Source organism: Microbacterium sp. NPDC055599 (assembly GCF_053618975.1).
The window spans coordinates 1-41,025 of the sequence record NZ_JBSHIM010000003.1; the positions used below are offsets into that span (position 1 = coordinate 1).

43 protein-coding genes are annotated in these 41,025 nt (G+C 73.3%); 29 read left to right on the forward strand and 14 right to left on the reverse strand.

All coding sequences use genetic code 11. The annotated features are described in order from the left end of the window. From ACWGQ1_RS03040 to ACWGQ1_RS03075, 8 genes are all read left to right on the forward strand, one after another. A partial coding sequence (locus ACWGQ1_RS03040; protein WP_452312306.1) for a flagellar M-ring protein FliF C-terminal domain-containing protein occupies positions 1-809 on the forward strand: 809 nt, incomplete at its 5' end. Beyond that, positions 806-1,810, forward strand: coding sequence for a flagellar motor switch protein FliG (gene fliG, locus ACWGQ1_RS03045; RefSeq protein ID WP_136031068.1), 1,005 nt, complete (start codon positions 806-808; stop codon positions 1,808-1,810). The genes ACWGQ1_RS03040 and fliG, both read left to right, overlap by 4 nt. Then, on the forward strand, positions 1,800-2,408 hold the full coding sequence (locus ACWGQ1_RS03050) for a FliH/SctL family protein (protein ID WP_452312307.1): 609 nt from the start codon (positions 1,800-1,802) through the stop codon (positions 2,406-2,408). Before fliG ends, ACWGQ1_RS03050 begins: the two co-directional genes overlap by 11 nt. After that, positions 2,405-3,697: a FliI/YscN family ATPase gene (locus ACWGQ1_RS03055; RefSeq protein WP_452312308.1), complete on the forward strand. Its 1,293-nt coding sequence runs from the start codon at positions 2,405-2,407 to the stop codon at positions 3,695-3,697. Before ACWGQ1_RS03050 ends, ACWGQ1_RS03055 begins: the two co-directional genes overlap by 4 nt. After that, a complete protein-coding gene (locus tag ACWGQ1_RS03060) occupies positions 3,694-4,116 on the forward strand; it encodes a flagellar export protein FliJ (protein ID WP_206251671.1) in 423 nt (140 codons plus the stop codon). The genes ACWGQ1_RS03055 and ACWGQ1_RS03060 overlap by 4 nt, the downstream gene beginning before the upstream one ends. After that, complete coding sequence (locus ACWGQ1_RS03065; RefSeq protein ID WP_452312309.1) at positions 4,113-5,606, forward strand: flagellar hook-length control protein FliK; 1,494 nt, start codon at positions 4,113-4,115, stop codon at positions 5,604-5,606. The genes ACWGQ1_RS03060 and ACWGQ1_RS03065 overlap by 4 nt, the downstream gene beginning before the upstream one ends. A gap of 14 nt (positions 5,607-5,620) precedes the next feature. Further along, positions 5,621-6,079: a flagellar hook capping FlgD N-terminal domain-containing protein gene (locus ACWGQ1_RS03070; protein ID WP_136037090.1), complete on the forward strand. Its 459-nt coding sequence runs from the start codon at positions 5,621-5,623 to the stop codon at positions 6,077-6,079. A gap of 25 nt (positions 6,080-6,104) precedes the next feature. Beyond that, positions 6,105-7,265: a flagellar hook protein FlgE gene (locus tag ACWGQ1_RS03075; RefSeq protein ID WP_136034174.1), complete on the forward strand. Its 1,161-nt coding sequence runs from the start codon at positions 6,105-6,107 to the stop codon at positions 7,263-7,265. Positions 7,266-7,345: 80 nt separating this feature from the next. On the opposite strand, the gene ACWGQ1_RS03080 is transcribed toward ACWGQ1_RS03075, so the two are convergent. Continuing rightward, complete coding sequence (locus ACWGQ1_RS03080) at positions 7,346-7,687, reverse strand: ArsR/SmtB family transcription factor (RefSeq protein WP_136037091.1); 342 nt, start codon at positions 7,685-7,687, stop codon at positions 7,346-7,348. A gap of 84 nt (positions 7,688-7,771) precedes the next feature. Here ACWGQ1_RS03080 and ACWGQ1_RS03085 point away from each other — a divergent pair, with 84 nt between their 5' ends. Further along, positions 7,772-9,076 (forward strand): FAD-dependent oxidoreductase, encoded by a 1,305-nt coding sequence (locus ACWGQ1_RS03085; RefSeq protein WP_452312310.1) that lies wholly within the window; start codon positions 7,772-7,774, stop codon positions 9,074-9,076. A gap of 145 nt (positions 9,077-9,221) precedes the next feature. Here the strand turns inward: ACWGQ1_RS03085 and ACWGQ1_RS03090 are convergent, their stop codons facing one another. Further along, the gene (locus tag ACWGQ1_RS03090; RefSeq protein ID WP_452312311.1) at positions 9,222-10,580 is read right to left on the reverse strand and encodes a peptidoglycan DD-metalloendopeptidase family protein; all 1,359 of its coding nucleotides are present in this window, start codon (positions 10,578-10,580) and stop codon (positions 9,222-9,224) included. A 271-nt stretch (positions 10,581-10,851) separates the two neighbouring features. On the opposite strand from ACWGQ1_RS03090, the gene ACWGQ1_RS03095 reads away from it, so the two are divergent. Genes ACWGQ1_RS03095 through csrA form a run of 12 tightly spaced genes read left to right on the forward strand, consistent with a single transcriptional unit; the run spans position 10,852 to position 20,167 of the window. After that, positions 10,852-11,109, forward strand: coding sequence for a flagellar FlbD family protein (locus tag ACWGQ1_RS03095; RefSeq protein WP_452312312.1), 258 nt, complete (start codon positions 10,852-10,854; stop codon positions 11,107-11,109). Then, positions 11,109-11,921, forward strand: coding sequence for a motility protein A (locus tag ACWGQ1_RS03100; protein WP_136031174.1), 813 nt, complete (start codon positions 11,109-11,111; stop codon positions 11,919-11,921). The genes ACWGQ1_RS03095 and ACWGQ1_RS03100 overlap by 1 nt, the downstream gene beginning before the upstream one ends. Further along, the gene (locus ACWGQ1_RS03105; RefSeq protein WP_136031172.1) at positions 11,918-12,727 is read left to right on the forward strand and encodes an OmpA/MotB family protein; all 810 of its coding nucleotides are present in this window, start codon (positions 11,918-11,920) and stop codon (positions 12,725-12,727) included. Before ACWGQ1_RS03100 ends, ACWGQ1_RS03105 begins: the two co-directional genes overlap by 4 nt. Positions 12,728-12,770: 43 nt before the next feature. Continuing rightward, positions 12,771-13,706: a flagellar motor switch protein FliM gene (locus ACWGQ1_RS03110; protein ID WP_205814364.1), complete on the forward strand. Its 936-nt coding sequence runs from the start codon at positions 12,771-12,773 to the stop codon at positions 13,704-13,706. Beyond that, positions 13,703-14,362 carry a flagellar motor switch protein FliN gene (gene fliN, locus ACWGQ1_RS03115; protein ID WP_136031168.1) on the forward strand — a complete coding sequence of 220 codons (660 nt, stop codon included), beginning with the start codon at positions 13,703-13,705 and terminating at the stop codon, positions 14,360-14,362. The genes ACWGQ1_RS03110 and fliN overlap by 4 nt, the downstream gene beginning before the upstream one ends. A gap of 50 nt (positions 14,363-14,412) precedes the next feature. Next, on the forward strand, positions 14,413-14,916 hold the full coding sequence (locus ACWGQ1_RS03120) for a flagellar biosynthetic protein FliO (RefSeq protein WP_452312313.1): 504 nt from the start codon (positions 14,413-14,415) through the stop codon (positions 14,914-14,916). Then, positions 14,913-15,728, forward strand: coding sequence for a flagellar type III secretion system pore protein FliP (gene fliP / locus ACWGQ1_RS03125; protein ID WP_136029647.1), 816 nt, complete (start codon positions 14,913-14,915; stop codon positions 15,726-15,728). Before ACWGQ1_RS03120 ends, fliP begins: the two co-directional genes overlap by 4 nt. Next, entirely contained in the window at positions 15,725-15,997 is a 273-nt protein-coding gene (gene fliQ / locus ACWGQ1_RS03130; protein WP_136029649.1) for a flagellar biosynthesis protein FliQ, read from the forward strand. Before fliP ends, fliQ begins: the two co-directional genes overlap by 4 nt. A 4-nt stretch (positions 15,998-16,001) precedes the next feature. After that, entirely contained in the window at positions 16,002-16,763 is a 762-nt protein-coding gene (locus ACWGQ1_RS03135) for a flagellar biosynthetic protein FliR (protein WP_136046146.1), read from the forward strand. Then, positions 16,760-17,851 carry an EscU/YscU/HrcU family type III secretion system export apparatus switch protein gene (locus tag ACWGQ1_RS03140; protein WP_452312314.1) on the forward strand — a complete coding sequence of 364 codons (1,092 nt, stop codon included), beginning with the start codon at positions 16,760-16,762 and terminating at the stop codon, positions 17,849-17,851. Before ACWGQ1_RS03135 ends, ACWGQ1_RS03140 begins: the two co-directional genes overlap by 4 nt. Next, a complete protein-coding gene (locus ACWGQ1_RS03145) occupies positions 17,848-19,911 on the forward strand; it encodes a flagellar biosynthesis protein FlhA (RefSeq protein WP_136029655.1) in 2,064 nt (687 codons plus the stop codon). Before ACWGQ1_RS03140 ends, ACWGQ1_RS03145 begins: the two co-directional genes overlap by 4 nt. A gap of 4 nt (positions 19,912-19,915) precedes the next feature. Next, a complete protein-coding gene (gene csrA, locus ACWGQ1_RS03150; protein ID WP_136029658.1) occupies positions 19,916-20,167 on the forward strand; it encodes a carbon storage regulator CsrA in 252 nt (83 codons plus the stop codon). A gap of 4 nt (positions 20,168-20,171) precedes the next feature. On the opposite strand, the gene ACWGQ1_RS03155 is transcribed toward csrA, so the two are convergent. From ACWGQ1_RS03155 to coaA, 8 genes are all read right to left on the reverse strand, one after another. Then, positions 20,172-21,308 carry a hypothetical protein gene (locus ACWGQ1_RS03155; RefSeq protein WP_452312315.1) on the reverse strand — a complete coding sequence of 379 codons (1,137 nt, stop codon included), beginning with the start codon at positions 21,306-21,308 and terminating at the stop codon, positions 20,172-20,174. After that, a complete protein-coding gene (locus ACWGQ1_RS03160) occupies positions 21,305-22,897 on the reverse strand; it encodes a sensor histidine kinase (RefSeq protein WP_247638436.1) in 1,593 nt (530 codons plus the stop codon). Before ACWGQ1_RS03160 ends, ACWGQ1_RS03155 begins: the two co-directional genes overlap by 4 nt. Before the next feature lie 208 nt (positions 22,898-23,105). After that, positions 23,106-23,906 carry a response regulator transcription factor gene (locus ACWGQ1_RS03165; RefSeq protein ID WP_136029675.1) on the reverse strand — a complete coding sequence of 267 codons (801 nt, stop codon included), beginning with the start codon at positions 23,904-23,906 and terminating at the stop codon, positions 23,106-23,108. Further along, a complete protein-coding gene (gene tsaE, locus ACWGQ1_RS03170) occupies positions 23,903-24,397 on the reverse strand; it encodes a tRNA (adenosine(37)-N6)-threonylcarbamoyltransferase complex ATPase subunit type 1 TsaE (RefSeq protein WP_372490575.1) in 495 nt (164 codons plus the stop codon). Before tsaE ends, ACWGQ1_RS03165 begins: the two co-directional genes overlap by 4 nt. Further along, a complete protein-coding gene (alr, locus tag ACWGQ1_RS03175; protein ID WP_452312316.1) occupies positions 24,394-25,500 on the reverse strand; it encodes an alanine racemase in 1,107 nt (368 codons plus the stop codon). Before alr ends, tsaE begins: the two co-directional genes overlap by 4 nt. Further along, positions 25,497-25,856 carry a holo-ACP synthase gene (locus ACWGQ1_RS03180; RefSeq protein ID WP_136029679.1) on the reverse strand — a complete coding sequence of 120 codons (360 nt, stop codon included), beginning with the start codon at positions 25,854-25,856 and terminating at the stop codon, positions 25,497-25,499. Before ACWGQ1_RS03180 ends, alr begins: the two co-directional genes overlap by 4 nt. A gap of 72 nt (positions 25,857-25,928) precedes the next feature. After that, positions 25,929-27,776: a glutamine--fructose-6-phosphate transaminase (isomerizing) gene (gene glmS, locus ACWGQ1_RS03185; protein ID WP_136029681.1), complete on the reverse strand. Its 1,848-nt coding sequence runs from the start codon at positions 27,774-27,776 to the stop codon at positions 25,929-25,931. Positions 27,777-27,840: 64 nt separating this feature from the next. Then, a complete protein-coding gene (gene coaA / locus ACWGQ1_RS03190; RefSeq protein ID WP_240744509.1) occupies positions 27,841-28,782 on the reverse strand; it encodes a type I pantothenate kinase in 942 nt (313 codons plus the stop codon). 37 nt (positions 28,783-28,819) lie between these two features. Here coaA and ACWGQ1_RS03195 point away from each other — a divergent pair, with 37 nt between their 5' ends. From ACWGQ1_RS03195 to ACWGQ1_RS03210, 4 genes are all read left to right on the forward strand, one after another. Next, entirely contained in the window at positions 28,820-29,758 is a 939-nt protein-coding gene (locus ACWGQ1_RS03195) for a Ppx/GppA phosphatase family protein (protein WP_136029684.1), read from the forward strand. Between the two features lie 35 nt (positions 29,759-29,793). Beyond that, on the forward strand, positions 29,794-30,270 hold the full coding sequence (locus ACWGQ1_RS03200; protein WP_136036910.1) for a VanZ family protein: 477 nt from the start codon (positions 29,794-29,796) through the stop codon (positions 30,268-30,270). After that, positions 30,267-31,052 (forward strand): arsenate reductase/protein-tyrosine-phosphatase family protein, encoded by a 786-nt coding sequence (locus ACWGQ1_RS03205; RefSeq protein ID WP_452312317.1) that lies wholly within the window; start codon positions 30,267-30,269, stop codon positions 31,050-31,052. Before ACWGQ1_RS03200 ends, ACWGQ1_RS03205 begins: the two co-directional genes overlap by 4 nt. Positions 31,053-31,141: 89 nt before the next feature. Then, positions 31,142-32,611, forward strand: coding sequence for a polysaccharide biosynthesis tyrosine autokinase (locus tag ACWGQ1_RS03210; RefSeq protein ID WP_452312318.1), 1,470 nt, complete (start codon positions 31,142-31,144; stop codon positions 32,609-32,611). Here the strand turns inward: ACWGQ1_RS03210 and ACWGQ1_RS03215 are convergent. Next, positions 32,602-33,702, reverse strand: a complete 1,101-nt coding sequence (locus ACWGQ1_RS03215; protein WP_452312319.1) for a hypothetical protein — start codon at positions 33,700-33,702, stop codon at positions 32,602-32,604. The genes ACWGQ1_RS03210 and ACWGQ1_RS03215 overlap by 10 nt on opposite strands. Positions 33,703-33,957: 255 nt before the next feature. Between ACWGQ1_RS03215 and ACWGQ1_RS03220 the strand changes: the two genes are divergently transcribed. From ACWGQ1_RS03220 to ACWGQ1_RS03230, 3 genes are all read left to right on the forward strand, one after another. Continuing rightward, positions 33,958-34,602, forward strand: coding sequence for a hypothetical protein (locus tag ACWGQ1_RS03220; RefSeq protein WP_136028736.1), 645 nt, complete (start codon positions 33,958-33,960; stop codon positions 34,600-34,602). A gap of 151 nt (positions 34,603-34,753) precedes the next feature. Next, positions 34,754-35,650, forward strand: coding sequence for a helix-turn-helix domain-containing protein (locus ACWGQ1_RS03225; RefSeq protein WP_136028737.1), 897 nt, complete (start codon positions 34,754-34,756; stop codon positions 35,648-35,650). A gap of 197 nt (positions 35,651-35,847) precedes the next feature. Continuing rightward, positions 35,848-36,396 (forward strand): hypothetical protein, encoded by a 549-nt coding sequence (locus ACWGQ1_RS03230; RefSeq protein WP_378803442.1) that lies wholly within the window; start codon positions 35,848-35,850, stop codon positions 36,394-36,396. Between the two features lie 56 nt (positions 36,397-36,452). Here ACWGQ1_RS03230 and ACWGQ1_RS03235 read toward each other — a convergent pair whose 3' ends face one another. Next, positions 36,453-37,517, reverse strand: a complete 1,065-nt coding sequence (locus tag ACWGQ1_RS03235) for an acyltransferase family protein (RefSeq protein ID WP_452312320.1) — start codon at positions 37,515-37,517, stop codon at positions 36,453-36,455. Positions 37,518-37,564: 47 nt separating this feature from the next. Between ACWGQ1_RS03235 and lepB the strand changes: the two genes are divergently transcribed. Then, positions 37,565-38,242: a signal peptidase I gene (gene lepB, locus ACWGQ1_RS03240; protein WP_136028740.1), complete on the forward strand. Its 678-nt coding sequence runs from the start codon at positions 37,565-37,567 to the stop codon at positions 38,240-38,242. 15 nt (positions 38,243-38,257) lie between these two features. Here lepB and ACWGQ1_RS03245 read toward each other — a convergent pair whose 3' ends face one another. Then, the gene (locus ACWGQ1_RS03245) at positions 38,258-40,114 is read right to left on the reverse strand and encodes a DUF4012 domain-containing protein (protein ID WP_136028741.1); all 1,857 of its coding nucleotides are present in this window, start codon (positions 40,112-40,114) and stop codon (positions 38,258-38,260) included. 61 nt (positions 40,115-40,175) lie between these two features. Next, positions 40,176-41,025 (reverse strand): nucleotidyltransferase family protein (locus tag ACWGQ1_RS03250; RefSeq protein ID WP_452312321.1); only part of this gene is annotated, 850 nt, incomplete at its 5' end.

A 41,025-nucleotide genomic window follows, 5' to 3' on the forward strand; every position in this document is an offset into this window, starting at 1 on the left:
GCATCGAGGAGACCTACACCCCGGCCGAGGGCGCCCCGCCGCTGACCGAGGAGACCCGCAGCCAGACGCAGAACGGCGCGAGCTCGGAGGCCGGCGTGCTCGGCCCCGACAACATCGCCGTGCCCAGCGAGAACGGCGGCACGTCGTCGGCGACCGAGCAGAGCCGCACCAACGCGGTCAACAAGGCCACCGAGAGCACCTCGACCCCGGCCGGCACGCTGCTGCGGCAGTCGGTGTCGGTCGCCGTCGACGCCGGGGCGGGCGGCGACCTCAGCTCCGCACAGCTCAGCGACCTGGTGTCCACGGCCGCCGGCATCGACCGCGCCCGCGGTGACGACCTCACCGTCGAGCTGGTCGCGTTCAGCAAGACCGACGCCGAGTCCGCGCAGGCGGCGCTGCAGGCCGCGAAGGACGCCGAGAACGCGGAACGACAGGCCGCCCTGCTCAACACCGTCATCATCGCCGCGGCCATCGCGATCCCCCTGATCGCCGCGATCGCCGCGTTCATCATCCGCGCCCGCCGTCGGGCCGGACGCGTGGAGGAGTTCGATCAGCTGTTCGGCGACCGGCCGCCCGCCCTGTCGGCGCTGTCCGCCGACGCACCCACCGCCGTGCTGGAGGCCCCGACCACCCCGCTGGCGTTCCTGGAGCCGGCGCCCGACCTCGACCCGGAGCCCGAGCCCGACCCGGAGCCCGCCCAGGTCAGCCTCGAGCGCCGCCGCGCCGAGATCGGCGCCCTCACCCGGCAGGATCCGCAGCGCACGGCCGAGCTGCTGCGCACCCTCATCGACGATCGGTCGCACGCGTGACCGGGCTGACCGACCGGCAGACCGCCGCGGTCGTGCTCATGAACCTCGACCGCGCCCAGGCGGTGGAGGTGATGAAGCACCTGTCCGAGGCCGAGGCGGAGGCGGTGGCCGCGGAGATCATCGGGCTGCAGGACCTCGACGCCGCCACGACGGCGCAGGCACTCGGACAGTTCCACCGCATCGCCGCCGGGCACCTGCCGCCCGCACGCGGCGGACGCGACATCGCGGCCGGACTGCTGGAGGCGTCGTTCGGCGCCGAACGGGCGGCGGCCGTGCTGGGCCGCGTCGGCTCGACCTCGATGAGCGCCTCGTTCGAGTTCCTCACCTCGGCCGACCCCGCGCAACTGGCCACCCTGCTGGACGGCGAGCTGCCGCAGACCGTCGCGCTCGTGCTCGCCCACCTCTCCGCGGATCAGGCCGCCGCGGTGCTCGCCGCGTTCCCCGACCCCGCTCGCACCGACGTCGCCCAGGCCATCGCGACCATGGGCACCGCGTCGCAGGAGGCCATCGCGATCGTCGCCGACGCCCTCAAGTCGCGCACCGGCAGCTTCGCGTCGCGCGACGCCCCGGAGGTGCTGGGCGGTGTCGAGCCGCTCGTGGAGATCATCGGCCGCTCCGGGGCGACGATCGAGAAGGCGCTGCTGGCGAGCATCGAAGACCGCGACAGCGCCCTCGCGGAGGACATCCGCTCGCGCATGTTCACGTTCGTCGACATCGTCAAGCTCGACGACCGGGACACGCAGCGCGTGCTGCGCGGCATGGACATCCGCTCGCTCGCGCTGGCCCTCAAGGGAGCCCCGCAGCCCATCGTCGACCTCATCCGCCGCAACGTCTCCGAGCGCAACAGGGAGAACCTCGACGAGGAGGCCCGCACGCTCGGGCCCGTCCGCATGTCGCAGGTCGAGGAGGCACGCGCCGAGATCGTCCGCACGATCCGAGCCCTGGAGGCGGCGGGCGACATCACGGTGCAGCGCGCCGACGAGGACGAATATGTCTACTGACGCCTTCGCCCCCGCGGCCTTCCCGCGGCTCGGCGGCCCCGACCACCGCGCCGAGCAGGAGCGTGCACGCCGTCGCGGCTACGCGGAGGGCCACGCCGAGGGGTACCGCGCGGGTGCCGCCCAGGCGGAGACCGAGGCCAGGGCGGCCGAGGAGCAGCGGGCGCAGCGTGAGGCCGCCAGGGAGCACGAGACCGCCGCCGCGGTGGCCGCCCTCCACGCGGCCACCGCATCGATCGCAGCGCGCGAGCAGGAGCTCGCCGCGGTCGCCCACGAGCAGGTGCTGCGTCATGCGATCGAGCTGGCCGAGCTGATCCTCGCCGCCGAGCTGAGCGAACCGGGGGCCTCCGCCGCCGCCGCACTGCGCCGCGTGCTCGCCGCCCCGGAGGCCGCGGCCGCCCGCACCGTCCGGGTGCACCCCGACGACCTGCGCGTGCTGGAGCGCGACCCCGAGACGGCCGGCCACGGCTTCACCCTCGTGGCCGACGCCACGCTCGACCGCGGAGACGCCGTCGCGGTGCCGGAGCACGGGGTGGTCGACGCCCGGGTCTCCGCCGCGCTCGACCGTGCCCGCCGCGCGCTCGACGGGAGCGCGACATGACGGCCTGGGGCGCGGTGCGCGACGCCGTACGACCCGAGCGCATCGGCGAGGTCACCCGGGTACGCGGGCTCAGCGTGCACGTGCGCGGACTCGACGGCGCGGTGGGTGACGTCGTGACGCTCGACGGCATCGACGCGGAGGTCGTGGCCACGGGTGAGGACGGGCTGCGGTGCATGCCGCTCGCCCCGGTCGCCGGGCTCACCGTCGGCGCGCCCGTCCGCGGCAGCGGCGGTCCGGTGCGGGTGCCCACCGGACGAGCGCTCCTCGGGCGGATCCTCGACGGGCTCGGCCGCCCGATCGACGGCAAGGGCCCGCTCGGCGCCCCCACCGTGAGCCTCGACCACGCCACGCCCTCCCTCCTGGAGCGCGACCGCATCACCGCCCCGCTCCCCCTGGGCGTGCGCGCCCTGGACACGCTCGTGAGCGTCGGCCGCGGTCAGCGCGTCGGCCTGTTCGCGGGCTCCGGGGTGGGCAAGTCGTCGCTGCTGTCGATGATCGCGCGCGGCACGGAGGCCGAGGTCACCGTGATCGCGCTGGTCGGCGAACGCGGACGCGAGGTGCGCGAGTTCATCGAGGACGACCTCGGACCTGCCGGCCTCGCCCGCTCGGTCGTGGTGGTGTCGACCTCGGACCAGCCCGCCATGGCCCGCATCCGGGCGGCGTTCACGGCCACGCGCATCGCCGAGGCGTTCCGCGACGACGGCGCCCACGCGATCCTCATGATGGACTCGCTCACGCGCGTGGCGATGGCCCAGCGCGAGATCGGGCTGTCGGCGGGCGAGCCCCCGGCCACGCGCGGCTACCCGCCGTCGACGTTCTCGATCCTCGCCGGGCTGCTGGAGCGCGCCGGCACCGACCGCACCGGGTCGATCACCGGCATCTACACCGTGCTCGTCGACGGCGACGACCACAACGAGCCGATCGCCGATGCCGTGCGCTCGATCCTCGACGGCCACGTGGTGCTCGACCGTGCCCTGGCGCTGTCCGGCCACCACCCCGCGATCGACGTGCTCGGCTCGGTGTCGCGCGTCGCGGGCAAGATCACCGGGCCCGAGCGCCGGGCGCACGCCGCGACGCTGCGGGCCGTGCTCGCCGCGCGCCGTCGCGCCACCGACCTGATCGACATCGGCGCGTATCACGCGGGAGCGGATCCGCGGATCGACGCCGCCATCGCGCACGAGCGGGAGATCTCCGCCTTCCTCACGCAGTCGCTCGACGAGACCTGCGACATCGAGGAGTCGTGGCGCCGGCTGGACGCCCTGGTCGGCGCCTTCGAGGGGGTCGCATGAGTCGTTCGTTCTCGCTGGCCGGTCTCCTGCGCGTGCGGGAGATCCAGGAGCGTGCCGCGGCGCAGCGGCTGTCACGGGCCGTGATCGACGCGCAGCACACCGAGGCGCGCGACCGGGCCCTGCGCGCGCACCTGTCCGGCGCCGACACCGAGGCCGTCGACGTGCGCTCGCTCGCCGCGCTCGCCGCCGCCCGGGTGGCCGGCCGCGCGCTGCTCGCCGACCTGCGCACGCTGTCGGAACTGCAGCACGAGACCGTCGCCGAGGCGCGCGCGGAGCACGCGGACGCCCGCCGCACGCTGCGCGGCCTGGAGCGCCTGGCCGACGCCCACGCGGCCGAGCTCCGTGCCACCGACCTGCACGCGGAGCAGGCGGAGCTCGACGAGATCGGCACGCGCACGCGGACGGAGGACCCCCGGTGACCCCGATCGACCTCCTCGGCGCGCTCGGCGTGCGCGCACCCCGCCCCTCCGGCGGCCCGGCGGCCGCGCCGTCGGCGGGGGCCGCGGCGTTCGCCGACGCGGTGCGCGATGCCGAGCGCTCGGCCCAGCGCCGCAACGCCGCCGAGGATCGCGGCCGCAGCGCGACGGCATCCGCGGATGCCGCCGAGACCCCGGTTCCGTCCGCGGAGTCCGCCCCCGGGACGGCCGCCCCGACCGAGCCGCGCCCCGCGCCGGCCGACCCCACCGACGCCGGCGCCGGAGACCTCGACCCCGCCCCCACCACGGCGCCGCCCGCACCCCCCGCTGCGGCGACCCCCGCTGCCCCGGCCGACGGCACGCTCGCGGGTGGCACCGGGCCCGCGGCACCCGGCATGCCCGAGGTCGCGACGCCCGCGGGTGACGCCGTCTCCGGTGGCATGGCCCCGGGCGGCGACACGCCACGCGCACTCCGCGCCGACGCCGACGCCCTCCCCGTCCGCGCGGCGCCCGCACCCTCCGCGACCGCGGCGGCGGCCCTCGCTCCGGCGACTGCTCCCGCGCCGCTCCCGGGTGCCGTCGGTTCCGCGCTCGGGGCAACCGCGGCGGACGGGGCGGACTCCCCGGCGGGGGCCACGACCGCCTCCCCCGCAGCCGCTTCCCCCGCAGCTGCCTCCCCCGCGCACGCGCCCGCCGCCGCGCCCTCCCCCGCGGCCGCAGCAGCCGCCCCCGCGCCCGCCGCAGCTGCGACTCCCGTGCCCTCCACCACGTCGTCCGCCCCCGCGCCCGTCGCCGCGGCGACCGACACCGCACCGCCCCTGCGCCTCGTGCCGGGCGACACCGGCTCCGCCCCCGACGCCGCCACCGACGCCGCGACGACCCCCGCATCCGCACCCGCCACCGCCGCGACCGCGAGCCCCGCCGCCGGTCCGTCCCCCGTGTCGGAGGGCGCAGCCCCCGTGGCCGCGGTCGCCCCGAGCAGCCCGGCCTCCGCCGCCGCTCCACCCGCCGCCGCGCCCGCCGCCGCGGCACGGACCCCGCTCCTGCCGCAGCTGTCGGCGCCCGTGGTCTCGCTCGCCCGCGCGTCCGACGGCGACCACCGGATCACGCTCACGGTGTCGCCCGAGAACCTGGGACCGGTGACCGTGCGCGCCCACATCTCCGGCGCCGCGATCCGCATCGAGCTGCAGGCGCCCGGTGAGCTCGGCCGCGAGGCGCTGCGGGCGATCCTCGCCGACCTCCGCCGCGACCTCGCCGTCGCCGCGCCCCAGGCCACCCTGAGTCTCGCCTCGTCGTCGGACGGCCCCGGCTCGTCCACCCCGCAGGGCCCCTCCGCCGGAGGCCAGGGCACCACCGGAGGCCAGGGCGCCGCCGGGGGCCAGGGCACCGACCGGCAGCCCGCGGCCGCGCGGCCCCTGCCGTCGACCTCGCCCGCACCACCGCCGCCCGTCCCGACCGCCCCGCCGCACGGCGGCATCGACGTCTACGCCTGATCAGAGAGGACCCCATGACCACGGTCGACTCCATCCCCGGCACGATCCCCCCGGGCAGCACGCCCGCGTCCGGCGTGCAGACGGGCAGCACCACCCCCGCGTCCGAGCGCAAGAAGACCCTCGACTCCGAGGTGTTCCTGAAGCTGCTCGTGACACAGCTGACCAATCAGGACCCCAGCTCGCCCATGAACACCAACGAGATGATCTCGCAGACCACGCAGCTGGCCTCGATGGAGCAGCTCACCGCGCTGTCGACGACCACCACCGAGAACTTCGCGCTCAGCATGCGCCAGACCGCCGCCGCGCTGATCGGGCGCGAGGCGCAGTACGTCGACGCCGACGGCACCACCAAGAAGGGCATCGTCACCGCGGTGTCCTACAAGGGGGCGGTGCCGCTCGTCATGATCGGCGACGTCTCCATCCCCCTCGACGCCGTCTCCGGCGTCTCCCTCGCTCCCGGCTCCGCTGCCTGACCCCTCTCCCCAGAAAGGCATCACCATGCTCCGCTCGCTCTTCTCCGGAATCTCCGGCCTCCGCTCGCACCAGACCATGCTCGACGTGACGGGCAACAACATCGCCAACGTCAACACGACCGGCTTCAAGGCGTCGTCCGTGCAGTTCCAGGACTCGCTGTCGCAGCTGCTGCGCAACTCGATGCTGCCGCAGCAGGCCCAGGGCGGTCAGAACCCCGCCCAGGTGGGCCTCGGCGTGCAGGTCGCCGGCATCAGCACCAACTTCGCCGGCGGTGCCCCGCAGCCGACCGGTGTGCCCACCGACCTGATGATCTCGGGCGACGGCTTCTTCGTGGTGCGGTCGGGCGGCGAGACCCTGTACACCCGCAACGGCGGCTTCACGTTCGACGCGACCGGTCGCCTGGTCGGCGCGGGCGGCGCGCTCGTGCAGGGCTGGACGGCGCAGAACGGCGCGATCGTTCCCGGCCAGGGCATCGGCGACATCACCCTCCCGGTCGGAGCGCTGAGCCCCGCCGCGGCCACCACGACCGCCCGCGCCACCGGGAACCTGCCCTCGGGTGCCGCCGTGGGTGAGACCCTCGTCCGCGACATCAAGACCTACGACGCCGACGGCGCCGCCACCACGCTGCGCCTCACGTTCACCCGCACCGCGACCGGGTGGGACGTGGCCGACGGTGCCGGTGCCACGACCTCGCTCACCTTCACCGACGGGAAGCAGAACGGCGCGGGCAGCATCGTGTCGGGCGGCATCACGGTCGACCTGTCCGCCGTGACCGGCTTCGCCGACGTGAGCGATCTCGCCCTCAAGGAGCAGAACGGCAAGCCGGCCGGCACGCTCGCCTCCTACGCGCTGACCAACGACGGCAGCCTGGTCGGCACGTTCAGCAACGGCGACACCCAGGTGCTCGCCCGCATCGCGCTCGCCGGCTTCGTCAACCCCGGCGGACTCGAGAAGGTCGGCTCCTCGCAGTTCCGTCCGAGCGGCAACTCGGGTCAGCCCGAGCTCGGTCAGGCCGGGACCGCGGGCCTGGGCGGCATCATCAGCGGCGCGCTGGAGATGTCGAACGTCGACCTGTCGCAGGAGTTCACGAACCTCATCGTGGCCCAGCGCGGCTTCCAGGCGAACGCACGCATCATCACCACGAGCGACGAGGTGCTGCAGGAGCTGACCAACCTCAAGCGCTGATCCCGCGGGGTCGCACGGGAGGGTCCACCGCGCGTCGGGGACCCTCCCGTCTCGTACGGCTTGGTGGAGCGGGCGGAGCGTCAGGCCGGGCGCAGCGCGTCGGCGGCGGCGCGGAGCACCTCGTCGTTCACCGCGAAGTACGCCCACCGCCCGCGCTGCTCACGCGTGACCAGTCCCGCCTCGGCGAGCAGCTTCATGTGGTGCGACACGGTCGCCTGCGACAGCCCGACGGGCTGGGTGAGGTCGCAGATGCACGCCTCCCCCTCCGGGCTGCCCGAGATGAGCGACAGCAGCAGGACCCGGGTCGGATCGCCCATCGCCTTGAACACGCGCGCCGCCCGCTCGGCGTCGTGCGGCGTGAGGGCGGAGGTCACCCGCGGCACGCAGCACGCGGTCTGGTCGATCACGGTGGGGAGACTCACCAGTCCAGTCTCTCACGTATTGACATTCTTCGATAGATCCGTGATGCTCCTCGTATTGATATTCATCGATACGAGGAGCATCGGATGTCCGCACTACCCGTCGTCGTCATCGGAGCCGGCCCGCAGGGCCTCGCCGCCGCCGCCCACCTGACCGAGCGCGGTCTCGACGCGATCGTCGTGGAACGCGGCGACGCCGCCGGGGCCGCCGTGGCGGAATGGGGGCACGTGCGCCTGTTCTCCGCGTGGCCCGAGCTGACCGACGCGGCGGCGCGCCGCCTGCTCGAACCCACCGGCTGGGTCGCGCCGAGCCGCGGGTACCCCACCGGCGCCGAATGGGTCGAGGGCTACCTCGCGCCCCTCGCCGCGAGCCTGGGCGAGCGGGTGCGCTACGCGACCACCGTCACCGGGATCGCCCGACAGGGACGAGACCGGGTCGTGGACAGCGGCCGGGCGGCGCAGCCGTTCGTCGTCCACACGCGCGACCGCCAGGGCGTGGAGGGCCGCATCGTCGCCCGAGCGGTCATCGACGCGAGCGGCACCTGGTGCCTTCCCAACCCCGCGGGCGCCGACGGCTTCCCCGCCCTGGGCGAGACCGCAGCCGCCGACCGGGTCTCGTACCGGATCCCCGACGACGTGTCCGCGTTCGCCGGGCGGCACGTCGTGGTCGTGGGGGCCGGGCACTCCGCGACGCACACCGCGCTCCGCCTCGCCGACCTGGCCCGCCGCGAGCCGGGCACCCGCGTCACCTGGCTCCTGCGGCGCGGTAGCACAGGGCACACCTTCGGCGGAGGTGACGCCGACGACCTCGCCGAGCGCGCCGCCCTCGGCCGCCGCGCGCGCGAGGTGGTCGACGCCGGGACGGTCGAGCTCGTCACCGGGTTCCGCGTCGCCGAGCTCGCCTCCCGCGGCGACACGCTCTCGGTGCACGCGGAGGACGGCCGCGAGATCGCCGGGGTCGCCCAGGTGTTCGCGCTCACCGGGTTCCGGCCCGACACGAGCTTCCTGCGCGAGGTGCGCATCGCCCTCGACCCCACCCTCGACGCCGTCGTCGGCATCGCCGCCGACATCGACCCCAACATCCACTCGTGCGGCTCCGTGCCCGCCACCGGTGCGCGACAGCTCGCCCAGCCCGAACAGGACCTGTTCGTCGTCGGTGCCAAGTCGTACGGCCGGGCGCCGACGTTCCTCGCACTGACCGGCTTCGAACAGGTCCGGAGCGTGGTCGCGCACCTCGCGGGCGACCACGAGGCCGCCGCGCGCGATGAGCTCGTGCTCCCCGCCACCGGGGTGTGCGGCGGTGCGGGCGGGTTCGACGCCAAAGCCGGAGGCGGCTGCTGCGGCGCGCCGACCGTGCTCCAGCTCGGCTCGCGCCCGGTCAGCGTGGGCTGACGCGGGGGCGTTACTGAGGTTTAGCATCCGTAAAGCTCAGTAACGCGGCCGCTGCTCCGCCGTCGTATCCGTCGAGCTGAGCCGAGTGGCAGGCGGGCTGCGCACACGGCTCACCCACCGGGTCGACCGCCGCGCCTCCGCGGGGTCAGACGTAGACGCCGCGGTCCTCCATGAAGCGGACGGGGTTCGTGTACCCGCCGTTGATGTACACCTCGAAGTGCAAGTGGCAGCCGAACGAACGGCCGGTGTCCCCGGCGTAGGCGATGACCTGGCCCGCGTTGACCCACTGGCCGCGGCGCACGATGATGCCGCCGTTCTTGATGTGCGCGTAGCCCGTGCTCACGCCGCCGCCGTGCTGGATGCGCACGTAGTTGCCGTAGTTGCCGTTCGATCCGGCGTAGTCCACGGTGCCGGAGTTCGCGGCGTAGATCGCGGCACCGCAGCCGTTCGCCAGGTCGGCGCCGTAGTGGAAGCTCGACGAGCAGCCCCGAGGGCCGCAGATCGACGTGCGGGGTCCGTAGCTGGAGCTGCGGGCCCCGCCGTGCGGCCGCACCCAGCCCCCGGAGCCCGCCGTGCCTCCGCCGCCGCCGTTGCCGCCGCCCGCCGCGGCCGCCGCCGCGGCCTCACGCTCGCGTCGGGCTTTCTCCTCGGCCTCGCGCGCCGCGACACCCGCCTGGTACTGCGCGACCGTGGTGGCCGTGGTGTCCTTGAGGGCCGCGAGCTGCGCCTGCATGGTCTCCAGGTTCGCCGACTGCTCGTCGAGCGCGGCCTGCGCGGCCTCCGCGGCCTGCTGTGCCGCCTCCATCTTCTGCTCGGCGACCTGCTGCAGCCGGTCGCGCTCATCACGGGCGACCGCGGCCTGGTCGCTCAGCGACTGGGCGGCGTTGCGCGCCGCGACGGCGTTGTCGTACACCGACTGGTTGTACTGCAGGAACTTGTCCATCGTGCCGAGCCGTGACAGCAGCTGGTCGGCGCTCGCACCGGAGCCGGCGAAGAACAGCTGCAGCGACGTGTCGTCTCCGCCGCTGCGGTACAGCTGCGCCGCGATCTGTCCGGCCTTCTTCGCGGACGACTCGGCGAGCGCGGACTGCTCATCCGCCTCCGCCTGGAGGTTGTCCGCCTCGGTGATCGCCGCGAAGTAGGCCTGCTGGGCGGCGTAGAACTCGTCCGACGCGACCTGCGCCGCCGCCTGCGTCTCCGCGACCTTGCGGGTGAGCGACTGGATCAGCCCCTCGATGCGGGAGACCTCGGCCGCTTTGGCCGCCTCGTTGTTCTTGGCCCGCTGCACGTCGTCCCAGCTCGGATAGGTCGCGGCGTACGCGGCCGACACCCCGGTGCCCACGCCGAACGCGGCGAGCGCGACCACGCCGAGCGCCCCGAGCCCGAAGGCGCCGCGGCGGCTGACGTTCACCCGCCACAGCGACTCGCGCTCGGCGGGGGTCGGGGCGCACCCGCAGTCCTCCGCCGCCGTCTCGGCCGCCGTCTGCGGGGTTCGCTGCTTCACGGGGTGCGTCTCCTTCTCTTCCGGTCCGCCTCCGGCGCCGCGCGCACGTCGATGCGCTCTCGGTCGGGTCCGGTCCCGTCCATGCTGACCCCGGTCGACGCGCCCGGCCGCCTGCGACACGGCGCACGCGCCAGGTCGGGGCATCGTCGGCGCGTCGCGCACCCCGCGCCCTAACGCGTCGCGCCGCACGGCCGACAGTCCCTCCCGACAGCCCAGGACGGGCCGTCTGTTCTCCGTCTCCGGACGGAGCGAGCCTTCCAGGATGGAGCCCATGATCGTCCTCACGCGCCTGAACCGCACCCGGTTCGCGGTGAACCCCGACCTGATCGAACGTGTGCAGGCCACGCCCGACACGACGCTGATCATGGTCGACGGCGCGACCTTCGTCGTCACGGAGACGATGGACGACGTGATCGCCCGCATCACCCGCTTCCGCGCGGGAGTGCTCGCCACCGCCGCCGCCCTCGTCGCCACGGACACCGTCGACACGGACACCGCCGACACGGCCGCCGCCGGGACGGAGGCCTGATGGATCCGTCGCTCATCCTCGGTCTGGTCCTCGCGTTCGGGGCCCTGATCGCCATGATCAACCTCGAGGGCGCGACCATCGGCTCGCTGCTCCTGCCCGCCCCGATGGTGCTCGTGTTCGGCGCGACCATCGCCGTGGGCCTCGCCAGCGGCACGCTGCGCGACGCCCTGCACGCCGTGAAGTCGCTCCCCCGAGCGTTCCGCGGCGAGCGCCGCACCGCGCAGAGCATGATCGACACGGTCGTCGGCTACGCCGAGAAGGCCAGGTCGGAGGGGCTGCTCGCCCTCGAGCAGGGCCTCGACGAGGAGAAGGACCCGTTCCTCCGGCAGGCACTGCAGAGCATCGCCGACGGCACGGACGCGGAAGACCTGCGGGTGCTGCTGGAGGACGAGCTGACCTCGACCGCCGCCCGCAACCGCACGGCCTCGCGCTTCTACATGACGCTGGGCGGCTTCGCCCCCACGGTCGGCATCATCGGCACGGTCGTGTCGCTGACGCACGTGCTGGAGAAGCTCGACAAGCCCGACACGCTCGGCCCGATGATCGCGGCCGCGTTCGTCGCGACGCTGTGGGGCCTGCTGTCGGCCAACTTCATCTGGCTCCCGATCGGCGGACGCCTGCAGCGCCTGGGCGAGCTGGAGCTGGAGCGCATGACCGTGCTGATGGAGGGCATGCTCGCGATCCAGGCGGGCGCCGCACCGCAGCTGGTGCGGGAGCGCCTGGGTGCGCTGGTGTCCGACCGGTCCGGCGGACGCTCGCGCCGCACCGAGCAGCCCGCACCCGCGGAGGACGCCGAGGACCTGTTCTCATGAGCGTGCGCGCACGCCGCCGCGTGACCGAGTCCGAGCACAGCGGACCGGACGAGCGCTGGATGGCGTCGTACCTCGACATGGTCACGGTGCTGATGTGCATGTTCATCGTGCTGTTCGCGATGTCGACCGTCGACCAGGAGAAGTTCGAGGCGCTGAGCGCGTCGCTCGCCACCGGCTTCGGGCAGGAGCCCTCCGAGGACATCGACGCGGTCACCGGTGTCGTGGTGCCGCCCGAGCTGGTGGACGAGAAGGGCCAGGACTTCGCCGACACCGAGGCCGCGGCGGCGCAGCAGGAGTTCGACGAGCTGTCGGCGCTGCGCGACCGGCTGCGGCAGGTGCTCGCCGAGCGCGGCCTCGAAGCCGACGTGACCTTCACGATCGACGAGCGCGGCCTCACGATCGGCCTGGTGAGCGCCGAGACGTTCTTCACCACCAACAGCACCGCGCTGAGCCCCGCCGCCACGCAGGTGCTCGACGCGCTGGGATCGGTGCTGGTCACGACGCCCAACGAGATCTCGGTCGAGGGCCACGCGGACGCCCGGGGCTCCGTCGCGCCGTTCCCGACGAACTGGGAGCTGTCGGCCGGGCGCTCGACCCAGGTGCTGCGCTACCTGGTGGAGTCGGCCGGCCTGCCGCCCGCGCACCTGAAGTCGGTGGGCTTCGGCGACACCCGTCCCGTGGTCGCCGGCAGCACCCCGGAGCAGCTGGCCGAGAACCGCCGCGTCGACATCGTGGTCCTCTCCGATGCGAGCGAGGAGGTGCGAGCGCTGCTCCCCGCCGCGGGCGCGGCGCAGACCTCCCCCTGACCCCTCCCTAACGCACGCCCTCCGCCGCCCGATAGTCGGGTACGTGGTGAGGGATGACGGTGCGCGCTCCGCGGTGCGCGCACGCACGGCGACAGCGACCGCCGAGGTCGAGGTGTACGACTTCGGCCGTGCGGCGACGCTGTCGCGCGAGCACGCGCGCACGCTCGAGCTCGCGTTCGAGACGTTCGCCAGGCAGTGGTCGGCGCAGCTGTCCGGCCGGATCCACGTGCGCGCGACCATCGCGGTCGAGCACGTCGGGATGCTCACCTACGGCGAGTACGCGCAGTCGCTGCCGACCACCACGACCATGATCGTGTGCGCCCTGCCCGACTCCGACGAGCGGATGATCCTGCAGGTGCCGACCTCCACCGCCACCTCATGGATCGTGCAGATGGTGGGAGGGCGCTCGACGGCGACGGTCGACGACCGCACCTTCACGCCGATCGAGCAGGCGCTGCTGCGCTCCCTCGTGACGGAGGCCACGGAGCACCTCGCGGCCGCGCTCGACGGCCTGCTGCCCACCGGGGTCACCGTCGCCGGGATCCAGTACAGCTCGCAGTTCGCGCAGGTCGCGGCCGCCGGGGAGCCGGTGATCGTGGCGCGACTGTCGATGCGGCATGGCGGGCGCACGGTGCCGGCGAGCATCATGCTGCCCGCGTCCGTGCTGTCCGGGTTCGCCGTGCGCGAGGCCCTCACCGACCGTGCGGAGACCCCGGGCCTCGTGCGCCGCCAGGTCGAGGCCGCGCCCGTCGAGGTCGCGCTGCGCCTCGCCCCCCGCTCGGTCCTGCCGCGCGAGGTGCTCGACCTCGCGGTCGGCGACCTCCTCGCCCTCCCCCACTCCGCCGACCGGCCGCTGCTGCTCACCGTCGGCGATCAGACCGTCGCGACGGCCGCGGTCGGCAGCTCCGGCGCGCGCCTCGCGTGCGTCGTCACCACCACCGTCCCCGCATCCGCCCCCGCCGCCCAGGAGTCCGCGTGACCAGCACCACCGCTTACGAATCCGCCGTCGCCGCCGCTTTCGCCGCCCGGCTCCCCACGGCAGCGCCCGTCACCGCACGGGCGTCGCAGGCCTCCGGCGACACCGGCGACGCGGTCGTCGTGCAGTTCGTCGGCGAAGCCGGAGCGCAGCTCGCCGTGCAGCTGCTCGACCCCGACGCGTTGATCGACGGCCTGGCGGGACGGCCCGTCGCCGACCGGCTGCTCGACGCGCTGGAGGCGGCCGTGACCGCCCTGGGCCCCGGCGTGCTGGGCGAGGCCGCCACGGGCGATGCGTCGGCGCTGTTCGCCGACCCGCACGCGCAGCTGTTCGACCTGGTCGACGAGGGTGAGCGCACGATCGGCCGGCTTGCCGTGCGCATCACCCACCGCCCGGCACGACCCGCCGGCGGCGACGGCCGCCTGCACCGCATCGCCGGTGTGGAGATGGAGCTGACGGTCGAGATCGGCCGCACCCGCATGGCCGTGCGCGACGTGCTCGACCTGGAGCCCGGCCGCATCGTGGAGCTGGACCGTTCGGCCGGCGCCCCCGCGGACGTGAAGCTGAACGGCCGCACGATCGCCCACGGCGAGGTCGTGGTGGTCGACCAGGACTACGCGGTGCGGATCACGCGCATCCTCGAGAACGTCGAGGCCTGACCCTGGACGACCTGCTGCTCGCCCTGCGGGTCGGGCTCTCCCTGGCGGCGGTGCTCGGCCTGCTGTGGTTCCTGCAGCGCCGGGTCGCGAAGAGCCAGTCGCGCAAGCGCGACGCCGAGCCGATCACGGTGCTGGGGCGTCAGGGCCTCGGGGCGAAGGCGCAGCTCGTGGTGGTGCAGACCGAGGACGCCCGCTACGTGCTGGGTGTCACGGAGCACGGCGTGAGCGTGGTCGACCGCCTTCCGCTGCGCCCGGAGCCCGCGGCCCCGCCCACCGGGCCGGCACCGCGCGACGCCGCCGCCGACGCCGCGGAGTTCGAGCGCATCCTCGCCGCAGCCGCGCTCACCGGCACCCCCGCGACCTCCGGCACCCCCGCGACCTCCGGCACGCCCGCGACCCCCGCACTCACCGGCACCCCCGCACGCCCCGCGACCCCGGGCGACGGCACCGAGCTGCGCCGTCGCGTGCGGCACCGCAACGACCCCCTGCGCGGCTCCATCCTCTCACCCGACACCTGGCGGCAGACCGCCGAGGCCCTCCGGCGCGCACGATGACCGCAGCCCGGGCCGTCGAGCCTCGTCGCGCGCCGTGGCGGCTGCTCGCCGTCGCGTCCGCGGTGCTGCTCGTGGTCGCGGTGCTCGTGCTGTGCAGCGGCGGTCCCGCGCACGCCGAGGTGCTGCCCGACGACCAGGGCGAGGGCGTCTCGATCGACATCAACGGCGTCGACGGCAGCCCGTCCGGCTCCATCCTCACGCTGCTCGGCATCACGCTGCTGTCGGTCGCTCCGGCGCTGCTGCTGATGATGTCGTCGTTCACGAAGATCTTCGTGGTGCTGGCGATGACCCGCAACGCGCTGTCCCTGCCGACGATCCCGCCGAACCAGGTGCTGGCGGGCCTGTCGCTGTTCCTGTCGCTGTTCATCATGTGGCCCGTGCTCACCGAGATCAACACGCTCGCGGTGCAGCCCTACATCGACGGCGCCCTCACGTTCACGCAGGCGGTCGACATCGGCCAGGGCCCGCTGCGCGAGTGGATGCTGCACTACACGCGCGAGGAGGACCTCGCGCTCATGACCCGCATGGCCGGTCAGGACAACCCCGACGACGCGGCGAGCGTGCCGATGTACACCCTGATCCCCGCGTTCATGATCTCCGAGCTGCGGGCCGCGTTCATCATCGGCTTCGTGATCTTCGTGCCGTTCCTGGTGATCGACCTGGTCGTGGCGGCCGCGCTGATGTCGATGGGCATGATGATGCTCCCGCCGGTCATGATCTCGCTGCCGTTCAAGATCCTGCTGTTCATCCTCGTGGACGGCTGGGGGCTCATCATCAAGGCCCTCCTGGAGAGCTACGGAGGTGTGGGATGAGCCCGGAGGCCGTGCTCGACATCGGCGCGCAGGGGCTGCTCATCGCGGCCAAGCTCGCCGCGCCCATGCTGGTGACCGCGCTCGTGGTGGGCTTCGCGATCTCGCTGCTGCAGTCCATCACCCAGGTGCAGGAGGTGACGCTGTCGTTCGTGCCGAAGATCGTCGCGGTCGGCATCGCCCTGCTGATCGCGGGCAACTGGATGATCGCGGAGATCATCGCCTTCACGAACGAGATGTTCGCCCGGATCCCGGCGCTGCTGAGCGGGTGAGCGCGTGTACATCCCGATCGACTTCGCGTGGCTGGAGGCCACGATGCTCGCGGCCGTGCGCATCACGGCGTTCATCATGATCGCCCCGCCGTTCTCCTACGGCGCGATCCCGGTGCGCGTGAAGGCCATGCTGTCGATCGGGCTGTCCCTCGCGGTGGGCGCGGCCGTCGCCCCCGGCTACGAGCCGCTGGACACCGGCGCGTTCCTCGGCGCACTCGTGCTCCAGGTGCTCACCGGGGCGCTGCTGGGTTTCCTGGTGATGATGTGCTTCGCGGCGCTGCAGGCCGCCGGCAGCCTGATCGACGTGTTCGGCGGGTTCCAGCTCGCCCAGGCGTTCGACCCGGCGGCGATGGTCAACGGCGCCCAGTTCACCCGCCTGTTCCACCTGACGGCGCTGACGCTGCTGTTCGCCTCCGGCGGCTACCAGCTGATCCTCGCAGGGCTCGCGCGCAGCTTCGACGCGGTGCCCGTCGACGGCGTCTTCGCGGTCGCCGGGCCCGTCGAGCTGCTCGTGGACGGGGTGTCGCAGATGGTGCTCGCGGCCGTGCAGATCGCGGGCCCGCTCGTGCTCGTGCTGTTCCTGGCCGACGTGGGCCTCGGCCTGATCACCCGGGTCGCCCCCGCGCTCAACGCGTTCGCGATGGGCTTCCCGGTGAAGATCCTGCTGACGCTGCTGCTCGCCGGCGCCGTGTACGTGGCGTTCCCCGGCATCATCGACGCGCTCGCCTCCCAGGCCTTCCGGCTGATGCAGGGGGTGACGCCGTGAGCGACGCCGACAGCGGGGAGCGCAGCGAGAAGGCGACCGACAAGCACCTGCGCGAAGCCCGGCAGAAGGGTCGCCTCGCCCGCAGCCAGGACCTCACGGCGTGGCTCGGCATCGGCGCCGCGGCCGTCATGATGCCCGCCGCGATCGCTGCGGGCACCGCCGCGGGCACCGAGCAGCTCATCTCGCTCACCTCGCTCATGCGGACGCCGTCGCCCGAGGCCGCGCTCGGCGCGCTGGGCCGCGGGCTCGCGTCGGTCCTGCCCACGCTCGGCGCGCTGCTGGCCGCCGTCGCGGTCGTCACCCTGCTCGGCGCGGTGGTGCAGGGCGGCGTGCACCTGCGCACGCTCACCGGACGCTACGAGCAGTTCAACCTCGTCTCGGGCATGCGGCGGGTGTTCGGCCTGCAGGCGCTCTGGGAGGGCGCGAAGGCGCTGCTCAAGACGGCAGCGATCGCGCTCGCGCTGTGGTTCGTGATCGCCGGGCTCATGCCGGTGCTGACCGCGAGCGGCGCGCACTCGATCTCCCGTCTGCTGGGCACCGCGGCCGAGGGCACCGCCGCCCTCCTGCAGACCGCGATCGGCGTGGGCCTGGTCCTCGCCGCGATCGACCTGTTCGTGGTGATGCGCCGCAACCGCAAGCACACGCGCATGACCAAGAAGGAAGTGCGCGACGAGAACAAGAACTCCGAGGGCGACCCGCTGATCCGCCAGCAGCGCCGGTCGCGCCAGCTCGCCGTGAGCCGCAACCGGATGATCGCGGCGGTCGCGAACTCCGACGTCGTGGTGGTCAACCCCACCCACATCGCGATCGCGCTGAGCTACGAGGCCGGCACCTCCGCGCCCCGCGTGGTCGCGAAGGGCAGCGGCGTGATCGCCGAGCGCATCCGCGAGAAGGCGCTCGAGGCCGGGGTGCCCCTCGTGCGCGACATCACCCTCGCGCGATCCCTGCACGCCGCGTGCGAGCTGGGCCACGAGATCCCCGAAGACCTGTACAACGCCGTGGCGCGCGTGCTCGTGTTCGTCGACGCCCTGCGGCGTCGCGGCGCCGCCCGCGGCATCCACTCGCTCCCCTACCGGAGGACCGCATGAAGAAGATGCTCACCACGCTGATGGTGCCGATCGGGGTGGTCGGCATCATCATGCTGCTCGTCGTCCCGGTGCCGCCGTTCCTGCTCGACGTGCTCATCATCCTCAACATCATGTTCGCGCTGGTGATCCTGCTGACGTCGATGTTCGTGAAGAAGCCGCTCGACTTCTCGGTGTTCCCCTCGCTGCTGCTGGTGGCGACGCTGTTCCGTCTCGGCCTGAACGTCGCGTCCACCCGGCTCGTGCTGGGCGAGGCGTACGCGGGGCAGGTCATCGAGGCGTTCGGGGCCATCGCGGTCGGCGGCTCGCTCATCATCGGCGCGGTCGTGTTCCTCATCCTCGTGGTCATCCAGTTCGTCGTCGTCACGAAGGGTGCCGAGCGCGTGGCCGAGGTCGGCGCCCGGTTCACGCTCGACGCGATGCCCGGCAAGCAGATGGCCATCGACGCCGATCTCAACGCGGGACTCATCACCGACACGGAGGCCAGGCAGCGCCGCGCCGAGGTGGCCGCGGAGGCCGACTTCTACGGCGCCATGGACGGTGCCTCGAAGTTCGTGAAGGGCGACGCGATCGCCGGGCTCGTCATCATCATCATCAACATCGTCGGCGGCATCGCGATCGGGCTCGTGCAGCACGGCATGTCGATCGACCAGGCCGTGAGCACGTACAGCCTCCTGACGATCGGCGACGGCCTGGTCACGCAGATCCCGGCCCTGCTCATGGCCGTGTCGACCGGCATGATCGTGACCCGTTCGACCGCCGAGACCGAGATGGGCACGGCCGCATCGGCCCAGCTCGGGCAGTCCCGCAACGCGCTGCTGATCGCCGGGTGCGCGGCCATCATCATGTCGCTCATCCCGCACATGCCGATGCTGCCGTTCGTCGCGATCGGGGCGCTGCTGCTCCTGGTCGCCCAGCGCATCACGGCCACCAGGAAGCGGGAGGCGGCCGAAGCCGCGAAGGCACCGGTGACGCCGCCGGCGGAGCAGCCGGAGGAGCTGATCGAACGCATGCGCGTGCACCCGCTCGAGATCCTCCTCTCGCCCGACATCGTCGACCTGGTCACCGGCGGCCCCGACGACCTGCTCGCGCGCGTGAAGGCGCTGCGGCGGCGCATCGCGCTCGACCTCGGCCTGGTCACCCCGCCCGTCCGCACGCGCGACAGCATCGAGCTGCCGCAGGCCACGTACGTGATCCGCATCGCCGGGGTGGAGACCGGACGCGGCACCGCGCCGGGCGGATCGGTGCTCGCGCTCGGCTCGGGGCTCGAGTCGCTGCCCGGCGCCGCAGCCCTCGACCCCGTGTTCGGGCTGGAGGGCAAGTGGATCCCGATGGAGATGCGGCACAGCGCCGAGTTCGCCGGGGCGACCGTGATCGACCGGGCCAGCGTGATCGTCACGCACCTGTCGAGCGTGATCCAGACGCACGCCGCGCGGCTGCTGTCGCGGGAGGACGTGCGCCAGCTCACCGACGCGCTCAAGCAGGTGTCGCCGTCGGCGGTGGAGGAGCTCACGCCCGCGCAGCTCTCGCTCGCCGAGGTCCAGCGCGTGCTGCAGGGGCTGCTCGCGGAGCGCGTGCCGATCAACGACCTCGGCCGCATATACGAGGCGCTGGCCCTGCGCGCCAAGACCTCGACCGACCCGGAGGGGCTGATCGAGGCCGCCAGGGCCGCGCTCGGCCCGGCGATCGCCGCGCGCTTCGCGGAGAACGGCGTGCTGCGGGTGGTCATGATCAACCCGCTGCTGGAGCAGGCGATGCTGGAGAGCCTGCGGCCGGGCGACGACGGCACCCAGATCGTGTTCGAACCGCAGCGCATGGAGGCCGTGATCGCCTCGGTCAAGCAGGCGGTCGCCGCGCAGGCGGACGGGCCGGAACCGGTGCTGGTGTGCGCGCCGTCGCTGCGGCCGGCCGTGCGACGGCTCGTGTCGGCGCAGACCGACGGCCTGCCGGTGCTGTCGTACAGCGAGGCCACCGCGGCGCCGCTGACGATCGAGACCATCGGCGTGGTGCGCGACGCCTCGACCGCGTCGCTGGGGCCCGCCCCCGTCGCACCAGTAGGCTGATCGAATGCTGGTGTTGACGAGGCGGATCGGTGAGAGCGTGCGCATCGACGGCGAGATCGAGGTCACGCTGCTCGACATCAAGGGCGACAGCGTGCGGATCGGCGTGAAGGCCCCGCGGGAGACGCGCATCCAGCGCACCGAGATCATCGAGGCCGTCGGCGCCGAGAACGTCTCCGCCGCCGCCGACACCGACGCCACCGCCGAGGGGGCCATCGCCGCCGCACTCGCCCGCGGCCGCGAGCACCGCCGGTCCTAGCCGTTCACACCGGCGAGAGGTCGGCGGACACGGCGCGCTTCCACTGGTCGCCGCCGGCCGCACGTGCCCGGTCCGCGGCGGCGGCCGCCGCCGCCAGCAGCGCGTCGTAGTCGTAGCCGGCGACGCTCGAGGTGGCCCAGCCGATGCTGGCCGAGGAGCGGATGCCGCTCACCGGCGCATCCGTGTCGATGACCGAGATCCGGGACAGGATCGCGCGCAGGTGGAAGCGCACGGCCTCGTCGCTGCCGCGGATCAGCACGACGACCCGGTCGTCACTCAGCCGTTCCGCGTCGGCGGTGGTGGGCAGCGCCTCCTGGACGTCGGCGTGGAAGCGGTCGACGATCCGGCGGAAGGCCCCGCTGCTCGACGCCTCGCGCAGGTCGGCGGGGTCGTCCAGCCGCACGTCCAGCACCGACCACGCCCCGTCGTTCTGCGCCTCGGCCTTGCGCAGGCGGGCCCTGGCACGGTCGGCCGCCCCGACGTCACCGCGCGCCGCGCTCTCCACCCGCACCAGCAGCACGAGGGTGAAGGCGGCGCAGGTGCTCACCACGATCGCGCCGACGGCGTTCATGCCCCGCAGGGCGCTCAACTGCGCCTCCGTGCTCACGCTCCCCGACACCAGTGCCGACGCCCCGCTGACCACGGAGACGACCGCGAAGCCGCACGCGGCGAGCGCGAGGGGCATCACGACGTCGCGCGCGGGAGGCTGCCCGCGCAGCAGCTCCCACGCGAGGAGCCCGGCGAACACGCCCATCGACAGGAAGACGAGGTGGAAGACCAGCAGGTACCAGGCCGTGCCCGCCGTGGACACCAGGGCGACCGGCACGCCGATCAGCGCCACGATCACCGGCAGCCAGGGGGCCGAGCGCCCGAAGTGGATCCGCACGCCGATCCAGACGAGGGGGATGAACACGACCGTCAGCGCCGACGAGGCGGCCCGCAGGACCGGGAGGCCGGTGTGATGCCCGGCCAGCCACAGGTACGCGCCCAGCATGCCGATCCCGAAGGCCACGCCCCACACGATCGTCGCCCTGCTCGGGCGCGCCAGGGTGGCGAGACCGATCACGATCGCGGTCAGCACGGTCACGACGGCGACCATGCTGGTGGTCACGTCGACGTTGACGGGCACGAGCGGTGTCATGCCGGATCCTTCCTCGGGGAACGGCGCGGGAAGCGCACGGTGACGGTGGTGCCGGCGCCCACCTCGCTGTCGACGAGGATCTCCCCGTCGTGCGCGACGACGATGTCCCGCGCGATGCCCATGCCGAGCCCGGTGCCGGAGATCCCGCCCCGCACGGCGCTGTCGGTGCGGAAGTACGGCTCGAAGAGACGGGGCAGCTCGTCGGGGGCGATGCCCATGCCGGTGTCGACCACGCTCACCTCGGCCCTGGCATCGTCCGCGCCGACCCGCACCTGGATGCGGCCACCGGACGGGGTGTACTTCACGGCGTTGCCGATCAGGTTGTCGAGCACCTGGCGCAGCCGGAACGCGTCGCCGGTGATGACCAGGCGGTCCGCGCCGTCGAGGCTCAGCTCCTGCCGGGCAGCGGTGATCAGCGGCGCGAAGGAGGCCGCGGACGCCTCCACCACCTCGCGCAGGTCCACCGGCTCGAACGGCTCCGGCGAGCTGCGGGTCTGCGCCTGCATGCTCGAGAGCAGGTCCTGCATCCGCTCCCCGGCGTTCGCGATCACCTCGACCTGCGCTGGCACGCGGCCCGGCAGGTCGTCGCGTTCGCGCAGCAGCTCCACGTGCCCGATGATCGCGGTGAGCGGGTTGCGCAGCTCGTGCGAGACGATCGCGGTGAGGGCCCTGCGCTCCTCCGCGGCCTCCAGGAGCGCGGTGACGTCGTCGATCACGACCAGAGCGATGTGCTCGCCCTCGCCGGCCCCGGCCATCGCCTGCGTGGTCACCTCTAGCGCCCGCCACTGTCCTGCGCCGTCGAACAGCCACACCCGTTCGGCGCGCAGCTCCTCCCCCGCGGCCGCCCGCGCCAGGGTCGTGCGCGCGGGGCTCAGGGCGGTGCCGCGCCGCGCGTCGTACTCGACCGAGGCGGAGGGCAGGGCGGCCCCGTAGCGGTCGCGGCCGTACAGCGCGCGGTAGGCGTCGTTCATCTGCAGGATCCGCCCCTGGGCGGTGACCACGACCAGGGCGACACCGAGCGCGTCGATGATCTGCGTCACCCGCTGCTGGTTGGTCTCGGCCCGCTCCGCCGCCCTGTTCACCTGCTCGGAGCGCCGCTGCAGCAGCCGTCGCGCGGCACCCGACCGCTGCGAGCCAATCCGCACCGTGACCCCGAGGAAGCTGAGGGTCACCACGACCGTCAGCACCCGCAGCAGCACGTCGGCCGGCTCCCCCGACCGGTCGGCGAAGAACACCAGACAGCCACTGCTGAAGGCGACACCGGTGAACACCCACGGCATCGAGAAGTAGGTCGCCAGCCACACCACGGGGAACACCCACAGGAACCCGAGCCGCAGGTCGGGGGCGTTGGTGGTGAAGCCGACGGCCAGGATGTCCAGCAGCGGGAGCGCGGTCACGGCGGTGCGCGGAAGCCGGCGCCACGGCACGAGCAGGGCGACGAGCGTGGTGACCACCACGAGGACGATCCCGACCACGAACAGCGGGATCGTGAGCGTGTGCGGCTTGAAGCCCGCGACCATCACCACGATGGCGACGATGCTGCCCGCGAACACGAGTTGCCAACGCCAGATCGACACAGTGCGGATCATGAAGCCCCCGCCTCCTGGTCGATCCTCAGCTTTGTCGCAAGATTACTCAAAGATCGGGCCTACGCGCTCTTCAGGCGACATCGGCGTCCTACGATTCTGAGTGGGGGCCGACACTGCGACTGGGGATTTCGCAGACGCTGGGGCCGCGCGAGTGGGGATTCGCAGGCATCCGGGGCCGCGGTGGGGGAGCCGCGGCCTCGAACCCCTGTCAGCCGGGTTGATCGCCGGCTGGGGTGAGCCGATAGCCGACGCCGCGCACGGTCTCGATGTAGCGCGGCTCGGTGGGGCTGTCGCCGAGCTTGCGGCGCAGGTTGGCCATGTGGGTCTCGATCGCGCGCTTGTCCGGTTCGCTGACGGGGTCGGCGGAGCCGGACGGCGCGCCGCGCAGACCCCGTGCGAGCTCCGCCTTGCTGCACACGCGGCGCCGCGACTCCAGCAGCGCGGCGAGCAGGTCGAACTCCGTGGGGGTGAGCTCGACCGGACGCTGCGCCACGAGCACGAGTCGCGTGTCGAGGTCGAGACTGAGGTCGCGATGCACCCGACCACGCCACGTGGACACCGTCGTGTCGGTCGCGGCGGCCGGCGGCGCGGGCGCGACCGGCCGCTGCGTCGCCGTGGCGACCGGGAGCCGCGGTCGCCGCAGGAGCGCCTCGATCCGCGCGCGCAGCTCGCGCGGACGGAACGGCTTGACCAGGTACTCGTCGGCGCCCGAGGTGAGACCGAGCACCACGTCGGACTCCTCCGCGAGCGCGGACAGCATGATGATGAACGTGTCGCTGACCCGGCGGATGCGCCGGGCCACCTCGAACCCGTCGATGCCGGGCAGGTTGATGTCGAGCGTGGTGATCACGGGCTGGTGCCGTTCGACCGCCGCGAGGCCCTCCGGCCCCGATCCGGTGACGGCGACCTCGAAGCCCGCGGCGAGGAACACCTCCTCCAGCAGCGACTGCACGCCGGGGTCGTCCTCGATGATGACCGCGACCAGGTCGCCGACGCTGCGGGCGGTCATGCCCGCTGCTCCCGGACGATGGTGACCACGCGCGGGGCGTCCGCGTCGAGCTCGGACGGGTCGAGGTCGTCGTCGGCTCCGGCCGCGCCGACCGGGCGTTCCAGCTCGATGTCCCACCACGCGTCGGCGAGCTCCTCCGCCATGCCGCGCCCCCATTCGATCACGACCACCGAGCGCTGCAGGTCGAGATCGAGGTCGTCGAGCTCGGCGGCCGAGCCGAGCCGGTAGGCGTCCACGTGCACGAGCGGCGCCCCGCCCACGAGCGACGGGTGGGTGCGCGCGATCACGAACGTGGGGCTCTGCACGGGTCCGCGCACGCCGAGCCCCTCCGCGAGCCCCCGCGTGAAGGTGGTCTTGCCCGCCCCGAGCGGCCCCGTGAGGATGAGCAGGTCGCCCGCCTCCAGCTGTTCGCCGATCCGCAGGCCGAGCTGTTCCATCTCGTCCGCGGTGGCGATCTCCCGGCGGCCGAGGAACGCCGGGTCGACGCTCACGACGCCCTCCGCGGCACCCGGTGTCCGATGCGGGTCACGATCTCGTAGTCGATCGTGCCCGCGGCGTCCGCCCACTCCCGCGCCGACGGCACGCCGAGGGTCGGATCGCCGAACAGCACCACTTCGTCGCCGATCGAGACGGGGGTGTCCCCCACGTCCACCACGAACTGGTCCATCGCGATGCGGCCGACGTTCACGAAGCGGCGCCCGCCGATCGACACGGGAAGGCGCCCGGAGGCGCTGCGGGGCACGCCGTCGGCGTAGCCCAGCGGCACCAGGACGAGCGTGGTGTCGCGGTCGGTGCGATGGTCGTAACCGTACGAGACACCGGTGCCGGCCGGCACCCGGCGCACGGCCGCGACCGCGCCGCGCAGCGTCATGGCCGGACGCAGGCCCAGTTCGGCCGAGGAGCGGTCGTCGAACGGCGACTGCCCGTACAGGCCGATGCCGATCCGCACCGCATCCAGCCGCGTCTCCGGCAGGTCGATCGCCGCGGCGGTCGCGGCGATGTGGCGGATCTCCGGGCGGATGCCGAACGACGCCGCCGCGGCCACCCCCTCCTCGAACTTCGCCAGCGCCGCCCTGTCGTCGGCGGGTGAGGTGTTCGACAGGTGACTGAACAGGCCCACCACCCGCAGCCGCCCGATGCGTTCGAGCCGCGCGGCCTCGGCCAGCACCCGCCCCCAGTCGCCCGGGGCGATGCCGTTGCGCGACAGCCCCGTCTCGAACTTCAGGTGCACCGCGACCGGGCTGTCGACCGCCGCCGCGGCCGCCGCCGCCTCCAGCTGGTCGAACGAGGAGATCCCGAGCTCGATGTTCTCGGCCGCCGCCTGGGTGAAGCGCTCCCGCGGGGCGTGCAGCCAGGCGAGGATCGGCGCGTGCACGCCCTGCCGACGCAGCTCCAGCGCCTCCGGGATCTCGGCGACCCCGAGCCGGGTGGCACCGGCCGAGAGCGCGGCCACCGCGGTCGCCGCGGCACCGTGTCCGTACGCGTTGGCCTTCACCACCGCGAGCACCTCGACCCCGGTGAGCCGACGGAAGTGCCGCACGTTGTCGGCGATCGCGTCGAGGTCGATCGCGGCCTCACGGAAGGGGACGATCACAGCGGTGCTCCTTCGGCGACGACGAACGCGGCGGCCAGGCCCGCGTCGTGGGTGAGGGTGAGGTGGAGGGTCACGATGCCGCGCTCCTCGACGACCGCCGCCGTCGATCCGGACAGCACGAAGTACGGCCGCCCCGAGGGCTCGGAGGCGATCTCGATCTCGGTCCAGTGCACGCCGTCCGACCCGCCCAGCGTCTTGATCAGCGCCTCCTTGGCGGCGTAGCGCGCGGCCAACGACGGCAGTCGGAGCGCCTGCTCCGAGGGGGCGAACAGCCGCTCGCGGAGCTTGGGCGTGCGGGTCATCGTGCGCTCGAACCGGGGGATGTCCACGAGGTCGATGCCGGTGCCGATGATCACCCGTTCAGCCTACTCGCGCGGAACGGCCCCGCCCCGGAGCGGGACGGGGCCGTTCGCGGACGACGGGCGGGGTCACTCCACCGTGACGGACTTGGCCAGGTTGCGCGGCTGGTCCACATCGAGCCCCTTGGCGGTGGCCAGCGCCATCGCGAAGATCTGCAGCGGCACCACGGCCAGCAGCGGCTCGAACATGGGGCCGGCGAGCGGGATGTGGATGACCTCGTCGGCGAAGGGCAGCACCGCGGCGTCGCCCTCCTCCGCCACCACGATGACCCGGGCGCCGCGCGCGCGGATCTCCTGGATGTTGGAGACGACCTTCGAGTGCACGAGCGCGGAGTGGCGCGGCGACGGCACCAGCACGAACACCGGCTGCCCCGGCTCGATCAGCGCGATCGGGCCGTGCTTGAGCTCGCCGGCGGCGAAACCCTCGGCGTGGATGTAGGAGATCTCCTTGAGCTTGAGCGCGCCCTCCAGCGCGATCGGGTAGCCCACGTGGCGACCGAGGAACAGCACGGAGCGGGTGTCGGCCATCCAGCCGGCGAGCTGCGTGACGTGCTCCTGCTCGCTCTCCAGCACCGCGGCGACCTTCTCGGGCAGGGCCAGCAGCTCGGCGACGTCGGTGGACGCGTCGGCGACCGTGCCGCGCACGCGACCCATGTGCAGGCCGAGCAGCAGCAGCGCCGTGATCTGTGCCGAGAACGCCTTGGTCGACGCGACCGCGACCTCCGGTCCGGCGTGCGTGTAGACGACCGCGTCGGACTCGCGCGGGATGGTGGCGCCCTGCGTGTTGCACACCGAGAGGGTGCGCGCGCCGCGCTCGCGGGCGTACTTGACGGCCATGAGCGTGTCCATGGTCTCGCCCGACTGGCTGATCGACACGACCAGGGTGTCGGCGCCGATCACGGGGTCGCGGTAGCGGAACTCGTGCGCGAGCTCGACGTCGACCGCGACGCGCGCCCACTGCTCGATGGCGTACTTGCCGACGAGGGCGGCGTACGACGCGGTGCCGCACGCGGTGATGATGACGCGGTTGATGCCGGTGAACAGCTCGTCGAGCCCGTCGAGCTCGGGGATCACGACCTGCCCGTCCTGGATGCGACCGCGAATCGTGTTGGCCACGGCCTCGGGCTGCTCGGCGACCTCCTTGGCCATGAAGCTCGACCAGCCGCCCTTCTCGGCGGCGGCGGCATCCCACGACACGTCGAAGGGCTCCGGGGTGACCGGGGTGCCGGCGAAGTCGATCACGGTCACGGCGTCGGGCGTGATCGACACGATCTGGTCCTGACCGATCGCGAGCGCCTGGCGGGTGTGCTCGACGAAGGCCGCGACGTCGGAGCCGAGGAAGTTCTCGCCCTCGCCCAGGCCGATCACGAGCGGGGAGTTGCGGCGGGCGCCGACGACGAGGCCGGGGTGGTCCTGGTGCATCGCGAGCAGGGTGAAGGCGCCCTCGAGGCGGTTCACGACCGAGCGGAAGGCGAGCTCGAGGTCGCCGCCGTTGCCGGCGTACTCGCGACCGAGCAGGGCCGCGGCCACCTCGGTGTCGGTCTCGCTGCGGAACACGACGCCGTCGGCGAGCAGCTCGTCGCGCAGCGCGGCGAAGTTCTCGATGATGCCGTTGTGGATCACGGCGAGCTTGTCGTCGTCGGCGAGGTGCGGGTGGGCGTTGCCGTCGGTGGGTCCGCCGTGGGTGGCCCAGCGCGTGTGGCCGATGCCGGTGGTGCCGTCGGGCAGCGGCGCGTCGCCGAGCGAGTCGCGCAGCACGGCCAGCTTGCCGGCCTTCTTGCGCATCCCCAGCTCGCCGTCGCCGTCGATCACGGCGATGCCCGCGGAGTCATAGCCGCGGTACTCGAGCCGGGCGAGACCGGCGAGAAGGATGTCCTGGCTGGGCCGCGGGCCCACGTATCCGACGATTCCACACATGAGATACAGGGTAAGACGCGATTTTTGCGAGTCGTCCGAACAATAGAGCGCCGACGGCGCGGCGTCACAGCTTGCGCAGCAGCACGCTCTCCACGTCGTGGTCCGGGCCCTTGCGCAGCACCAGGCGTGCGCGATGCCGGGTGGGCATCACGTTCTCGACCAGGTTGGGCATGTTGATCTCGTTCCAGTACCCGAGCGCCGTGGTGATCGCCTCCTCGTCGGTGAGGTGCGCGAACACGTTGAAGTAGGACGACGGATTGCTGAACGCGCCCTGCCGCAGCGCGAGGAAGCGGTCGACGTACCACTTCTCGATGTGCGACGTCTCGGCGTCGACGAAGATCGAGAAGTCGAACAGGTCGCTGACCGCGACGTCGTTGGGCGCGGGCGGCGGCTGCAGCACGTTCAGCCCCTCCACGATCACCACGTCGGGTCGCCGCACCACGACGTGCGCGTCGGGCACGATGTCGTAGCGCATGTGGGAGTAGAACGGCGCGCGCACCTCGGGGGCGCCGCTCTTGACCTCGGTCAGGAACTCGATCAGCGCGCGCCGGTCGTACGACTCGGGGAAGCCCTTGCGGTCCATGAGCCCGCGGCGCTCCAGCTCGGCGTTCGGATAGAGGAAGCCGTCGGTCGTCACCAGCTCGACGCGTGGCGTGCCCGGCCAGCGGCTCATGAGCTCGCGCAGCAGCCGGGCGATCGTGGACTTGCCCACCGCGACCGATCCGGCGACGCCGACCACGAACGGCGTCGTGCTGTCGTCCTCCTGCAGGAAGGTCGAGGTCGCCGCGCCGAGCTGCTTGGTCGCCGAGGCGTAGAGGCTCAGCAGGCGGCTCAGCGGCAGGTACACCTCGCGCACCTCGGTGAGGTCGAGCCGGTCGCCGATGCCGCGCAGCTCCACGACCTCGGTCTCGGTGAGGGGCTGGTCGAGGCCCGCGGCCAGACGCGCCCACTCGGCTCGGCCGATCTCCCGGTACGGCGACAACGGCAGCGTGGGGTCGGGGGTCACGTGCACCATCGTAACGGCGCGCGAGTAGTCTCTTCCCGTGCGCCTGGGAGTCCTCGACATCGGATCCAACACCGTCCACATGCTCGCGGCCGACGTGCGTCCCGGCGGCCGCCCGCTCGCGACGACCAGCGACCGGACGGTGCTGCGCCTCATGCGCTACCTCACCCCCGACGGCGCCATCTCGGAGGAGGGCGTCGCCGCGCTCGAGGCCGCCGTGGCCCAGGCCCGCCGCGTCGCCGAGGCGGAGCGGGTCGACGAGCTGCTCGCCACCGCGACGAGCGCCGTGCGCGACGCCCGCAACGGCGCCGAGGTCATCGCCCGCATCGAAGCCGCGCTCGGGCAGCCGCTGCAGGTGCTCGACGGCGAGACCGAGGCGGAGCTGACGTTCCTCGCGGTGCGGCGGTGGTTCGGGTGGTCGGCCGGACAGCTGCTGCTGCTCGACATCGGCGGCGGCTCGCTGGAGATCGCCGCGGGGGCGGAGGAGCTGCCGGACGCCGCCGCCTCCGTCCCGCTGGGCGCCGGCCGCATGACCGTGCAGTTCCTCCCCGACGACCCGCCCGGCGAAGCCGACGTCGAGCGGTTGCGCGCGCACGCCGAGACGACGCTCGCCGAGGTGCTGCCCCGGTTCCGCGCCCTGCCCCGCCCCGACCACGTCGTCGGATCGTCGAAGGCCATCCGCTCGCTCGCCCGTCTGGTGGGCTACCCGGCGCCCGGGTGGTCGGGCAGCGACCGGATGCTGCTGCCCCGCGCGGCGCTCGGCTCCTGGATCCCGCGGCTCGCCCGCCTGCCCGCCTCGGCCAGACAGGAGCTGCCCGGCATCACCCCCGATCGCACGTTCCAGATCGTGGCGGCCGCGGTCGCTCTGCACACCGCGATGAGCGCCCTGCAGGTGGACGAGCTGGAGGTCTCCCCGTGGGCCCTGCGCGAGGGCGTGCTGCTGCGCTACATCGAGGAGCACAGCGGCGCGCGAACCTGAGAGGGGCGCACACCCCCCGCCGCTAGCATGACCGCATGACCTCCCCCGCCGTCGCCCCCTCGCGCGCGGGCACGGTGACGGCGCGTCTCGCCCTCGTCGGCTACCTGCTGTTCGTCGGCTTCACCGTCTGGCTCCCCGCCTCGGTCTCGGCCAAGGTCACAGGGCTGGTGGGCGTCATGGCCGCGTGGGTGTCCGATGCGGGCATCGCCTCGTACGAGCGCAGCGCCGTGGTGCTGGAGATCCTCGCCAACGTCGCCCTGTTCGTGCCGGTGGGCCTGCTGCTCGCGCTCGCCCTCCCGCGGCTGCGCCTGTGGCAGGTGGTGCTCTGCGGCGGTCTGATGAGCGTGGTCATCGAAGCGGTCCAGGGGCTCATGCCCTCGCGCGTCCCCGCCCTCAGCGACATCATCGCCAACACCTCGGGCACGCTGATCGGCGCGGTGCTCGCCCTGGTGCTGCTCCAGCTGGTGGCGGGTGATCGTCCGGCGGCGGCCCGCCGTAGGCTGGTGTCGTGACCACGCCCCACCCCGACGGCCCTCCGGCCGGCATGAGCCGCAGGGAATGGCGCGAGCTCCGGGCGACGACGCCCGCCGCGCCCTCCGCCTCCCCTTCCTCCTCCCCCGAACCCGGGAACGCGCACGCGGACGCCCCGGCGCCCGGCCCGCTCGACGCGCTGCTGCGCCCGGACGCGGGCGGCGACCCCGGCCACCGCCTCACGATCCTCACCGTCTGCACGGGTAACATCTGCCGCTCGCCGCTGGCCGAGGTGATGCTCCGCCGCTCGCTCGAGCCGCTGGGCGTGCGCGTGCACAGCGCGGGGACGCACGCGCTGGTCGGCCACGGCATGCCGGAGCCGGCGCTCGAGCTCGCGGCCACGGCGGGCGTCGAGCCGTCGATCGCCGCCGCCCACCAGGCGCGCTACCTGGTCGAGCCGCTGCTCGCCGACACCGACCTCGTGCTGACCATGGCCAGGGAGCACCGCTCGCACGCGGTGAAGATGCTGCCGAGCATCCTGCGGCGCACGTTCACGGTGCGCGAGTTCGCCCGGCTCGCGTCCACGCTGACCAGTGCGGACGCGAGGGCGGCAGCCGATGCCGCCGGCGACGCCCCTGCCGACCGGTTCGCCGCCGTGCTGCGCGCGCTCAACGACCAGCGCGGGCTCACCCCCTCGCAGCCGGAGGACGACGACGTGATCGACCCGTACCGCCGCTCGCGCGAGACCTACGCGCTCTCGGCATCGCAGCTCACCCCGGCGCTGGCCGAGGTCGAGCGGGTCGTGCGCGACGCCATCGGCTGAGACGCACCCGTCCGCGCGGACGATCACCGTATGCTCATGGTCATGCAGGCATCCCGTGCTCCCCGAGGGATGCGCGAGGGGCGGAAACCGTGGAACTGAGAGACTACGTGCGCATCGTGCGCGCGCACTGGATCGTGATCGTGGTGGCCACGCTGGTCGGCGCCGCCGCCGCGTTCGGATGGACCGCCCTGCAGCCGCGCGTGTACTCCGCCGACACCACCGGCATCGTCACGGCGGCCGGCGGCGACGGCTCGAGCGGCTCCGCCCTGGTGGGCAATCAGCTCGCGCAGAGCAGGGTGAAGTCGTACCTCAACATCGGCTCGTGGCGGGCGGTCGCCGAGCACGCGATCGACGAGCTCGGGCTGGACACGACCCCCGACGTGCTCGTGAACCGGGTGACCGTGACCAATCCGCTCGACACGACCGCCCTGCAGGTCACCGCGAAGGGACCGACGCCGCAGGAGGCACAGGCGCTGGCGCAGGCCTGGCTCGACGGCATGGCGATCGAGATCGACAAGCTCGAGGGCGGCACCTCGTCGACCCCGGCCGCGATCTCCCTCGTGGTGGGCGACTCCGCGCGCCTGCCCACCGAACCCTCCTCCCCCAACACGCGCATCGCGGTCCTCATAGGCGCGCTCGCCGGACTCGCGCTGGGCCTGGTCTACGCGTTCGTGCGCCACACGGTCGACCGGCGGGTCCGCCACCCCCGCGACATCGAGCGCGAGACCGGCGTCTCCGTCATCGGGACGCTGCCGCTGGAGAAGTCGATGTCCGACGAGCGGCAGGTGATCGACTTCTCGCTCGAGTCGCAGCACGGCGTCTTCCACCACACGATCGAGTCGATGCGCGAGCTGCGTACGAACCTGCAGTTCATCGACGTCGATCACCCGCCGCGGGTGATCGTCGTGACCAGCTCGGTGCCGGGCGACGGCAAGTCGACCGTGTCGGTCAACCTCGCCTCGAGCCTCGCGGCCGCCGGGCAGTGGGCGATCCTGATCGACTGCGATCTGCGGCGTCCCGTCATCGCCGACATCTTCGGCATGTCCCGCGACGTCGGCCTGACCGACGTGCTCGCCGGACGCGCGGAGCTGCAGGACGTGGCGCACCGCCCCTCACGCGACGTACCGCTGGCCGTGGTCGGGGCGGGCCGCATCCCGCCGAACCCCAGCGAGCTGCTGGGCTCGAAGCGCATGCGCGACTTCCTGGCCGAGATCAGCTCGTCGGCCATCGTGATCCTCGACTCCCCGCCCGTGCTGCCGGTGACCGATGCCGCGGTGCTCGCCGCCGGCGCTGACGGCGTGCTGATCGTCGTGTCGTCCGGCAAGACCACGTTCGACATGCTGCAGCGCGCGATCGCCAACATCACGCGCACCACCGGCCGCGTGCTCGGCGTCGTGCTCAACCGCGTGCCGCGCAAGGGCGCCGAGTCGGCGTACTACGGCCGCGAGTACTACGGGGCGTACGAGCGGTACGCGCAGCCGGACGATGCTCCGACCGCCGCACCGTCCGACGCCGGGCAGACGCCGGGCGTGCGCCGCCGGGGCACGGCTCAGGTCTGAGGCACCCGCCGCAGCAGGCCGTCCGTGCGCAGCGTCTCCGCCGCCGCCGCGACGAGGGCCCCGGCGTCCGCGCCCTCCGGGCGGCCGTGCACCCTCACGACCTCCGCCGTGATGTCGTCGAGCGGGCGCCCGTCGGCCGCGCGCCACACGGCCGGTCCGATGCCGTCGAGCACGTGCACGCTGCTGCCGTCGTCGGTGCGGCGCAGCAGGGCCAGTCGTCCGTCGCCGAGGTCGAGCGCGTCGACCACGGCCGTGCGCACGAGCGCGCCGACCGCGCCCTCCTCCGCGGCCACGGGTGCGGGTGCGGGTGCGGCGTCGTCCGCGCGGGACTCCCACCCCGTCGGCGCCTCCGCGAGCAGCGCGGCCACCACGGCGTCGAGCGTCTCGGCCTCTCGGTAGCGCACGCGCACGGCCCCGCCGACGCGGTCGAGCACGTCGCGGATCAGGTGCAGCGGGCGCGGGGCGTCGCTGAGGTAGCTGGTCTGCGGCGCGAGCAGCTCGAGCGCCTGGGCGAGGTCGAGGCGCTCGACCTCGGGTGAGTCCGGTCCGTCCGCGCGGCGGTCCAGCACCACGACGGCGGCGACGCGCGGTGCCCCGGACAGCGGCACCCCGGGGTGCAGCGACGAGGGCGCGACCTGCACCTTGTGCGGTGCGGTGGCCTCGATCACGGACAGCGGCTTCCGGTAGGCGACGACGGTGCCGTCCGCGGCGACCCCGACGGTCTCGTCGCTCACGTACGCGTACCGACGGGCCAGCCGGCGGGCGGCCGTGGTCTTGCCGGTGCCCGACGGCGCGCTGAGCACCGCGACCCGGCCGTCGGCGTCGGCGAGACCCGCGGCGTGCATCATCCACAGGGCGTCGCCGCGGCGCAGGGCCAGCGCTGCGAGGGTCACGTCACTCGACAGGAGCGCGAGGGCCGCGTCGTCGTCGCCGCCCTCCCGAACGCGGACGACGGAGTACAGCGGGCCGTCGGCGTCGGTCAGCGCGTCGCTCCAGGCGGCGCGCACCCGATCCGCGAACACCGGACCCCTGGTCGACGCGTCGATGTCGATGACGGCGCCGATCGCGGCGACCCGGATGCGGTCGGACATGGCGCCAGCCTATCCGTGCACCGCGGCAGCTCCCCGGGCCGGCGGCCGAGCCCGCGGCGCTTTCGCCCACCCCGAGTCGAACGCACAATCCGCGCAGAAAGAACGCGCACAGCGCGCTTTTCCCCGGTGCGCCGCCCGCGCCCGTCCGCCCGCCCCTACCGTCTCTTCCACGGAGGGCTCCTGGGGGATGCAGACGGTTCGTGTCGCCGCTCCGCGACCGCACGTCACGCTTCTGCACCCACGGGAGAGAGCCCCATGATCGACGACGACCGTCCCCCGCCCCGACCGTCGCGACGAGCCGTCCTGCACGCCGCCGCCTGGAGCGTCCCGGTGATCGCGCTGGCCGCCGCCGCACCGCTCGCGGCCGCCAGCGCTACCACTTTCAGCCTGGCCTGGACGGGCGCCACCACTTCACTCGTGGCCCTTCCCCTGCTCGACGGCGGCGGCGTCCTCACCAGCCAGAACGTGGTCACGGTGCCCACCCGCTTCACGATCGTGAACGGGCCGAGCCCGATCACCGCCGCCCCGGCGACGATCACGATCGCGATCGGGCGTCCCACCGACCTGACGCTCTCGCTCGGCCGCGCGCGGGGCATCGGCGTCTGGTCCGTCGACGGTGTCAGGACGACGGCGGGCGAACGCACCGCGGTCTACGAGACCGCGCCGATCGTCGGGCTGTCCGGGTTCCCCGCCACCACGTGGACCGGCACGCGCACCGTCACGGTCGCCCCGGACGGCGCCGTCGACCTGTCGGTCGTCGTCGGGCTCGCCGGAGCGTCGACCGGTGTCACGGTGAGCGCGCTCGCGACCTTCCCCGTGACGCTCACGGTCACCATCGGCGGGACCGCCGCGACGGCGACCACCACCATCCCCGTGCCCGTCGGCGCGGGAATTCTCTGATCACCTCTGTACTTCCGCGTGCTCCACTGAATACTTGTTCAAATCGGGCAGTGTCGTCCACCGGCGGTGCGCCCCGAACCCTCGAGCGATCCGGGCGGAGCGAACCTCCGCCCGGATCCCCCCGCGGAACGGAACCTCTGAGGAGGACCTCGTGAACACCAAGGCCGCCCACTCGATCGACGACCGCGAGCTCTCCCTGCACGGGATCCGTCGAGTCGGGGACCACCCCGGTCTCCGCTCGCGCGTGCGCAGCTCGGGAGGGGTGCTGCTGCTCGGAATGGGCGGCGCCACGTCCGAGCTCACCGTCGACACGGTCAGCGCCTACCCCGACCACTCGGTGTTCGCGTTCCTGGAGGCGCAGGCCCTGTGGTCGCGCGTCGACGGCGAGCCCTGGGTGGAGACCGAGAGCGGCCTCGTCATCGCACCGCACGGCATCACCCGGCGGCTCCGTGCGGCCGGGGTCTGGCGCTGCGTCGCGGCACTGGTCCCCCGCTCGGCCATCGCGTCCTTCGTGCCCTCCCTCCCGCCCGACGCGAGCGTGTACCCCGAACGGCGGCTGCTGGATGCGTCGCTGCAACGGTTCATCGCCGGCCTGCTCGACACCGATGCGCACGCGTCGGCCATCGAGCAGTACGCGATCGAGCAGCTGGTGATGGAGATGAGCGGCGCCCTCGTGCTCGACCGCGTGGGCGGTGTCACCGGGCAGGGCACGCCCCACGAGGTCCTGCGCGAGCGGGCGATCGCGGTGATCGCCCAGCAGTGCGGCGACCCGTCGCTCAACCCGGCCAGGGTGGCGCGCGAGGTGCAGTCGTCGCTGCGACAGCTGCAGCTGGTGTTCTCCGAGGTGAGCAACAGCGTGGCGGGCGAGATCCGGCGACAGCGGGCCCGCCTGGCGCACTCCCTGCTGATGGACAGCCGCTACGACGTGCTGAGCATCGACCAGATCGCGCAGCGCGCCGGCTTCCAGTCGCCGATGAGCCTGCGCCGCGCCCTCGACGAGTCCTACTCCGCAACCCCGCGCGCGCTCCGCTCGGCCCGCCGCGCCTAGCCCGCGCGCCCCTCCCAGAGCACACTCCGCGCAGGTTCGGCGCACCCCGCGCGTCTTTCGCGGGAAGCCCCGGAACGCCGTTCCCCGCCGCCCTAGCTTGAGGTCCACGGAGGGGCTCCTGGGGGATGCAGACAACGTGTCGCCTCTTCACGACACCGCGGGAAACCGCATCTGCATCTACGAGGGAGGACACTCACGTGACCGAGGAAATCCAGAAGAACAAGGGCATCTCGCGCCGCACGGTCGTCAAGGGCGCGGCCTGGTCGGTCCCCGTCATCGCGGCCGCGGTGGCGACGCCGCTGGCCGCCGCATCGCTCACCGACAGCGACCTGGTCCCCGCCCTGAGCGGGCCGATCACGCTCAGCCTGGGCGTGGGCCCGCTGGCCGTCGCGAGCATCGCCACGGTGAACACGCTCACGATCACCAACAACGGCCCGGCCGCCTCCCCCGCCGGCGCCACGACCACCATCCAGTACACGCCGTCGCTGCTGACCCTGAACATCGGCCCGGTCGCCGGTGTCACCGTCGCCGGCTCCGACGGCAACTACACCCTCACGCTCCCGTCGATCCCGGCGGGCGGCAACGTGGTGATCAACCTGGGCACGACGCTCGACTCGCTGCTGAACCTGAGCATCGTGACCGGGCTGCTCGGCGGACCGCAGCAGACGATGACGGCCACCGTCGCGGGCGACGACGTGACCGGCAACAACACGACCACCTCGAACGTGGGCATCACGCTCCTCTGACGAGCCGGCCACGAGGGGTGCGGTGCCGACACCGCACCCCTCGTGCGTGCCGCGGGTCAGCGCGTGCGTCGCAGCTGCTTGCGGCGCCCGGTCACCCAGCCCATCGCCCACTCCACCGGGCCGGTGCCGACGAAGCGCCACCACAGCCAGCCGACCAGGATCATGCCGGGGACGATCACCAGCCATCCGAGCCAGGCGTTCTCCGCCGGCCGTCCGTACGCTCCGTTCCACAGCGCGATGAGACCCACATGCAGCAGGTAGAGCGACAGCGCCACCTGCCCGCACGCCACCAGCGGCGTGAACAGCGCGTTCCAGAACCGGGCGCCGCGGCGGGATGTGGCCGCGAGCACCACCAGCACGTACGTGGCCGACACCAGGCCGATGTCGCGCAGGGTGTCGAACAGGAGCCCGGAGTCCGTTCCGCCGAACTCCGTGAAGGCCGCGACGCCCCACGACAGGTAGGCCACGACCGCGACGCCCGCGAACGCCCACAGCAGCCCGTCCCGGCGCAGCCCGTGGCGGATCAGCAGGGCACCCGCCAGGAAGAACGGCAGCAGGTTCAGCAGCCGGTACGACGGACTCAGCGCGACCCACTCCAGCACCTCGTGCAGCGGGCTGGGCGCCGTGTACGCCCACAGCCACCCCCGGGTCAGACGCACCAGCGGGTCGCTGAGCAGCAGCAGGGTCGCGGCGATCGCGATGAGCCACGGCGTGCGGGCGAGCAGCAGCGGGGCGCCGACGATCAGGAGCACGCCCAGATGCCCGAGGATGATCGCCACCCACGACCCCCACGTCGACATCCACACCCCGAGCGCGATCAGGAACAGTCCTCGCACCACCTGCTGCAGCAGCGTGAGCGGCACCCGCGGGCCCCTGGTCCACAGCAGCTGCGCGGACATGCCCATCACGAGAGCGAACAGCGGAGAGGCCAGCTCGTTCAGCATCGAGCTCACGAACGTGACCGGCAGGGGCTTCACGGGCAGGAACACCGCGGCGTGCGCGACGAGCATCGCCACGATCGCGATCCCGCGCAGCACGTCGGGGATGCGCAGCCGATCGGTCGCGCGCACGCCGCTCGACACTCCGGTGGACACGACGTCGGCCTCGGTTCCCCCTCGCATTCCCTGACACTATTGGGTGCACCACCGACCGCGCGACCGGAGAGACCATGACGACGACCGAGCCGTCCCGCCCGCGACGCCGGCGGCGCGGGAGCGTGTGGGTGCACGTCGCGCTCGCCCTGGTGCTCGCGCTGCTGATCGTCGCGTTCGTGGGGCAGCCGTCGTCGAACTCGATGGCGCCGACGCTCGAGCCCGGCGACCGGCTCATCGTGAACCGCCTCGCGTACGTCGCCGCGGACCCGCAGCAGGGCGACATCGTGGTGTTCCGTCCCGGCGACGGGTGGGAGCGCCCCGCGCCGACCGGCAACCCGCTGCGCGACGCCCTCGACGCGGCGGGCGAGGCGACCGGGATCCGGCCGTACGTGCTGGTGAAGCGGGTGATCGCGGGGCCGGGGCAGACCGTCGAGTGCTGCGACGCCGAGGGCGCGGTCCTGGTCGACGGCGAACCGCTCGACGAACCCTACGTCACGCGCGACCTGCCCTTCGTGGCGGGAGAGCTCGACTGCGACACGACCCCGGCCTCGACGCGCTGCTTCCCCGCGGTGACCGTGCCGGAGGACTCGTACCTGGTGCTGGGCGACAACCGCGCGAACTCGGCGGACTCGGTCTACCCGTGCCGCGGCAGGCCCGACGCCGGCGACTGCGCCCGGTGGATGACGCGCGACGAGGTCGTGGGCAGGGCGGGGCCGATCCTGTGGCCGTTCGACCGGTGGGGCGGCCCGTGACCCCCGGCCGCGGGATCAGCCGCAGCCGGGCGTCTCGAGCGTGACCGGGGTCTGTCGCACCATGGGCGTGGTCCACACGTCGTAGGGCCCGTAGTCGGCCCCGGTGGTTCCCTCCGCCCCCGTCATGTCGACCGTGATGACCGCGGCGGTCTGCGGCGGTGTGACCACGTTGATGCGCACGGCCGTGCGCCCGAGGTGGGTGCCCTCCGACACCAGCGTGTAGCTCTCGGCGCCCTCCACGCCCCAGCCGCTGATCGTGGCACCGACGGGCGCGTAGACGACCACGTCGGTGGCGATGTAGCCGGGCTGGAAGTGCGGGCCGGTGATGAAGTAGGGCAGGGCGTCGGCCTGCTCCGGCGTGATGTTGTTGGCGAACGTGATGGTCTGCCGGAACGACGGCGCGCCGGTCGCGGTGCACTGGTCGCTCGACGACACCACGCTCGCGTCGGCGTAGTAGTCGGTCTTCGCGCCGGTGGTGTCATTGAAGTACACGCCGGCGACCGTCTGGTCCGCGTTGGAGGCGGGGAGCGTGCCGGCGACCTTGCTCCCGGTGAGCATCGCCTCGATGTCGGGGTTCGACGACCACAGCTTCATGCGGCCCTCGTCGGACGCCTGGCTCAGCGCGTCGAGGAACCCGAGCGGGCTCTGGATGCCGGTGGTGAGCGCGGAGAAGATCTGCGCAGCAGCCGCCGCGAAGAACTCGTCCTGGGCCGAGGCGTCGAGCACCTTGCCCGGCACGTACTCGCCGTAGGAGAAGTACACCTCGTTCAGCAGCATCGCCACCGCGTTGTCGCTCGTCAGGGTCTCGCCGGTCGCGAGCGGGATCGGTCCGGTGGCCTTGAGCATGTAGCTCAGCGCCACCGGGTCGGTCGAGATCACGTCGTCGAACGGCGGGAGCCCCTCGTCGGCCCACCACGCGCGCATGATCTCGACCGTGGTCGGGAAGTCCGGCGTCGCGGTCATGTTCGGGATCCAGCGGCCGATGATGTCGGAGTAGAGGTTCTGGGTCTCGGGGTCGAGCGGGGCGATGCTCTCCGGCCGCGCGTTGTCGAACTGCACGCTCGTGGCCTGGGTGGTGAGCTCGATGCGGCCATCGGTCGCGGTGACGAGGGCCAGCGCCGCGGGGTTGCCGCCGGAGGCCCGCAGCTCGGAGTTGCCCTGGAACATGAGCAGGTACGTGCGCGGGGTGCCCTCGCCGAGCGCCGCGGGGAGCACCCGCAGGATCGGGGCGAGCGTGCCCAGCGTGTCGTCCACGCGCGAGACCGCGTCGTCGAGCGTGCCCAGCGCTCCGGTGACCTGCGGCAGCAGCACCGAGCGGTCCGTCTCGTCGATGCGCTGGTTCACCGACGAGAACACCGCCGCGCCGCTCGACACGACCTTCTCGAGGCTGTGCACGGCGGCCAGGTCGACGGCGCCGTCGACCGGGCGGAACGCGGCGAGGTCGAGCGTCGGCACGGCCTCGACGGCGAAGTCGGCGAGGTCGTCCACCCCCTCCGCGGCGGTGCGGATCGCGGCGAGGTTCGGGCCGAGGAACGGGATCCATTCCGCGGCCGTCCAGACGCCGTCCTCGGTCTCGGCGACCGCGGCGGCCGCGGACTTCTGCAGCGCGGCGGCGTCGGTGGTCGCACCCTCCGTGTCTCCGGCGACGATCTTGGCCGGCAGACCGCTCGCGACCGGGATCGCCCGGGTGAGGGCGTCCCGCACGGTCAGCGCCTTGGACACCGCGATCCCCCCGACCACGGCGGCGACCGCGAGCACGAGGGCGAGGACGCCGAGGGCGATCCAGACGATGCGACGCCAGGGGGCGCGACGCGGGACATCGCGACGCGCGTCGGCACGCAGCTGGGCACGGGTGGGAGCGGAGGAGGACATCGTGTCCTATTCAAGCGCAGTTCCCCGGGAGAACGCCGGTGGCCGCCCGCGGGCGTGCGGCTCAGCGGCGGCGCAGGTACCCGCGCAGCGACCGGAAGCCCCTGGCCCATCGCCGACGCTGGAAGGCCAGGGCCTCGCGCCGGCTCGGCCGACGGTGCGGGTCGTTGCGGGGGATGTCGTCGCGGGGCACCCACAGCGCGTGCAGCAGAACCTTGACCTTGTCGCGCAGCGGGGCGTCGGCGATCTCCCTGATCCACAGCGACGCGGCCTTCGCCGGCGCCGGCTGCTGGTTCCGGAGCCACAGCGCCTTCTCGTCCGCGGTGGCGTCGTCGGCGGTGAGCGGCAGCCCTGCCTCCGCGATCAGCTCGCGCAGCACCCACTGCGCGCGACCGCCGCGCACGATGTCGCAGAACTCGCGCACCTCCGCGGCCGTGAACCGCGTCGCGACGGCTGTGCGCACCGACTCCGCGTCACGGCGGTTCTTGGACACGTGCGGGTCGCGGGCGGCGTGCAGCGCCACGACGGCGGCCATGCCGGCGCGGGACGGGGTGAGCACGGCGGCGCCGCCCGCGCGGTGCACCTCCCTGCCCTGCCACAGCAGCTCGAACACGACCTCGGGCGCGGCGAGGAAGCCGGGGAAGAAGCGGTGCAGGTCGATGTCGCACGGCCAGTCGTCGTGGATCAGCGTCACCGAGTGCAGGTCGATGAACGTGGGCGGCATGCGGCCGGCGCGGGTGTGCCAGCCGCGCTGCTCCAGACGCTCGCGCAGCGCGGGCAGCGCCGCGGGGTCGACGAGCACATCGGCGTCGGCGGAGGGGCGGCGGTCGCGCAGCCCGTACTCGGCCGCGAACGGCCCCTTGAGCGACAGCGCCCGCACGCCGGCCTCGGCGGCCGTGTAGGCGACCAGGGCG

Excerpts from the sequence above, each read along its gene's own strand:
- ACWGQ1_RS03165 (WP_136029675.1), bottom strand. The coding sequence starts at position 23,906 with ATGACCGCCCGCAGCGTCGGCGACCTGGTCGCGGTCATCATCGAGGAC.
- ACWGQ1_RS03245 (WP_136028741.1), bottom strand. The coding sequence starts at position 40,114 with ATGTCCTCCTCCGCTCCCACCCGTGCCCAGCTGCGTGCCGACGCGCGT.
- csrA (WP_136029658.1), top strand. The coding sequence starts at position 19,916 with ATGCTGGTGTTGACGAGGCGGATCGGTGAGAGCGTGCGCATCGACGGC.
- ACWGQ1_RS03160 (WP_247638436.1), bottom strand. The coding sequence starts at position 22,897 with ATGATCCGCACTGTGTCGATCTGGCGTTGGCAACTCGTGTTCGCGGGC.
- ACWGQ1_RS03050 (WP_452312307.1), top strand. The coding sequence starts at position 1,800 with ATGTCTACTGACGCCTTCGCCCCCGCGGCCTTCCCGCGGCTCGGCGGC.
- ACWGQ1_RS03215 (WP_452312319.1), bottom strand. The coding sequence starts at position 33,702 with ATGTCCGACCGCATCCGGGTCGCCGCGATCGGCGCCGTCATCGACATC.
- ACWGQ1_RS03155 (WP_452312315.1), bottom strand. The coding sequence starts at position 21,308 with ATGACACCGCTCGTGCCCGTCAACGTCGACGTGACCACCAGCATGGTC.
- ACWGQ1_RS03095 (WP_452312312.1), top strand. The coding sequence starts at position 10,852 with ATGATCGTCCTCACGCGCCTGAACCGCACCCGGTTCGCGGTGAACCCC.
- fliQ (WP_136029649.1), top strand. The coding sequence starts at position 15,725 with ATGAGCCCGGAGGCCGTGCTCGACATCGGCGCGCAGGGGCTGCTCATC.
- ACWGQ1_RS03075 (WP_136034174.1), top strand. The coding sequence starts at position 6,105 with ATGCTCCGCTCGCTCTTCTCCGGAATCTCCGGCCTCCGCTCGCACCAG.
- fliP (WP_136029647.1), top strand. The coding sequence starts at position 14,913 with ATGACCGCAGCCCGGGCCGTCGAGCCTCGTCGCGCGCCGTGGCGGCTG.
- ACWGQ1_RS03055 (WP_452312308.1), top strand. The coding sequence starts at position 2,405 with ATGACGGCCTGGGGCGCGGTGCGCGACGCCGTACGACCCGAGCGCATC.
- glmS (WP_136029681.1), bottom strand. The coding sequence starts at position 27,776 with ATGTGTGGAATCGTCGGATACGTGGGCCCGCGGCCCAGCCAGGACATC.
- lepB (WP_136028740.1), top strand. The coding sequence starts at position 37,565 with ATGACGACGACCGAGCCGTCCCGCCCGCGACGCCGGCGGCGCGGGAGC.
- ACWGQ1_RS03100 (WP_136031174.1), top strand. The coding sequence starts at position 11,109 with ATGGATCCGTCGCTCATCCTCGGTCTGGTCCTCGCGTTCGGGGCCCTG.
- ACWGQ1_RS03220 (WP_136028736.1), top strand. The coding sequence starts at position 33,958 with ATGATCGACGACGACCGTCCCCCGCCCCGACCGTCGCGACGAGCCGTC.
- ACWGQ1_RS03105 (WP_136031172.1), top strand. The coding sequence starts at position 11,918 with ATGAGCGTGCGCGCACGCCGCCGCGTGACCGAGTCCGAGCACAGCGGA.
- ACWGQ1_RS03070 (WP_136037090.1), top strand. The coding sequence starts at position 5,621 with ATGACCACGGTCGACTCCATCCCCGGCACGATCCCCCCGGGCAGCACG.
- ACWGQ1_RS03235 (WP_452312320.1), bottom strand. The coding sequence starts at position 37,517 with ATGCGAGGGGGAACCGAGGCCGACGTCGTGTCCACCGGAGTGTCGAGC.
- ACWGQ1_RS03200 (WP_136036910.1), top strand. The coding sequence starts at position 29,794 with ATGACCTCCCCCGCCGTCGCCCCCTCGCGCGCGGGCACGGTGACGGCG.
- ACWGQ1_RS03060 (WP_206251671.1), top strand. The coding sequence starts at position 3,694 with ATGAGTCGTTCGTTCTCGCTGGCCGGTCTCCTGCGCGTGCGGGAGATC.
- ACWGQ1_RS03145 (WP_136029655.1), top strand. The coding sequence starts at position 17,848 with ATGAAGAAGATGCTCACCACGCTGATGGTGCCGATCGGGGTGGTCGGC.
- ACWGQ1_RS03085 (WP_452312310.1), top strand. The coding sequence starts at position 7,772 with ATGTCCGCACTACCCGTCGTCGTCATCGGAGCCGGCCCGCAGGGCCTC.